This window comes from Polyangium jinanense, from assembly GCF_028435365.1.
Window position 1 is genome coordinate 344163 of sequence record NZ_JAGTJJ010000006.1, and the last position, 57671, is coordinate 401833.

Consider the following 57671-nt stretch of genomic DNA (forward strand, 5'->3'; position numbering starts at 1 on the left):
CGAGATCGAGGCGCTCGATCGGGTGAAGAACCTCGTCCCGCCCAGCGAATTCGTGATCGGTTATTACGGGCACGGCAGCGCCCTCGTCGCACTGGAAGGGGAATCGCCCCTCGTGCTCCCCTGGATCGCGCTCGAATACGTGGAAGCGTCGAGCGAGGGCGCGACGCTCACCGACCGCGTGTACAAGGCCCGCGAGACGGGTGTGGATCCAGTGCGCGCGTTTCGCCTCGCGCGTGGCATGCTCGAAGGCGTCCGCGTCCTCCACGGCCTCGGCATCCTCCACCGGGACCTCAAGCCCGACAACGTATTCGTCGCGGGCCCGCTCGACGACGAGACGCCGAAGATCGCCGATTGCGGCATCGCGCGTGTCGACGGCCTCACGCTCGCCACGGTGCAGGGGATCACGCTCGGGTATGGCGGCCCCGAGCAGGCGCTCTCGTCGGTTGCCCCCGCGCGGCGCAATCCGCTCGTCGGCCCGTGGACCGACGTGCACGCGCTCGCCTCCACGATCTGGTTCATGCTCACGGGCGAGGAGTGGTGCCGCTCGATGCCTTCGTGGTACGTGGGCGAGCGTCGCAGCCTGCGCACGGCGAAGAAGCTCCACCGCGGCTTTCTGGCGGCGGAGGAGCTCCTCGGCGCGATCGATCTCGCGCTCCGGCAGGGCGCCTCGCCGGTATTGCCCGAGGGGACGTGGGGACTCGACGGCGCCACGTTTTACGAGCCACACGCCCGCAAATTGCTCGGCGCATCCATGTTCGAGGGCTCGCCGCCGCGATTCCCCTCGATCGACGCCTTCGCCGAGGCGCTGCTCCCGCCCCTCGAAGCGGCCGCGGCGCGGTGGATCGAAATCGCGGCGCGCGAGCACCAGCCGATGACCTCGTTCCGCAAGACGCGTATTCTGCCGTCCGAGGAGGAGGTGTTCGCGGCGATGGACGCGCTCGCGCCGCCGCGGACCACGAGCGAAAAGCCGCTCCTCCTTTCGCCAGACGGCGTCGTCTTCCTCCCGGGCCCCTGGGGATTCGCGCGCTCGGGCAGCGAGCTGCATGGTTTGTCCAAAAAGGAACCGCGCACCTTCTCCGTCGACGTCCCCCGGCCTTATCGAGCGCAGATCGCCGCGTCGCGTTGGCTCGTGCGTGGCCCGGGCGGCGGCATTGCGCTCGTGGGCCCGGCCCACGTCCTTCTGCAGCGCGGCGAATCGTTCGTGCAGGGCACGTTGCCCCGGCGCGCGGACGAGGGGCCCGTCGGTCCGATCGTAGCGGCGCTCGGCGACGGCCGCGCCTTCGGGGTCGTGACGGCCGACGCGGGCGAGGGCGGGCCGGAGCTCTGGCTCTCGAATGACGGCGTGCGCTGGGCCGAACCGCTGCTCTTGCCGCTCGGCGGCGAGGTCTCCGCGATTGCCTCGGGCCCGCTCGGCTTCTTCGTCGCGGGCAGCTTGCGCGGCAAGAAGGCGCGCGCCTTGTGGATTGGATACGATCAGGAGGTCCGCTCCTCCGCGGCGAGCTTGAACGACAAACCCGCCTTGCTCCTTTGCGTGGCGGGCGCCGAGGGCGAGGCGTGGGCCGCGGGCGTGGGCATCGTGATGCGCTTCGATCGTGCCGGCTCCGCGGTCGAGGCCTCCGAGGCGGAGGGCATTCCCGTGGCGATGGGCCTCGACGACGAGGGCGTCCCTTGGCTCGTCACCGAGCGGGAGGTCTTCCGACGGCACGGCGGCGGTGTCTCGCCCGTGTGGAAGCGTTATCATACGCAACCCAAGGGCGCGCCGCGGCTCGTGGCGATCGGCTTTCCCCCGGGCGGGGTGCGCGTCGTGGACGCGGTCGGAGGCGGGGCGATTTTGCGGACATAGGAATTCCAGTCCTTCTGCAATCGCCATCGCCGTCAATGGTTTGGCAGAAAGTAACACCACACGGCTTCTGCAACCGCAGATCATGTCGTATTAAACATTACAAATTCAGACAGTTCCTGAGGCGCGCAAGGGGGTGTATCCTGGGCTGACATTCCTCGCCGCACCGGGACCATGAGCACCAACATCCTCAGCCACAGTGCGCCCAGTTACGCCGATTTGGAGCGCCGCAATACCGAGCTGCTCGCCGAGAACCAGGCGCTCCGCGCCCAGGTCGAGGAGGCGCGCCTGCTCATCGAGGAACACGCGCTCGCCGACCGGGAGCGGTACCTCAACGCGGAGCGATTCCAGCAGATCTTCGACTGCGCGCCCATCGGGCTGACCACCGTCAGCCTCGAAGGGCGGTTCATCAGCGTCAATCGCGCGCTCGCCGAGATGCTCGGATACACGCCCGAGGAGCTCCTCGCGCTCCGCTTCCAGGACATCACGCACGCCGATGACCTGGAGACCGACATCGAGCTCGTCGGCAAGACCATCCGCGGCGAGATCCCGCGTTACAAGCTCAAGAAGCGGTACATCCACCGGGACGGCTCGATCATCCACGTCCTGCTCCACGTCGCCCTCGTGCGCGACGAGGACGGCGCGCCGGTCCATTTCATCTCGCAGATCCTCGACATGACCGAGCAGAAGCGGGCCTTCGAGGCGCTGCAGACCAGCGAGGAGCGCCTGCGCCAGCTCTCCACGCCCCTGGTCCCGATCCGCGACGATGTCGTGGCCATGCCGCTCATCGGCGCGATCGACGCGAACCGCGCCGACCGGGTGCTCGAGGTGCTCCTCACGGGCATCAGCGGCGGGCGCGTGCGCGTGGCCATCCTCGACGTCACCGGCGTGGTCGACCTCGACGAACAGGTGGCGGCCGCGCTCGTCCGGACCGCGCACGCCGTGCGCCTGCTCGGCGCGCAGATGATCTTGAGCGGCATTCGCTCCGAGGTGGCGCGCACCCTCGTGGACATCGGCGCCGACTTCTCGGGCTTCGTCACCTGCGCGAATTTGCAGGCGGCGATCACGCATGCATTCCGGCTCTCGCGCGGCCGCGCAGCCTGAGGCGAGAGCGCGGGAGGCCGACCTCGCGCCGGCGCTGGCGTGCTTGTTGCTCATCCACGACCACGCATGATGCGCGCCTGTACACATGAGGGATCCGCCTCGTGAGCCCGAAAGTGCCCGGCGAATCGACGCTGAGGGCCATGGGCCGGGCGCTTCTGCACCGCAATTATCGGCTTTTTTTCTTCGGGCAGGGTATCTCGCTCATCGGCACGTGGCTCACCCGCGTCGCCACGAGCTGGCTCGTGTATCGGCTGACGGACTCCGCGCTGATGCTCGGGCTCGTCGGCTTCGTGGGCCAGATCCCGACGTTCCTCCTCGCCCCGTTCGGAGGCGTGCTCGTCGACCGCTCGAGCCGCCACCGCATGCTCGTCGTCACGCAAGTGCTCGCGATGGTGCAATCGGCCCTGCTCGCGTTCTTCTCGCTCACCCACACGATCACGGTCGCGCACGTGCTCGTGCTCTCGGCGTTCCAGGGGATCATCAACGCCTTCGATACACCAGCCAGGCAGGCGTTCGTCGTCGAAATGGTGGAGGATCGAGCGGATCTCGCGAATGCGATCGCCCTCAACTCCTCCATGGTCAATGCCGCTCGCCTGCTCGGCCCTTCCGTCGCCGGCGTGCTCATCGCGGCCGTCGGCGAGGGAACTTGTTTTTTGATCGACGCCATCAGCTATCTCGCCGTCCTCGCGTCGCTCCTCATGATGCGCTTGCGGCCCGCGGCGCCGGCGGCCGCGCGGAGCCGCATCCTCGCGGATCTCGGCGAAGGCCTCCGCTACGTGGCCTCGTTCGCGCCCGTTCGAGCCATTCTGCTCCTGCTCGCGCTCGTGAGCCTCGCGGGCGTGCCGTACACCGTGCTCATGCCCATCTTCGCCGCGCGCGTCCTCGGCGGCGGCCCCCATTCCCTCGGGCTCCTCATGGGCGCCTCGGGCATCGGCGCTGTCGCGGGCGCGCTTCTCCTCGCGTCGCGACGCAGCGTGCTCGGCCTCGGGCGCATGCTGGTCATCGCGGGCGCGCTCTTCGGCGCGGGGCTCGTCGCATTCTCGTTCTCGAAATGGCTGCCCGTCTCCATCGTGCTCATGGTCGTGGTCGGCGGCGGCATGATGGTGCAGATGGCGGCGAGCAATACGCTGCTACAAACGCTCGTCGACGAGGACAAACGTGGCCGCGTGATGAGCTTTTACACGATGGCGTTCTTCGGCATGGCCCCCTTCGGGAGCCTTTCGGCGGGCTGGCTCGGCGCGCGTGTCGGCGCGCCGATGACGGTGCGGCTCGGCGGCTTCGTGACGCTCGTCGGCGTGGCGATCTTTTTACGGAAATTGCCCGCGCTGCGCCGCGCGGCGCGGCCGATCTACGTCAGGCTCGGGATCCTGCCCGAGATCGCCTCGGGCCTCGGCCAGACGACGAACAAGCAATGACGGGACGGCGACGTCAGTTCCCGACGGGCAGGAGGAGCAGCACGCCGTCGTCGTTCCCGGGGCCCATGCCCACGGATTTCGTCCCGACGATTGCCGCGTGCTTCTGGTCGGGCGACAGCGCCACGCCCCAGAACATATCGGCCGACCCGCCGAGATCGTATTGCTTCCAGCCGTTCGGCGCGAACGTCGTGTCGACCGCCCCGTTCTCGGTCAGCACGGAGACCATCGCGTCGACGTTGTCGGCCGCCGGCCTCCCGCCACCTACGAGCAGCGAGCGCTTGTCGCCGAGGCTGATCAGCGCGCGGCCGTTGTCGTTGTTGCCGGCCAGGTCGACGCGGACGAACCCATTCTGGCCGTACGTCGTATCGAGCTTGCCGTCGCCCGTGATGCGCAGCGACAGCCAGTCGAGGTTATCGTTACCGCCATTCGAGCCGTACCCCACGGTCACGAAGTTCGACCCTTGCGGCACCACGTCGTAGGCCTCGGCGACCGAGGCGAGCACGATCTGGTTGAACACGCCGCCCACGCCGAACGTCGTGTCGAGCTTACCGGCGCCGTCGAGCTTGTAGATCACGGGGGACACGATGTTGTCCGCGTCCCGGTTGTACCCGGCGAGAATTACGCTGCCATCAGCGAGAATGCGGCCCGACTTCGGGGTCGCGTTCTGCTGGGCGATGTCGAGCAGCGCGACGCCGTTCGTCCCGAAGCCATTGTCGATCGCCCCGTCGGCGCTCAGGCGCACCGCGGCGAAATCGGTGTCCGTGCGGCCGGGCGCCTTCTGCGCGCCGACGACGAGCAGCCGATCGTCCGAATAGACGTTGAGGCCCCACTGCGTATCCGCGACGTAGGTATTGCCCACGAGCTCGCCTTCGCTCAGATCGAGCAGCGCGACACCGTTCGTCCCGAAGCTCGTATCGAGCGTCCCGTCGGCGTTGAACCGCGTCACCGCGATATCGCGATCCCGCGCGTCCGCCGCGCCCACGTGCTCCACCGTGCCGGCGACGACGATCTTCCCCGTCGATTGTACCACGATCCCGCGCGTCACCTCGCCGTTCGTCCCGACGGCCACGTTGTGCGTCGCGATGCCCTTGTCGCCGAACGTCGTATCGACCTCCCCGCTCGGCGAGAATTTCACGACGATCGTCGAGAAATCTGCGTCCGCGGCCGTGCTCGCCGCCGTGTTGCCGGTCGCGTAGATGTTGCCCTGCGCGTCGAACGCCACGCCGTACAGCCGATCGTGCCCCATCTCCGAAATGGGCACGGTCACGGGCTTCGCCTCCTCGGAGCCGCCCCCGCCGCCCGCGCCGCCCATTCCACCGGCGCCGCCTGCGCCGCCTGCGCCGCCCGCGCCGCCTGCGCCACCGACGCCACCGACGCCGCCCGTCCCGCCGACGCCGCCCGTCCCGCCCATCCCGCCCGTTCCACCCGTCGCGCCTTGGCCTCCCGAGCCACTCGTATTGGTCGGGCCGTCGTCCCCGCAGCCGATCGCGAGCGCGCCGAGCAGCAGGCAGCCCGAGAGGGGAACGAGGTACGTGTTTCGCGCCCACGCGCGGCGGATGGCTCCCGTATTCGCGTTCATTCGACGATCCTCCTTATGTTCCTTTCGGTCGTGCCCGGCGTGGTGCCCAGCAACCTCACGCCCTGACCTGAAAAGGAAAATGAAAGACATTTTCAACAACGATAGCTGGGTAATTCACCGCCTGCAGCATGTCAACCTGAAATCGCCCCCCGATCGCCGCTCTTTCCGCCGAAAGAGAGCTGTTTCACAGATCCTTGGGGCAGCAACGAACTGGAAAGCGAGCCAATTTACATAAATTTGGTGCTCCAACGAACCGAGCCTACCGAACTCCGTCCAAGGAGCATGCTTCGTTTCGGCAGAAGTTGAAAGTAGTTTTCAAGTTCGACAAGCGTGCTAACATCCGCCTTCCTGCTCGGGACCAAGCTTCGAACCGGAAGAGGATGTCCATGCAAAAGGAATCGCAGGTGAGCGCTCCGCCTCCCAGGAGGTGGTTGCAAGGCGGGAGCGTCGCGCGCGCGCTCCTCGGGGGTATTTTCGCCGTGGGCCTCGTCGCAGGCTGCGAGCGAATCGCATTTTACTCGACGGGCCGTCCCCCGCCGGATTCGAATGCGGGCTCCACGACCGCCTCGTCCTCGACCGGCGGCAGCAGCGGCGATCCGACGGGCGGAATGAACACCGTGACCCGCGCGACGCTGCTCGACGCCATTGCCACGTGCAACCTCGAGCTCCTCGACGCATTCCAGAAAGCCGCAGAGGAGCTCGCCACGGAGGCCGCCGAAGCCAAGATGAACCCCGCGGGCCGCGTCGAGGCGCAGGCCGCGTGGGTCAAAGCCATCGACCTCTGGCAACGCGCCGAGCCCTTCCAGTTCGGCCCCGGCGGCCCCACGAACACGCCCGGCGGCCAGGGCCTGCGGGACACCCTTTACTCCTGGCCGCTCGTGAGCCGTTGCCTCGTCGAGCAAAACATCGTTTCGAAGGCGTACGAGGCGCCCGATTTCGGCACCACCGCGCTCATCAACATGCGTGGCCTCGCCGCCGCCGAATACCTCCTCTTCTACACGGGCACGGACAACGCCTGCAGCCCCGCGACGGGCATCAACGCCACGGGCTCGTGGGCCGCCCTGAGCGCAGACGAGCTCGCCTCGCGAAAGGCCGCGTATGCGTCGTCCGTCTCGACGGGCATCGCCGCAATGGCTGGCAAGCTCCTCGGCGCCTGGCGTCCGGGCGATGGGGATTTCGCCGCGCAACTCAGGGACCCGGGCAAGAACGGCTCGGTCTACACGACGGAGCAGATGGCCCTCAATGCGGTGAGCGATGCGATGTTCCACGTCGAGACGCACGTGAAGGACCTGAAGCTCGCGCGTCCGCTCGGCATCCTGGATTGCAGCAACGCGACCTGCCCGGAGGCCGTCGAATCCCGCTTCGCCCGCCGATCGCGGCCGCACGTGCGAAACAACCTCGTCGGCTTCCGCATGCTGATGAGCGGCTGCAAGGACGGCGAGGGCGTGGGCTTCGACGACGTGCTCGTCGCGATCGGCGCGACCGCGCTCGCCGAGAAAATGAACGCGGACGTGAATGCCGCCATCGCCGCGGCCGATGCCATCCCGGCCGACGATCTCGCCCAGGCCATCGCGGAAACCCCCGAGAGCGTGAAGCAGCTCCACGACGCCGTGAAGCGAATCACCGACAGCCTCAAGACCGAGTTCGTCACGGTGCTCGATCTCGAGCTCCCGCAGATCGTGGAAGGGGACAATGACTGAACGAGCCGAAGCGGTCCCCCCGGGCCGCCTCGCGCGGCTCGCGTCCCTCCTCCTCCGCCCCGAGGACGCCGCGGCACTTGCCGCGTTCCGATTCTGCTTCGGTGTCCTCGGCTGCGTGAGCGCGATCCGCTTCCTCGCGTATGGCTGGGTGGACGAGTTCTTCGTAAAACCCCGGTTTTTCCTGTCCTACTGGGGTTTCGATTGGCTCGCGCCGCTCTCCGCGCGGGGCATGCACGCGCTCTTCGTAGCGCTCGCCGTGGTGAGCGCGTGCGTGGCGGTCGGCTTCCTTTATCGCGCCGCGATCGTCCTCTTCCTGCTCGGCTTCACCTACGTCCAGCTCCTCGACGTCACGAACTACCTCAACCATTACTACCTCGTCAGCCTGCTCGCGCTCCTCCTCTCCTTCATGCCCCTCCACCGCGCGTATTCGGTGGACGCTTGGCTCTTCCCCAAGCAAAGGAGCGCGACCTTGCCAGCGTGGTGCACGTATCTGCTCCGCGTCCAGGTCGGCGCCGTCTACTTCTTCGCGGGCCTCGCGAAGGTCAACAGCGATTGGCTCCTCCACGCGCAGCCGCTCAACATCTGGCTCTCGTCGCGCACGTACCTGCCGATCATCGGACCGCTGCTCGGCGAGCGCTGGGTCGCCTTCGCCATGAGCTGGGCCGGTTGCCTCTTCGACCTCACCGTCGTGGCTTTTTTGCTGACGCCGAGGACCCGCGTCGCCGCGTATGCCGTCGTCCTCTTCTTCCACGGGGTTACAAAACTCCTCTTTCCGATCGGCATGTTCCCGGCGATCATGGTCGTCGCGGCGCTCGTGTTTTTCTCGCCAAGCTGGCCGCGGAACCTCGCCCGTTTCTTCCGCCGCCGCGCCTCCGCGCCCGCCCCTGCCCTGCCCGCGCCCGCCGCCGCGCCCCTCCCCCGCTTCTTCGGCGCGCGCGTCGCGGTGGCTGCCTGTTATTGCGCCTTCCAGCTCCTCTGGCCCCTCCGGACGCACCTCTATGGGGGCAACGTCCTCTGGCACGAGCAGGGAATCCGGTTTTCCTGGCGCGTCATGCTCCGCGAGAAAAACGGGAGCGTCACGTATCTCGTGACGGACCCGCGGACGGGCCGCACCCAGGAGGTCCCCCCGCGCAAGTACCTCAATGGCAGGCAGGAGCGCGATTTCTCCACGCAGCCCGACCTCATCCTGCGGCTCGCGCAACAGATCGCTCTTGATTTCGAGGCGCGCGAGGGCGTGCGCCCGATCGTCCGGGCGCACGCGCCCGTATCCCTCAATGGCCGTCCGGCGGAGCTGCTCATCGATCCGACGGTCGATCTCGCGTCCATCTCCGACGGGCTCGCCAAGGCCACCTGGATCCGGCCCGTCCCCACGGCACCTCCCATTCACCTCGAGTCCCTGGCATGGCATCGCCCCTGATTCGACGCACGACGCTCCCCGCGCTCCTTTTGCTCTCGTTCTCGCCCGCGGCGCTCGCCCAGACCCAAGGCGAACCGCCGCCTCTGCCGCCGCCCGAAGCCGCCCCGCCGCCCGAGGGCTCGCCGCCAAACGCTGCGGCGGAGGATCCGAATGCGAAAAACGCCGAGCCTCCTCCCCCCATTGAAATCTCGGTCGTCGGCACGCGCCTCCAGCAGACGAGCGGCTCGGCGCACGTGGTGACGACGAAGCAGCTCCAGCGCTTCAAGTACGACGATCCCCACAAGATCCTGCTCGCCGTCCCCGGCGTCTACGTCCGCGAGGAGGACGGCTTCGGCTTGCGCCCGAACATCGGCATTCGTGGCGCCGTCTCCGATCGAAGCAAGAAGGTCACGATCATGGAGGACGGCGTCCTCCTCGGGCCGGCGCCCTACTCGGCGCCCGCCGCGTATTACTTCCCGCTCATCGGCCGCATGGATGCGGTGCGCGTGGTGAAGGGCCCCTCGGCAATCAGTTATGGCCCGCATACGGTCGGCGGCGCCATCGACATGACCACGGCCGCCATTCCCTCCGAGCGTCGCGGCATGCTCGACGTCTCGTTCGGCCAGTACATGTTCCGCAAGGTGCACGCGCGACAAGGAATCGCCGACGACAAATACGGCGTCCTCCTCGAAGCCGTGCACGTCGCGAACAATGGGTTCAAGGAGCTCGACGGGGGCGGCGACACCGGGTTTGCCCGGACCGACGTCATGATGAAGGGGCGATACACCTTCGATCCCGTGGGCTCTGTGGTGAACGAGCTCGAGCTCAAGGTGGGCTACCAGAACGAACTCTCGAACGAGACGTACCTGGGCCTCAGCGATGCGGACTTCCGGGCGACGCCGTATCGCCGTTACGGGGCGAGCCGGCTCGATCGCATGGAATGGAACCGCACGCAATTCCAGCTCACGCACCGCGCGCGCTTCCGCCCGAACCTGGAGGTCACGACGATCGCCTATCGCCACGACCTGCATCGGGCCTGGCGCAAGGTGAACGGGTTCCGCGGCACCTCGGTCGCCGACGTCCTTTCGAACCCCACCGATCCGCGCAATGCCCTCTACTACGGCGTCCTCACGGGCGCCATCGCCCCGAGCACGGACGACGAGACGCTCATGATCGGGCCGAACGACCGGACGTTCGTCTCGCAAGGCCTCCAATCCACCGTGTCGTGGCGCCCCAAAACGGGCCCGATCTCCCACCGGATCGAGTATGGCGTCCGCCTCCATTACGACTCGATCCGCCGCCAGCATACCCAGGACGGCTTCCTGATCGAGGGCGGCAACCCGATCCCCGAGGGGCGCCCCACGGAGACGACCGCCGACAACGACGCGTACACCCACGCCCTCTCGATGTACGCGACCGACGCGGCGACCTGGGGCCCGCTCACCCTCACGGCCGGCGCGCGGCTCGAATCGATCCGCAGCGTGCTCGAGAATCACCTCACGGGTGAAGAGAACCTGACCATCCAGCAGGTCGTCCTCCCCGGCGCGGGCGTCTTCCTTGCATTGCCGCGCGATTTCGGACTTCTCTTCGGCGTGCATCAGGGCTTCTCCCCCATCCCGCCGGGGCAAAACGACCTCGTCCGGCCCGAGAAGAGCTGGAACTACGAGGCCGGCGTACGCTGGGCGCCGAAGCGCGTGCGCGCCGAGATCATCGGCTTCTACAGCGATTACAAGAACCTCACGAACCTGTGCTCCTTCTCCTCGGGCTGCGTGCAGGAGAACCTCGACCAGCAGACCGACGGCGGACAGGCGCGCGTACTCGGCTTCGAAGCGTATGCCGAGAGCGAGATCAAGCTGCGGGAAAACCTCGCGCTCCCCGGCCGATTGAGCTGGACCTATACGAACGCGCAGTTCACGAACACCTTCCAATCCACCGATCCCATCTTCGGCGACGTCGAGGCGGGCGACGAGCTGCCGTATGTCCCGAAGCACCAGGTCGCGGCGTCGATCGGCGTCGAGACGCCGCGCTGGGGCGTGAACGTGGGCTGCACGTACACGAGCCGCATGCGGGAGCTCGCCTCGCAAGGCGAACCCGCGCCGGGCACGGCGACGGACGATTATTTCCTCCTCGACGCCTCCGTGAACGTCCGTCCCCTGAAATGGTTGACGATTTACGCGCTCGGACGGAACCTGCTCGACAACGCCTACATCGCCTCCCGCCGTCCTTATGGCGCTCGCCCCGGCGCTCCGCGCTGGCTACAGGCGGGCGCGCGCCTCGACTTCTGAACGTCCCTGCCGACATCTTGGCCCGCGCCCGCGCTCCCTGCTAGGAGCCGTTCGCCCCCTCATGTCGAGCCAACCCTCGCCCCTCCCGCCCGCGCGCCGCGGCGCCTATTTCATCGGCGACAACCTCGACGTCCTGCGGGAGCACGTCCCGGACGCGTCGGTTGATCTGGTCTACCTGGATCCCCCGTTTCAAAGCGGAAGGACGTACCACCTCTACACAGGTGTCGCGGCGGACGAACCTGGCGCGGTCGCGTTCGACGATACGTGGTCCTGGGGCGATGCCGCCGCGCGCGCGCTCGCGGCCCTCGTCGCCCAGGGCGAGCCCGTCGGGCGCGCGCTCGCGGGCCTCCACGGCTTCCTCGGCCCGTGCGACATGATGGCCTACCTCGCCATGATGGCGCCTCGTCTCGTCGAGATGCGCCGCGTCCTCCGGGCCACGGGCAGCGTCTTTTTGCATTGCGACCCCACCGCGAGCCATTACCTCAAGATCCTGATGGACGCGGTCTTCGGGCCGGAGTGCTTCCGCAACGAGATCATCTGGCGCTACCGCCGCTGGCCCGCCCGCGCGCGGCGCTTCCAGCGCATGCACGACGTGCTCCTCTTCTACACGCGCGAGGCCTCGAACGAGCATACGTTCCACGCGCTCTACGGGTACGAAGAGCTCGCGGAGTCCACGAAAAAGACGTTCGGCACGAAAAAGCAGCGCGCGGATTTCTCCGCCGGGCACAGAAAGCCCGGCGTCTCGGACGAGGAGACGAAAGGGCCGCCGCTCTCCGACGTCTGGGAGATCGGCGTGATCGCGGCGAAGGGCAAAGAGCGGCTCGGCTATCCGACGCAAAAGCCCGAGGCGCTGCTCGAACGTGTCGTCCTCTCCGCCAGCAACGAGGGCGACGTCGTGCTCGATCCCTTCTGCGGCTCGGGGACGACCCTCAGCGTGGCCACGCGGCTCGGGCGTCGCTTCCTCGGGATCGACCGGAGCCCCGAGTCGAGGCGTGTCGTCGAGGAGCGGCTCGGGCGCGCGTTCGGCGAGGCGATCGATTGGGAGATCGTCGATTGCGCGGAGAGTCGGCCGAAGCCGCTCGTGCGCACGGACGCCGGAAGGACGGGCGAGCGAGAGAATCGGCCGCGGGTGGCTTGAGCCGCGTCGGATGTCGCCTCGATTCGAGGAGGCGTCCCATGGCCCCCGGACGCGCTCGAATCCCCTGAACGAATCCCGCGCGCTTTCCCGCGGCGTCGAGGACGCCCTTCCCTCATCCGTCTCCGCGCACATGGCCCGATAGAGACATTCGAGAGCTCGCTCGTTGACCGGGACGGATGCCTCTCTTAAGTGCATGCGAGAGGTCGCTGGGTCGTCGTCTGCCGAAAAGACCCTGGAGTGGATGGCGAAACAGTAGAGCCTCGTGATGGGGGACCGAAGCGCTCGCAGGGCGAGCAGGGGGGGTGTGCAATGAAGTGCCGTTCAGGAATGCTGGGTGCAATGGTGGGAATCGGCCTGACGCTGGGCTCCGCCGCGGCCTTCGCCCGGCCTCCCGGCTGCAACTCGGGCTCTGCGGCGACGATGTACGACGTGGGGGTCGCCAATGGCCGTAGCCTCACGGCGCGGGCCTGGGCGCAGGTGAACGATTGCTTCGCGCTCGAGTCCTTCTACAACCTGATCGAGGATGCACTGGATCTGCTCAGTGTGGCCCCGGGCTCGGGGAGGCTCGCCGCCTGCCGCATCGGCGGAACCGGCGACGGCATCTTCCAGAAGCTCCTGGATATCGACAACACGTGCACGAACCAGTGTATCCAGACCGGCGAGCAGATCGGCGACGTCATGGCGAGACTTTATTGCTTGATTTCCATCGCTCTCGGCGGCATCGCCCCCGCGCCTCAATTCATTCAAGGGCCCCTCGGGATCTGCGGGATCAACATGAGGCTCACGTGCGAGACGACGTTCTTCGCCACTGCTCAGAGCTACCCGGGCTGCGGCCCGTACACGCGAGGGATGTTCGAGGCTTCGTACAGGACCGAGATGAACAACGCCTGCTACGCGCCGCCTCCGATCAGCATCGGGGCCCTCGCGCCCGCGGATAGCCCGGAGATCCGGCTGGCGGAGCTCTGGAGCCGGATGAACATCGCGCTTTACACGCCCGCGGAGTAGCGGAACGGGAAGCGAAAGGCACGCCCGGAGCACGGAAGCCCAGGCTGCGCGAGGGTCTCGCGCAGCCTGGGACGGCGCCGAGATTGCAGGGCGAGCCCCTTGTCGAGGTTCTGTGTCTGTGAGGGGAGGACGAAATGAAGAAGCGCGGACAATTCGGTATGTTTTTCGGTGTCGCAATGCTTTCTCTGGTCGCGACGGGCGCGCGTCCTGCCTTTGCGGCGCCGCCCCCGGCCTGCGACACCGACACGTTGCAGCGCATGTACGAGGTCGGGTACCAGAACGGCCAGAGCCTCCTGCAGCGCGCCTGGAGCCGGATCAATCGCTGCAGCAAGCTCCGGGATTTCCGCGAAATCGTGCGTAGCACCTTCGCGGAGGCAGCGGTCCCGACCACGAGCATGATGGTCGCCTGCCGCATGAGCGGCATGCACGACGGCTACTACGACGCGATCGCGGCGATCGACAGCTCCTGCCGCACCTGCGTCCTGCAGCAGGACTGGGCCGTGGGCGATTATGCGGCCCATACGTACTGCGCGCTCGGGGGCCTCTCGATTCCGGTGGAGCAGTTCTCCTCGGGTCCCCGCCGCGTCTGCGGCGCGGCCGCCCGGATGCAGTGTCGCCGCCAGTTCGACCAGTCGGCGCGAAATACCTGCGGCGAACTGATGAGCACGAATCCACCGGACAGGTTCCGCTCGCTGGCCTGCACCGGCGAATAGCCACCCCGGGCTTCGCCCACGTCCGGCGATCCTCCTCGAACTACGGAAAAACCTCCCATGAAGATCCTTGCAGCCATGCTCGCATCGTCGATCGTTGGCCTCGGACACGCGCCGGAGGCCTGGGCGGAGCCCCCCTTCGTCCCTCGGAAATGCCGGGGCTCCGCGGAGAAGGCGGGCTTCGAGGCGGGCCGCGGCCCCGGGCGCGCCATCGCGCGGGAGGAGGTCGAGCACGCCCATGTCTGCGAGCGCCTCGACCGCGTCGCGGAACGCATGATGAGGAAAGCGCGCCGATCGCCGCGCGGGCTACGGAACAACCCCCGCGCGATCTGCGAATACGCCGGGACGGTCCAGGGCATTTACGAGGCGCTGCATGGCGTCTGGGGCCGGTGCAGCGCCTATTGTTGCAGCGAGGGGAAGATCGTCGGCGAGATCGGCGCTGAGCTCTATTGCCATCTCTCCATCGCCCTGGATGGCCTGGGCGTGACCGACTACCTGCCCCGCAAGCCGCCGTCGCTTTGCGGCGCGGCATTCGAATCCTGCTGCGAGTCGCGCTTCGGCGAGGTCACGCAGAGCTACGCCGATCCGGAGGGACAGCAGTGCCGCACGTACACGGAGGGCGCGTACCTCTCCGCGTGGGAGCAATCGCTGAACGATCAGTGCGCGTACGCGATCGAGACCCCGGCGATCACGCCCGACGCGTCGCCCTCGTCACCGCAGGATCCCCTCGACCTTCGATAACGAAAGCATCCCCTGCGCCACCGTCTGCCCGCGCACCTCGACATCGGCCTCGAAATGCTGCACGTCCGCGCCCTCGCGGATGAGCCGGATCTCGTAGCTCAGCACGTCGCCCGGAAAGACGTTGCGCAAGAAGCGGAGCTGGCTCGCGCCGATCGCGCCCGTGCGCATGGGGCCCGCCATCGTGATCGCGGCCAGGATGTCCTCGCCGAGGCCCGGCGTGAAGCCGGTTTCGAGGCGGTATCCGACGTCCGCGTTGCGCAGCGCCGACACGAGCTCGGATGCGTTCCGGCCGATTGCTTCGAGCTCGCGCTGCACGGCCACGAAGATCTGCAGCATGTTCGCCGCCTGCACGATGCCCTCGAGCGCGAGCGCCCGCGGCAGCATGGGCGGCGTCGGGAGCTCGGCCGAGAAAAACGGCTCGTTCACGCTCACCGCGCGCGACGCATGCAGCGTGGGGCGGGGCGCGCGTGAATACCCCTCGATCCGATCCACGAGCAAGAGCGGCGGCCGCTGCGGCAGGAGGAGCATCACGACAGCCGCGCCGAGGGGGAGTACGTCCGTTTTCGTCTGGGCCATGCGCGAGACGACTATCGCACAGCTCCACGCCGGGCAAAAGCCCAGGCCATGCGCCGCCCCGGCTGGCCCTCGTCAACCCCGGGGATAACCCGTATTCTCGCTTTCCCGTATGCGCTCTCGCTCGTTCGTCCTCGCGCTCGCCCTCGCCGCCGCCGCTTGCACGACGCCTCCCCCGAACGCGCCTTCCCGCTGCCCCGAGCCCACGAACGAGCGCGTGAAAACCTCCGGCGCCAAACCCGTCCCCGCGTCTCCCGCGGCTTCTCCGACGCGCGAAGGACCCGGCCTCGACGTCACGATCCGTCCCGTCCCCGCGGCGGCCGCGATCGACGTGACGCTCGCGTTCCGCGGCGCCGGCGCGTTCCCCGGCCGCACGTTCTCGATACGCACGCCCGATCCGAAGGCCTTTCGAATGAAGGAGGCGCGCGACGCGCGCGGGACGATCGACGCGCGCCCGGCTCCGCACCCGGATCACGTCGCGATCGAGCTCGCGCGCGCCCCCGAGGGCGAGCTTCGCCTCGTGTACACCGTCGAGTCGCGCGTGACGCCGGGAAAACTGCCTTTCCTGCTCTCGGATCCCGACCGCCTCGAGGTCACCGGCGACGCGCTCCTCCTGCCCGACGCCGCGCGCGATCTGCGCCTCGCCGTGAAGCTCGAAATCGATTTGAGCCCCTACGGTACGCTGGAGAGCGGCGCCTCCGTGAGCGGCGCGGCGACGAGCTTCGGCATCGGCGCGTCGCGCGAGGTGAACACGACCGCGGACGAGCTGCGCGGCGCGGTGATGGTCACGGGCCGCATGGGCACGGCTGTCTTCGACACGCTCGAAGGGCACGACGAGGCCGCGTGGTTCGGCTACACCGCCTTCGATCCGCGCCCCGTCTCCGCGGACACCGCCGCGTTCCGCACCGCCGCAGGTGAGCTCTTCGGCGAGCGCAGCCCGATCCCGCAAACGTTCCTCATCGTGCCCGAGCCCGGCCCCGTCGGCAGGTTCGTCGCGGCGCGACGCACGCGCAGCGTGCTCTTGCACGTCGCCGTGGGCGAACCCTGGTCGGGGCCGCTGCGCATCGCGACCTCGGTGGAGATGCTCCGCGCGTGGGTCGGCGAGCGGCTCTGGATCGGGCCCGAAGATCCGGCGCGTCAAGCCGAGGGCGCGTGGTTCGCCGAAGGCGTCGTGCGACACCTCGCGCGGGACATGCTCTTTCGGTTCGGCCTCGTGACGCCGCTCGAAGTGGCCGACGAGGTGAACGGGCTCGAGTCCGTGATCGCGACGTCGCCACGCAGCAAAGAGGGGAACGCGGCGCTCGCGAAGAGCTTCCGCGAGCCCGGCGTCGTGCCGCTGCTCGTCGCGCGCGGGGCGCTTTACGCGCTGCATGTCGACGCTGCGATCCGAGCGAAGAGCGGCGGCCAGAAGAGCCTCCAGGAGGTCCTGCGCGCGCTCTACGCGAAGGCCAAGGAGCGACGCGGCCCGCTGCCCGTCTCGGCGTGGACCTCTGCCCTCACGGCCGAGATCAGCCCGGCCGAGGTCGAGGTCTTCGCCGAGGCGATCGAGCGCGGGGGCAAGCTCGATCTGCCCGACAACGCGCTCGGCCCTTGTTTCCGCAGGGAAACGCGGCGCTACGAGCGGTACGACCTCGGCTTCGACGAGGCCGCGACGCGCGCGAAAATCCCGCCCGTACTCGTGGGGGTTCGTCCGGACGGACCTGCGGCGAAGGCGGGCTTGCGCGAGGGCGACGAGCTCGTCGAAGGCTTGACCTCGGCGGGGCGGAGCGACGTGCCGGTGACGATCGTCGTGCAGCGGGGCGACGACCGCATCAACGCGAAATACCGGCCTGCCGGGCCCTCCGCGAGCGGCCGCGGCTGGTCGCGGCGCAAGGACGTGCCCGACGAAAAATGCACCAAATAAAGCAGCCGGACAGCCTCGCGTGACCGGGCTCTGGTGAAGCGCTATCCGTCCGTGCGACACTGCTGCCGAGCCCGATCGCGTCCATGGCCCGCCTGATTCAGCACATCGTCGAACCCCCGCGCGCCTGCTCGTACATCCCGAACGAGCGCGCATCGCTCGAACATCACATCCTGCTCGACGTCGATCCCGAAGAGCTCGACACCCTGCTCGAGCGAGGCGTCCGCCGCTTCGGTCCCGATTACTTCCGCCCCGTGTGCCCGTCCTGCGCCGCGTGCGTCCCGACGCGTATCCTCGCGAGCGAGTTCAAGCCGAGCCGCAGCCAGCGCCGCGCGCGCAATCGCGGCGCGGAGTTTCGTATCGTGGTCGGGCCGCCGCGCGTCGACGCGGATCGGATCGCCCTCTATCACACCTGGCACGCCGACCGGGAGCGCGCGCGGGAATGGACGCCGGGAAAGCTGACCTCGCGCGATTATTTCTATCAATTCGCGTTCCCGCACCCGTCCGCGCGCGAGGTCGCGTATTACGACGACGAGGCCGGCGGGCGCCTCGTGGCGATCGGCATCTGCGACGAGACGCCGCGCGCCTGGAGCGCGGTGTATTGTTTTTACGATCCCGCCTATGCCTGGCGCTCGCCCGGCGTGGGCAACGTGCTCGCGCTCGTGGAGATCGCCCAGAGGCAGGGCAAACCTTACGTCTATCTCGGATATCGCGTCGCGGGCTGCCCGTCCTTACGTTACAAGGCGGCGTTCCACCCGCAGGAGATCCTGCCGCGTTTGCCCGCGGACGGAGAGCCGCCGCGTTGGACGCGGACCGAGGAGTGAATTCTCCGAATCACGGATAGGGGTGCGCGGCAGGATCGGGCCGCGGCGGGAACGTCTTGCGGGTCAACGGATCGGCGGCCGTGAGCGCGACGAGCAGCGCGATGAACAGGAACGTCAGAATGACGATCAGCCTGTTCGCGAAGCGCTGCTCGACGAGGTGCATGAAGATGAACAGCACGACGAACGTCTTCGCGACCGAGATCGCGAGCGCAATGACGAGCTCCGCTTCGCCGAGGCCGAGGCGCGAGATCCCGAACGACAGGAACGTCAGCACGAGCAGGGCGATCCACGAGCCGATGAGCTTGGGTGTGGTGACGTGCGCGCTGATCATGTCGCCTCTCAATCCGTGAGGTAGAAGAGGGGCCAGAGGAAAATCCAGACGACGTCGACGAGGTGCCAATACAGGCCGACATTCTCGACGGCGACGTAGCGATGGGTGCCGTATCTCCCCTTCAAGCAGAGCACGGCCACCGCGGCGAGCATGATCATGCCGGCGATCACGTGCAGGCCGTGCAGGGCCGTCATGAACCAGTAGAGCGTGTACCCGAGGACCACGCCGGCCGGCGGCTGCTCCACGAACGAGTACATCCCGGCGGGGAGCGCGTTCTCGTGAATGTGGTGGGCGTATTCGAAGCCCTTGACCACGAGGAAGACGGCGCCGAACGCGGTCGACAGGGCGAGGAGCCCGGCGGCGAGGCGGGCCTTGTTTTCCCGAATGAAATGGACGCCCAGGGCCACCGTGAAGCTCGACGTGATGAGCACGACCGTGTTCGTCGTCCCGAGCGCCACGCTGTTGTGGTGGAGCGCCTGGACGAACCCGGCCGGGTACATCGCGCGGTAATACGCGTAGGCCGCGAAGAGGGCCCCGAAGAGCAGCGTCTCGCTGCCGAGGAACATCCACATCGCGAGCCGCGCGGCGTGGTCCTGCTTTTCGAGGGTCTCGAATTGCTCAACGAGCCTTTGCGCGCTCACGGGCCACCTCCTCGGAGAGCGTGTATTCGTAGGCCGAACGCTCGATCTCGGGCGTCTCCTCGAAGTTGTGCTTCGACGGCGGGGACGCGGTGATCCACTCGAAGCTGCGCGATCCCCAGGGGTTCGGCCCGGCGCGCTTGCCCCATTTCAGCGCGACGAGGAGGTTACCGAGCGCGAGGATGAGCCCCGCCCCGAGCAGCCAGGCGCCGCCCGTCGAGAGCACGTTGAGCCACTGGTATCGCTCGGGATACGTGAAATACCGCCGCGGCATGCCGCCGTTACCGAGGAGGAACTGGGGCAAGAACGTGAACACGAACCCGATGAACACGGCGACCGAGGTCAAGAGGCCGACGCGCTCGTCGTAGAGCCTGCCGAACATCTTGGGGAACCAGTAATGCGCCCCGGCGAGGAACGATGTCAGCGTCCCGCCGACCATGATGAAGTGGAAGTGGGCGACGACGAAATACGTGTCGTGCCAGTGCACGTCGAGCGATTGCGTCGCCACGGCCACGCCCGTCATCCCGCCGAAGACGAACAGGAAGAGGAACCACAGGAAATACAGCATCGGCGTGGCGAAGCTGATCGCACCCCCGCGCAGCGTCGCGACCCAGGTGAACACCTTGATCGCCGAGAAGATCCCGACGAACATCGAGAGCGCGCCGAAGACGCCCGCGTCGAACTCGCTGAGGCCCGCCACGAACATGTGGTGGCCCCAGGTGAAGAAGCCGATGAACGCGATGCCGAGCGACGAGTATGCGATGGCCCGGTAGCTCGCCGGCTGGTTGTGCGAGAACGAGCAGACGACCTCGCTGATCACCCCGAACGCGGGGAGGATCATGATGTACACGGCCGGGTGCGAATAGAACCAGAAGAGGTGCTGGAAGAGCACCGGGTCGCCGCCGTACCGAGGATTGAAGAGCGTGAGGCCGAACGCGTGATCGAGCGCGATCAGGATGAGCGACATCCCGAGCACGGGCGTCGCGAACAGGATGATGATGCTCGTCGCATACGAGGCCCACACGAAAAGTGGCATCCGGTGCCAGCTCAGGCCCTTCGCGCGCAACGTGTGCGTCGTGACGATGAAATTGACCGACGTCATGATCGACGAGATGCCGTTCACGAAAATGCCGATCCCCATCCAGGTGACGGCCGTCGGCGACGTCGTGCTGTACGGCACGTAAAACGTCCAGCCGGTGTCCGCGCCGCCCGCGAGCATGGCCCCGAGCAGGATGATCGCGCTGAGGACGTAGACGTAGAAGCTCGCGAGGTTGATGCGCGGGAACGCGAGATCCTTGGCCCCGAGCATGATCGGCAGGACGAAGTTGCCGAAGACCGTCGGAATGGCCGGGATCATGAACAACCAGACCATGGTGATGCCATGGAGCGTGAACATCTGGTTGTACGTATTCGCGTCGATGAAGGTCTGCTCGGGCGTGAGCAGTTCCGTGCGGAGCACGAGGGCAAAGACGCCGCCGAGCCCCAAAAAGAGGATCACGCCCACGTAGAACATCAGGGCAATGCGTTTGTGGTCCTTCGTGAGGAGCCACGAGCGCAGGCCGCTGTCCGCGCGCAGATAATCCGGATGGTCCGCGCCGACGCCGAGCGATTCCGGCCTTTCATCGGCGTCGATGGTCGCTTGGCTCATTGCACCCCCTCCTGCGTCTCCGGAACGGTGACCGTGCCCCAGGGCGTCGCGCCTGGCTTCGGGCGCACGTCACGCAGGCTCTTCATGAGCTCGATGATGGCGCCCGCCTGGGCCGGGCGAATCTGGCCAAGGAAACTCGGCATGATGCGCTGATACCCCGCGTGAACGTGCACGAACGGATCCATCATCGACTCGGTGATATACGCCTCGTCGACCTTCGCGCTGCCGCCGCCTTCGAGCGGGACCGTGGTGCCGTAGAGGCCCGCCCAGGTCGGACCGAGGTGCGGCGTGCCGTCGATGGTATGGCAGCGAAAACAGCCGAGCTCGGCCGCGGCCCGTTTTCCCTGTTCAACCATGCTCAGGGGCTCCGGCGGCGCGTATTCCGTGACGGAGGACGGGCGCAGGTCGACCGGGCCCGCCACGGCCGGCTCCGGCGATTTGCCTTGCAGCCAGCGCTCGTATTCCTCGGGCGGGAGCGCGATGACCTCGCCGCGCATGGTCGAGTGGCTGACGCCGCAATACTCCGTGCACAGGATGTCGTACCGGCCCGGCTCCTTCGCCTCGAACCAGAGCGTGGTGAGTCGCCCCGGGAGCACGTCCTGCTTCAGCCGGAAATCCGGCACGAAGAAGCTGTGAATGACGTCACGGGAGGTGAGGATCAGCTTCACGGGCCGCCCGGCGGGGACGTACAGCGTCGAGATGGAGTTCGCGCCCTCTGGATACGCGAATTTCCACATCCATTGTTTGCCCGTGACGTAGATCTCGAGCGCGTTCTCCGGCGGGACGCGGATGGTCATGAATTGCCAGAATCCGATCACCCACCACACGATGAACATGCCGAAGAGGCCGACCACGACCACGGCTTCGAGCCAGATGGCCGGCGTCGCCTCGGGCACGCGGCGCGACGGGTGCTTCTGGACGGCCGTGCGGCGATAGCGGAACAAGAACCACCCGCCGATGAGGGTCACCAGCAAGGCGCCCCCCATCGTCATGATGATGACGAAATAATGGAGCTTGTCGATCTCCTCGGCAATGGTGGACGCCTGCCGCGGCAAAAACAGGATCGTACGGAGCAGCTCGTTCATCGGGGTTCACCCCCTCGTCCCCGGCGCCGATCCCGGCGCCACAACATGCCCAGGGTCGTTCCGACCGTGCACAGAATCAGGAGCGATCCAATGCGGAGAAACCCGGTGATGTACGGCCCGTACCTTCGCGTCGCCGGGTCGTAGCGATAACAGGTGACGAGCACGCGATCGACGATCGTGCCGACCTTGCCCGCCGCAGCCTCGACGAGGGCGAGCCGCAAATCCCACGCGGAGGGCTCGAGCCCGTAGAGGTACCGCGAGATGCGCCCGCCCGGCGCGAGCACCGTGACGACCGCCGGGTGCGCATATTGCTCGGTCGAGGAATCATAGCCATAACGGAAGCCCACGGCGTCCGCCACGGCGCGCGACGCCTCGGCCGTCCCCACGAGGAACCGCAGGCTTTCCGGCTTCGCGCCGAGCTTCTCGGCGAGCGCATCCCTGCGCTTCGCGGCATCGGTCGGCGTATCCTCCGGATCGATGCTGACCGTGACGAGCCGATAATCCTCGCCGGGCGTATACCCCGCCTCCGCGAGGCCCTTCGAAACGCCCGTGAGCAAAAGCGGGCAGAGCATCGGGCAGCGGTAATAAGCGAGCACGAGGAGCACGGGGACATCGCCCGCGAGGAGCTCGCCCGTCTTCACCTCTTCCCCGCGCTCGCCGCGCAGGACGATATCGCGCGGAACGTAGCCGCCGAGGCGCTCGTCGACGTCCGCCTGCCTTGCCGCCATGGGGAGCGCGCGCGTCTCCTCCGCGGCGGCGACCGGCGCGCCCGCGAGCATCATGGAGAGGGCCATGGCCCAGCCGAATCGTCTCACCAAGAGCTCCCCCTAACGCCCACGCCCCCAGAGGGCGCGGCGCTCCTTCGATGCCGCTACCGACCCGCGCCGCTCACGACGAGGTCCATGGCCACGTCAATCGGGACTTGCACCTTGCTGCGATCCTCGCCCACCCATTCGAATCGCTCGATCGATTGACGTTTCGTGAGGTGGACGATCTGCCCTCGCCCGAGGTTCGAAAACAGCTCCTCGTGGACGTTCGAGCGCTCCTTGATGGGGCCGAGGTGCTCCTCGGGATAGACCCCCGAGGGCCGGAGCTCGGCCTCGCGGTACCGTTGAAGCACGTAGGAGACCCCCGTGAGCACGAGGGCGAACGCAATGGAACCCAGGACAGCGTACATGATCAGGCGCGGCGGGAGGACGTCCTCCTCCTGCCTGACGATTCCGTGACGCTTTTCGTGCTCGGGATGGCTCATGGTCAAAGGCTCCCGTACCGGAATGCGGCCTCGAGCGAGGTGTCGTTTTTCGGGACAATCGGGCGACCACGCAGGCGGAACGTGCCGAACGCGAGCGCGGCCCCGCCGACGCAGACGAGCGCGGCGACGTCGAGCCAGTGCACGATGGGCCCCTCGGCGCGCACGGAGGGCATGACGAGCCATTCCATGTCGACCCAGTGCATGAAGAGGATCCAGAGCGCGATCGGCGCGAGCGTGCTCGGCTGCTGCTTGACCCGATACGGGAGCAGCGCGAAGAACGGAATGACGAAACGGCCGGCCGCGACGAGGATGCTGAGCGGGGCGAACTCCCTCATGCGGGGCGCATAAAACGACGCCTCGTGGGGCTTGTTCGTGATCCAGATCAAGAAGAACTGGAAGTACGCGATGTACGCCCAGAAGATCGTGAACGCGAGCAGGAGCCGGCCGAGCGCGTAATAATGGGAGCTGCCCACCCGGGTGAGCATGCCCGCGCGCTGCAGGCCATAGGTCGCGAGCACGAGGAGCGCGAGCGCGCCCAGGAAACCGCCGGCGAACCAGTACACCCCGAACATGGTCGAATACCAGGCAGGAGTGAGGGACATGAGCCAATCGACGCCCGCGAACGTGAACGCGAGCGCGACCGGAGGCAGCCCGAGCGCCGAGAGGGCGCGGAACCGCGGTTTGTCCGTGGCCGCCGGGGCCCAATCCCCGCGCAGCGACCAGCGGCGGAGGAAATACGAGATGCCGAGCCAAACGCCGAAATACAGGAACGCGCGGACGAAGAACGAGGACGTGTTCAGGTACGGCAGCTTGTGCTCGACGAGATGCTGGACTTCGTGTTCGTGGATCGTGGACGGCGACGTCCAGGGATAAATCGTGGTGATGCCGACGGCGATCGGAATGAATCCGATCACGGCGAGCGGCAGGACGCCCGTGACGCCCTCGATGACGCGGCGGAGAGCGACGGGCCATTTCGCGTCCATCGCGTGGACGATCATCAGGAAGATGAGTCCGCCGACGAGCAGGGAGACGAGCCACGCATAGGCCGAGAGGTAGGCGTAGAATGCGTCCCGGCCGTGGGCGACGCCGCCCACGACGAGCGCGATCGCGCCGACGACGAACGCGAGGAAGCCTCCGAGGATGAGCCGACCTCCTCCGGTGAAAATGCTGGGTTCCGTGTTCATCGAAGCTCCTCCTGCATCCGCACGCGGACGGGCTCGGGCAAGACGCCGACGGCGACGCCTTTCGTACGAAGCTGGAGCGCGCGCACGTAGGCGACGACGGACCAGCGCTCCTCGACGCCAAGCTCCTGTCCATAGGTGGGCATGAGCCCGTAGCCCTGGGCAATGGCCTGGTAGACGCGCCCCACGGGGTAATCGAGGACAGGCGCCTCGACAAAGCTCGGAGGCTTGCGCAGCTCCATGTTGTCCGCGACGACACTCACGCCATCGCCGCCCACGCCGTGGCAGGCCGCGCAGAAGACCTCGTAGCGCTCCCGGCCGTGATCCAGCATGGGCCGCGAGAGTGGGATGGGAATGGCCTCGACGAACTTCCCGTCTACCATTCCGCTGATCACCTCGGGCGGGCCGAGAAACCGCTCGCGCGGGACGGTGCCCTCGGGAGGCTCGCGCATGACGCGGCGATCGTCGAAGAACGGTGCCTCCTCGTAATACTCGAAATGCGCCTGGTTCACCATGCGCTCGAAATCACGCTCGGTGCCCGAACTGTTGCAGCTCGCGAGGAGCGGGCACACGGCGAGGACGAGCGGAAGGGCGGCGATGGTCTTCACGACTCCTCTCCCTCCATTCGCTCGAGCCGTTCGTCGAGCTCGGCGTCGGTCGCCGGATGCGCCCCGAGCGGCTCGACGCGGCTCGCGCCGAGCTCCCTGAGCTTGCGCGCGGTCGCCTCGCGATCGAAGGCGGGATCGAGGTCGGAGACGGCCAGGAAAAACTTGTCGATGCTGGCGCGATCGAAGCCCGGCACCTCGAAGATCGGCTGCCACAGGGATGGCAGGCCGGACCAGAGGGCGAGGATGACACAGGCCGAAAGCGCCGAGAAGAGCACGGCCATCTCGAACGTGGCCGGGACGAACGCGGGCGGCGCGTGGGCGGGCCTGCCGCCGGCATTCAGGGGGTAATCGACACCGTCCGTCCACCATTGCACGAGGTAGGCGACCGCGGCCGCCGCGATGGCGAACGGGAACACCACGAATCCGATGCGAGAGCGCCCGCGGCCGATGGCCCGTTCGAGCTCGAGGAGGGGGTACGGCGTGTACCCTTCGAGCCTGCGGTACCCGGATTTGCGGAGCTCGTGGGCCGCCCGGATGATCTGCTCGGGCGTGTCGAACGCGCCGACGATCCCGCTTTGCTGCGTCCTCCGCATTTTAATGTTCCTCCTCGTGCGAGAGCTCGTGCTTGAGCTCTTTCACCTCGGCGAGCGAAACGAACGGGACGAACCGCAAGAAGAGCAGGAAGAGCAGCAGGAAGAATCCCATCGTGCCGAGGTAGATCATCCAATCGACGTATGTCGGAACGAACACGTCCCAGGCCGAGGGCAGGTAATCGCGCTGCAGGCCCATGACGATGATCACGAAGCGCTCGGCCCACATGCCGACGTTGACGAGGAGCGAGACGGTCCAGAGCACGGCGAGGCTATTCCGCGCCTTCTTCGACCAGAAGACCTGCGGGATGACCGAATTGCAGATCATCATCATCCAGAAGATCCAGGCCCAGGGCCCGAAGGGGCGCGCCTCGAAGAACTGGTAGATCTCGTATTCGTCGCCGCTGTACCACGCCATGAAGAATTCGAGGATGTACGAATACGTGACGACCCAGCTCGTCACGAGGACCATCTTGGCGAGGTTGTCGAGGTGCCTCTTCGTGATGACGTTCTCCAGCCGGAACAGGCTGCGCACCGGGATCACCAGGGTGAGCACCATGGCGAACCCCGAAAAGATCGCGCCGGCGACGAAGAACGGCGGGAAGATGGTGGAGTGCCAGCCGGGCACGAGCGTGATAGCGAAGTCCGAGCTCACGATCGAGTGCACGGAGAGCACGAGCGGGGTCGAGAGACCCGCGAGCAGGCCATAGACGACGCGATAATGGCGGTAGGAGCTCGACGCGCCGGTGAACCCGAGCGCGAAGATGCCGTAAATGAATCGCTTCGCCCGGGTCGGCGCGCGATCACGCATGGCCGCGAGGTCCGGGATGAGGCCCGTGTACCAGAAGACGAGCGAGACCGTGAAATAGGTCGAGATGGCCGCGGCGTCCCAGGGGAGCGCGCTCTTGAATTGCGGCCAGACGCCCATGGTGGATGGGTACGGGAAGATCCAGTAGGCGAACCACGGTCGCCCGAGGTGGAGGACCGGGAACATGGCGGCCTGGAGAATGGCGAAGAGCGTCATCGCCTCGGCGAAGCGGTTGATGCTCGTACGCCATTTCTGCTCGAAGAGCAGGAGCACGGCCGAGATGAACGTGCCCGCGTGGCCAATACCGACCCACCAGACGAAGTTGATGATGCCGAACCCCCAGGCGACCGGGATGTTGTTTCCCCACATCCCGATGCCGTACATCACGGTGAGCGTGATCCCGGTGAACAGAAACAACGTGCCGATGATGGCGACGAGGAAACCGATTTTCCCGAGCCTTCTCCACGGCCGCCAGGCGGTCGAGAGGAGCTGGTCGGAGAGCTCGGCGTCCGTGGGGCGCCCGATGAAGACCGGCTCCGTGGCCATATCAACCCACCTCCGGGTTCGGGTTCTTGATCGTGGCGAGGTATCGAATGCGTGGAAGCGTGCCGAGCTCGTGCAGGACGCCAAAGCTGCGCGGCTCCTCGCGCCAGCGGACCATGTCGGTCTCCTTGTGCGCGAGCGACCCGAACCGAATGGCGCGCGTCGGGCACGCGTCCGCGCAGGCCGTCGTGACCTCGCCCGGGCGAATGGCGCGGCGCTCGATGCTAGCGTCGATCTCGGCGCGCCGGATGCGCTGCACGCAGAACGTGCACTTCTCCATCACGCCGCGCTCGCGGACGGTGACGTCGGGGTTTTTCTGGAGCGTACGGATGTCGCCGTTGAACCCGGGCTTCTCCTCCATCCAGTCGAACCAGTTGAACCGCCGCACCTTGTAGGGGCAGTTGTTCGAGCAGAACCGCGTGCCGATGCAGCGGTTGTAGACCATCTCGTTGAGCCCGTCGGGGCTATGGACGGTGGCGTTCACCGGGCAGACGTACTCGCACGGCGCCTTTTCGCAGTGCTGGCACAGCATCGGCTGATGCACGACCTCCGGGGTGTCGACCTCGCCCGTGTGATAGGTGTCGATGCGGAGCCAGTGCATTTCGCGGCTCCGGAGGACGCCCTCCCTGCCCACGACGGGGATGTTGTTCTCGGCCTGGCAGGCGACGACGCACGCGCTGCAGCCCGTGCAGATCGACATGTCGATGCTCATCGCCCACTGGTCGCCCTTGAAATCGTCCGCGGGCAGGATCGAGAGCACGGGGCCCTTCTGCCCGCGCGTGAACTCTGGTTTGTCGCGGTATGCTTCGAGCGTCGTGGCCAGAGCGATCGGCCGGTCGTGGAGCTCCCAGTGCTTCTGGGTCTGCGCGAGGGTGTGTTTCTCGCCCGTGGGCCGCACGGACGCGCCGTCGAGGAACGAGCGGCCCTGGCGGCGGAGGGGCTGGACGTTTTTCCCGACGCCCTCGGCGACGGGCAATGCCGCCCCGCGGCCGTACCCGAGGCGCAAGGAAATGGCCCGATCGGCGTGGCCCGCCAGGACGAACACCGGCAAAACGATGGTCGTGGCCGGCGGGGGGCTCGTCGTGACCGCGGGCACGGTGGGATCGAACCCGGGCAGCGTGATTTCAATGAGGTCGTCGTTCGCGACGCCGAGCTCGCTCGCCGTGCGGACGCTCATGAGCGCCGCATTGTCCCAGGTGATCTTGGTCGTTGGATCGGGCAGCTCCTGGAGCCACGGGTTGTTCGCGAACCGGCCGTCGTGAACCTTGGAATCGTGGTAAAACCCGAGCTCGTACCGGTCGGGCGCGGGTGCGGGCGCGGCGGCGAGGGTCGCGAGGGCCGCTGCGATCCCAGGCGGCGCGAGCTCGGCCCGGACAACGGGGGCCTCGGAGCCGGGCAAAAAGCCGCGGCGCAAGGTCGCCTCCCAGTGCGCCTCGAAATCGGTCTCGCCGAGCAGCGTCCGCCATTGCTCACGTACGAGGGCGTGCGCGCTCGGGTAGATGTCGCCGAGCAGAGTCGCGAGGATCTCCACGTCCGTGCGGCCGCCGAAGAGCGGACGGATGAGCGGCTGCACGACGGACGCTGTCCCGTCCCCCGCGCGGGCATCGCCCCAGGCTTCGAGGTAATGTGTCTCCGGGACGAACCACGTCGTCCGCGCGCCGGTCTCGTCCGCGTAGAGGCCAAGGTAAAAGCTCTGGCGGACGCTGCCGAGCGCCCCGGCAAAATCGAGGTCGCCCGGCGCGGTGTAGACGGGGTTTCCTCCCAGGATGACGAGCGTGTCGACGGCGCCGGCGCGCATTTCGGCGACGAGCGCCGCGAGGTCCTGCCCGGCCGCGGCAGGATTCCAGAGAATGGGATCGGTCATGGAGACCGTGGAGCCGAAGGCGCCTAGGACGGAGTTCACGAGCGCGCCGAGCGCGTGGACGTGCGCGGGTTGCCGGTCGCCGACGATGACAAGGCCGCCTTTCCCCGCGCGGACGAGGTCCCTCGCAATAGCGCCGACGAGGGCGCGCTCTTCACGGCCGAGGAATGGGCGGAGCGCCATGATGATATCGGGCGAGACGGCCGAAGGGGGCTTACCGCCGAGGAGGATCTCGGCGGCGAGGGCCGCGGCGAACGTGCCGATCTCGCTCGATCGCCGGCGCAATTTGTGATCCGCGACCGTGCCCGTGCAGCTCGGCATGCTCTCGACGACGTAGAGCCGGTTCATCGTGGGGTTCGGCCAGCCCGGGCGGCGGCGCTCGGCGAAATGGCGCGAGTGCCGCAAATGCATGCCCTGCCCGTCGAGGAAGTCCGAATCGAGCGAGACGATGACCGAGGCGTTCCGGAGGTCGAGTTGCGGCACCAGCGGGCGGCCGAAGGCGAGCGCGGCCCCTTGCGCGGCGGCGCCCGTCTCGGTCGACGAATGCACGGTGACGCGCGCGGCCGGATATGCCGCGAGAAGCCGGCCGAGCTGGCTCGCAAGGAGCGGCGAGGCCGTGGGCTCGATCAGAATGCGGAGGCCGGCGCCCCGATCGGTGCGCGGACGTGCGAGCTCCGTCGCGAGCGCATCCCACGACGTGAGCGCGCCCTTCTGCATGACGGCCCGCGCGCGGTACGGATCGTAAAGGCCGAGGATGGACGCCTGCTCGAGGACGCCCGCCGCGCCGAGGCTGGCCGGATGCTCGGGGTTGCCTTCGATCTTGATGGGTCGCCCTTCGCGGCTCTCGACGAGCAGGCCCGTCGCGAATCCGTCGAGGGTCATGCTCGTCGCGTAATACTTGGACAGACCCGGCGTGACCTCGGGCGGACGGATCGTGTAGGGCAGGATCTTCTCGACGGGGTCCTTGACGCAGCCCGTGACGCCCGCGAGCGCCATGCTGGCGCCGAGGAGCTTCAAGAAGTTGCGGCGCGAGGGTTCGTCCGGACGCTCGTCCGCCCCCTCGGGAAACTCCCTTTGCCTGTCCTCCGGCGGCGACCCCTCGGACACGAGCTCGGCGAGGCTGCGCCAGTAATCGCGGCCCGTCTTGCCTGCGAGGATCCTCTCCCAGAGCGCGCGTACGTCGTTGCCCAAAGGTGCTCTCCTATCGATGGCAGGCGGTGCAGTTGGTGACGCTTCGAACGCCGTATTCGCGGACCAGGTACGGCCCGAGGGTGCTTTGATCCGCGGCCTTCCACGTCATGTCGGTGACCCGATCGAGCGGCCGGACGAACTTCTCCGGCTGCCTGTGACAATCGAGGCACCAGTTCATGCTCAGGTCGGCGAACTGGTAGACGCGGCCCATCTCGTCGACGCGCCCGTGGCAACTGACGCACCCGACGCCCTTGTTCACGTGGATCGCGTGATTGAAGTAGACGAAATCAGGGACGTCGTTGACGCGATTCCACGGAATGGGCAAACCCGAGAAGTAGCTCCGCCGGACGGGCTCGAGCATGGGGCTCTTGTTCCAGATCTGGTTGTGGCAACCCATGCAGAGGTCGGTCGAGGGGATCCCGGCCGTGGCGGATACCGTCGCCTCCTTGTGACAATAGAGGCAATCGATACCGTCATCCTGGACGTGATGCCGGTGATCGAACTCGACGGGTTGATCGACCGGATCGAGCTGCTTTCGCCAGTTCGGCGTGCGCACCCAGATCATGGGAGCGGCCACGAGCGTGAAGGCGCCGCCCACGATACCGATGAGCGCGATCCGGAAGGCCGTATTGGTCCAGGGACGAAAGAGTGCCGCCATCCTCGTGCCTTCTCGGACGTCCGCACGGCGAGCGCGCCGCGGGCGCATCCAGCAGCATTCGATGGGAATCAGGGGGGCGGCGTTGCTGCTTTCCTGGGCGAACGAGCGGCCGATAGAGAGAACGAGCAGGCAGGCAGGCGAGCGGAGAGGAGCGAAAACGAGCGGCGGGGCGACCGGACGGGTGCGGGGAAGCCCCTACTTCGCTCAGCCGACGAGCGAGGGCCAGTCGGTGTGCACGGCGCCGAGCTCGGGTTTGTCGACGCGCTCGTAGGTATGGGCGCCGAAGTAATCGCGCTGGGCCTGGGTGAGGTTCTGCGGGAGGCGCGCCGAGCGATAGCTGTCGTAATAGGCGAGGCTCGACGAGAACGCGAGGCAAGGAATGCCGAGGCTCTGCGCGAACGCGATGGCCTTGCGGAAACCGGGCTGCGATTTCGCCATCGCCTCGCGGAACCGGTCGTCGAGGAGCAGGCTCGGCAGGTCGGGGCGCTTCGCGTAGGCCTCGCGAATGCCGTCGAGGAACTGGGCGCGGATGATGCAACCGCCCTTCCAGATGCGGGCGATCTCGCCGAGCGGCAGGTCCCAGTGGAAGGTGTCCGAGGCGGCACGGAGGAGGGCCATGCCCTGCGTGTAGGAGCAGATCTTCGCGGCATAGAGGGCGTCGTGCACGGCCGTGACGATTTCGTTCTCGTCGCCCTGGAATGCGCCGGGCCGAGGCCCTTCGAGGACCTTCGCGGCCTCGATTCGCTCGTTTTTCTTGCCCGAGAGGAGGCGCGCCATGATGGCGGCGTCGATCGTGGGAATGGCGACGCCGAGGTCGAGCGCGACCTTGGACGTCCAGAGGCCCGTGCCCTTCTGGCCCGCCTTGTCCAGGATGAGGTCGACGAGCGGCGCGCTGGTCTCGGAGTCCTTGGCGCGGAAGATCTTGGCCGTGATTTCGATCAGGAACGAGGAGAGGACGCCCTCGTTCCAGCGCGCGAAGACCTCGGCGAGGCGATCGGCGGAGAAGCCGAGGCCACGATGGAGGATGTCGTACGCCTCGGCGATGAGCTGCATGTCGCCGTATTCGATGCCGTTGTGGACCATCTTGACGAAATGGCCCGAGCCGCCGGGGCCGATGTACGTGACGCACGGGCCGTCGTCGACCTTCGCCGCAATGGCCTCCCAGATCGGGCGAATCTCCTCGTAGGCCGCGCGCTCGCCGCCGGGCATGAGCGAGGGGCCCCAGAGCGCGCCCTCCTCGCCGCCGGAGACGCCCGAGCCGAGGAAACGAATGCCCGATGCGCCGAGCTCGCGCTGGCGGCGCTCGGTGTCCTCGTACCAGGAATTGCCGCCGTCGATGATGATGTCGCCGGGCTCGAGGTACGGACGGATCTGGTCGACGGTCCAATCGACGGGCTGGCCCGCTTTCACGAGCAGGATGATCTTGCGCGGACGTTCGAGGACACGCGCGAGTTCGGCCGGGCTGTGCGCCCCGAAGAAACGGAGACCCTTCGCGCGCGTGGCGAGCAGGTGGTCCACCTTCTGGGGTTCGCGGTTGTAGACGGCGATGGGAAAACCATGCCGCTCGATGTTGAGGGCGAGGTTTTCTCCCATCACCCCGAGGCCGACGAGGCCGATCTTCGCTTGCGCCGCTTCCATGTCCTCCTCCGATTCCGGGTTCCCTCCCGGGCGGCGCTACTCTAGCAGGTTGCCCGGGAGGTGTCTCCGGCGGAGGACGACGCTTTGAGGCGACAGGCGACGGGCCGCGGGGGGCGGTATGTGGGAAGGAGCAGTGGGGAGGGCCGAGGAATGCTACCGCCGCGCGGACGTCACATCCCGTCGCAGATCGGCGCGGGCGTGGTGCAAGTGCTCGTCATCGAGTCGCACGTGCCGCTGCACTCGTCGGGCGTTACGCACGCCTCGCCGTCGGCCTTCCTGGCCGTGCAGACGCTGGTCACGGAGTCGCAATACGAGTCCTTGCACTGACTGAAGCCAGCGCACGCCTCGCCGACGGCTTTCTGCGCGGCACACATGCTCGTCTGGAAGTCGCAATAATTCGTGGCGCAGTCGTCGTCGAACTCGCACGCCGCTCCGGCCGCGCCGCGCGGCTGGCACTTGCCGAGCTCCGTATCGGTATCGCCCACGCACACGGAGTCGGCGCCCGCGCACTCGTCGTCGCCACTGCAATCGCCGCCGTCGGCCACCTTGCCGATGAAAACGCTCTGGCATTCGGGGTCGGACTCGAAAGGATCGCCGTTGATCACGGTGCAGGATCCCTCGAGCTTGTCGAGACAGCTCGCCGCGACATATCCGTCGTACTCCATGCGGCCCTCCCCGACGGCCTTCTTCAGGCGCGGGAGCACGAGCATGTCATAAATGCCCTTGAAGGTCTGCGCGCACTCGGCCTCGTTCTGAGGCTTGGGGGTAATGCCCTCGAACGCCTTGTCCTGTTCGGCCATCGTGCAACAGGAGTAGACCAGCCCGCAGTACAACTTGGCGGTCGCGGTGCCGATGTCGTCGATGGGGATGAGGACGTCGCCGCCGCCGCCGCCGCCGCCGTTTCCGCCGTTTCCGCCGTTTCCGCCGCCGCCGCCGGGGCCGCCGGTCGTATTGTTCGAGTCGTCGCTGCAGCCGATGAGGGAACCCACGCCGGCGAGGGCCAGCATGATCAAGGAAGTCACAAAACGTTTCATGTTCGTCTCCTGCCCAGGGCCGAGCCCGGGGGGCCGGTCCCGTGGGCGACTCGTGGCTAGCACGCATGAGGCGCGATGGAAAGCCCGAGCAAGAACGAAGGCGTGCTAGGCTTCGAAGGTGAACTTTCTCCTGCACAGGCACCTCGCGGAGGCGCATACGGGCTCACGCGCGGCGGGCGCGGGCGCGATGCTGCCGGACCTCTGGCGAATGGCGGACAGGCGCGTGCGGCCGTGCCGTCCCGTCGAGATGGGCGGCTTGCTCGGAGGCCGGCTCGCGGAGGTGCTCGTGGGGATCCGGCACCACGTGGCGGTCGACCATTGGTTTCACGGCGATCGCGTCTTCCTCGAAGGGGAGAAGCTCGTCGCGGCGCGCATTCGCGAGGCACAGCTCGAGGCGAAACGAATGGGGCTGCTCGCGCACGTCACGTGGGAGATGTGCCTGGACGGCGCGCTCCTCCGGCGCGCGGGTTTCGAGGCGACACGCGCGGCCCTCACGGAGGGGTTTTTGGCGATCGAGGGCGATTTCGAGCCCGCCGCGACGATGCACCATTTCGGTACGCACGAGCGGACCGCGGAGGAGCGCGCCGCGTTCGACGCGCGGATGAAACGGCTCCGCGCGGAAATCGAGCGGGGGCCGTGGATCGAAGGGTATCAATACGGCGAGGGGGTCGCGATTCGCGTCTCCGGGGTGCGCGCGCGGCTCGGGCTCGCGCCGCTCGACGCGGCCGATCACGCGCGGCTCGGGCAGGCGCTCGACGGCGTGGCGCACGAGGCCGACGCGATTCTGGAGGAGATCCTGCGAGCACCCTCGCCCCTCGGCGATGGACGAGTCCGGCCCTCAGCGGCGCTTGCGCTTGGGGCCTGATCTCCGGAACGGGAAACGAAAACGCGGCTTTTGATCGATCCGTTCGCCCTCGCGGAGCCACGCGAAGGGGTCGGCGAAGCCGGCCATCCAGGGCAAACGCTTGTAGGCGAGGAAGACGAGCTCGCCGCCGCGGATGCCGGCGTCGAGGCGATCCTGCCAGGCACCGAGGAGCCGCGGATCGAGATCTGGGTTCGTCGAGAAAAACGAGCCTTCTTCGATGCGCTCGGGAAAGCGGAAGCAGACGCCGCCGGAGACGCAGACGGGGTGAAAGAGCGTGGCGGCGATCCGCGCGATGGCCCCGGCGCGCTCGCCTTCGGGGAGCGCAAGCACGTCGAGGCTGTCTCGCGAGACGATGACGAACACGAACGAACGGCCCTCGACGATCGAGAGGTGGAGGTCGTCCACGTCGTATTCGTGGCGCAGAAAATCCGGCGCGGCCTTGGTGGCGCGATGGACCAGGCGCCGGACGGGACGGGCGGCGTCGTAAGGGCTTTTTCCCTGGGCAAACAGGGTGCGGGCCCAGTGCCTCGATTCGGCGAGGGCCTGGCCGGGCACGTCGGCGCGGCCGTCGAGATCGTCGAAGCCCTCGGATTGCGCGGTTTCGATGTCGTCGAGCCATTTCATGAGATTCGCCTCGCAAAACGACGAAAAAACGAGCGGATGCGGTCGCGCGCGGTTTCACGGGGCGGCGATGCCTCGCCGTTCCGGTATCGCCGCACGATCTTCTCGACCCGAAATCCCTCGTCCGGGAGAAACTCGACCCAGACGAGGCCCCAGAAGACCTTGAGGATGTCGTGCTTGGAGGAGAGGACGCCGACACCGCCACAATAATAACGCGTCGTGCCGCCGTGCGAGAATTCGAGGCACGCCTCGTATCGGTTGAGGCCGGGGCTCACCTTACCGTCGGGCAGGCGGGTATGCGAGGGCGGGTAGGTTTTTCCTTCCACGACCGGGCCGTCCACGAGCGCCGCGGAGAGGCGCTTTTCGCCGACCTGTATCGTCTTCGACAAACCCGCGCGAGGCTCCTTCTCCCAATCGGCGACGAGGGGCTTTTCGCCGTTGCCCTGATCCGGATCGGCCCAGACGACGAGCATGCGCGCCTCGCCCGGCGCGCCGATCTGCGCGAGCATGCCCCGCACGAGGCGCACGATGGCCTGGCACTCGCCCGAGGCGGCGACGTAATCGACCATCGGCCAGGCGCCGCCGACTTCGTTGAAATAACGCGGGTGGTCGTACTCCGCGGGCACGTCGGGGTTCGGGAGGAGAGCGTAATACGGGAATCGGCGCAGGAAGCTCTCGACGATGGCGTGCGGATCCAGGCTGTTCGCCTGCTTCGCCCATTCCACGGCCTTCGCCACGCGCCGCGGGGTCGCGCCGTCTTCCTTGTAGGGCGCGATGGGCGTGGAGCGCGGCGGCCCCATCGTGACGAGCATGGGAATGGATGTGACGGCGGGCGCGACGATCGCGGCCTCGGACGCGGACCAGCGCACGTCGAACGAGAGATCGTCGAGCTTGCGCGCAAGCGGATTGTCGGATACGAGCGTGATCACCGACGTCCCGGGAGAGACCGGAAGGGTTTGTCGAAATTGGATCCCTCCCGGACCCTCGCCCTTCAGGGTGGCGGGGCCAGGCAGCACCGCGGCCGCGTCGAGGGTGAGCGAAAGGCGGACCTTTTCGCCGAGGGTATGGCTCACGGGGACGTGGGACGCGGGCGTCCATTCGGGCTCGGGGCAGTCGTGATCGGAAAAGCGCCAGCCGCTCGGCTCGTCGCAGCCGCGGAGCGTGCCGTGATCGGAGTCGACCCGGATCGATTCGATTCGAATGGTGCTTTCCGGCCTCGGCGCGGACGTATCCCATCCGCGCGGCGGCGCGCCGCTCGGCTCCCCCACGATGGCCTCCCGGGGCGCGAGGCCAGACCGGAAGAGCCACAGGCCTCCGGGCCGCTACGCCGCCCTCACGGGAAACCTCCGGTCGAGCCCCCCCGATCGTCAACTGCCGGGAGGGCGGGCCGAGCTGCGTTTGCGAATGCGGAGAATTCGAAATCAGCGAAGGGCGGCGTGTTTCTTCCGCTCGGCTTCGAGGTAAGCGCGGCCTTCCTCGGCGGTATCGAAGAACGCGAGCGGCACGCCGTGCCTGAGGAGCGCGTCCGTGGCGCGGTTCAGCATCGTCCCGAGGACACGCACGGGGAAGGACGCGCCGACGGCGGCGACGCCGCGGATTGCCTTGGCGCCCTTGGCCTCGCGGACGGCCCAGACGCGCGCGTCGCGCGTCACGGAGATCGAGTGCGCCCTGTCGAAGAGGCAATAGACCGCGGGCTCGTCGCGGCTCATCTCGTCGATGCGCGCGTAGAGGGCCTTCATGTCGTCCCGCGTGACCTCGCCGGTCCAGCGCACGACGAGGATCGCTCCTTCTCGTCGGGACCCGTGCGCCCCCATCCGCTCGAAGCCGGCATCCATGTTCGCCACGACGGAACGAAGATACACGCTCGCACGTGGTGATGGAAGGAGGCCGGTCCCCTGACGAACAATGTCCTACCACTCACAATTCGCGCGTGACGAGTTCGTCCAATGGATGCAAGATGGACGCGTTCGATGGGTTCGGCGCGGCGCGGAGAAGTCGCCGGCGCGCCCGATCTCGCGATCGAGTCTTTCGCAGCGAGGACGGAGAGACGTCCTCGTGAAACCTCAGAGATCCCGGCACAGGAGGGCCGGTCGGGGATCCTTTTTTCCGGGTCGCCCGAGAACCATATCATCATGCCGCGACGAACCGTTCCCGAGCCGTTTGCACTGAAGGTCGGCACCCGTATCCGTGAGCTGCGCAAGGAGCGCGGATTGTCGCTCGGCAAGCTCGCCGACGCCTGTTATCTGTCGAAGGGCCATCTCTCGAGCGTCGAGCACGGGCTCGCCGCCATCACGATCCAGACGATCGAGCGGCTCGCGCTCGGCTTCGGCGTGCCCCCGCTCTACCTGCTCACGTTCGCCGCGGACGACGAGCGCGCGAAGACGGCGGAGCTGCTCCGCGAGATGTCGAACGCCGACGTGCGCAAGATCCGCCGCCGGATCCAGGAGGAGACCGGCATCCGCGTCAAGCGCAGCTAGGACAAAATTCGTCCCACCGTGCCCCGCGCGCCGCGTCACGGCGCGTCGGGCACGGTAGGACGTAAAACGTCCGATCGAGGACCATTTTTTGATTCTCCGTGCGTCCGAGGACGTGCATGATGGCTGGCCCCGTGAGATCCGGCCGATTCACGCGGGGACTTCCATTTCGACGAACTTACGACTTGCCGGCGTGTTTCGCCGGTCGGGCCGCGCTTTTTTGGCCCGAGAAAGACGAGGACCATGCCCCGACGATCCGTTCCCGATCCGTTTGCGATGCAGGTGGGCGCCCGTATCCGTGAGCTGCGCCTCGAGCGAAACATGTCCCTCGCCGCCCTCGCGGACGCGAGCGCACTGTCGAAAGGCCACCTCTCGAGCGTCGAGCACGGGCTCGCCGCCATCACGATCCAGACGATCGAGCGCCTCGCGCTCGGCTTCGACGTGCCGCCGCTCTACATCCTGACCTTCCCGGCCGAGGACGAGCGCGCCCACGTGGCGGAGCTCCTGCGGCAGCTCTCGAACGCCGACGTCAAGAAGATCCGCCGGCAACTCCAGGTGGATCTCGGCATCAAGAAGGCGCGCTGAGGGGGTTTGGGGGCATAGCTCGGCTCTGCCGAGCGGAGCCCCCAAGCGTCGAACGCTGTACTTCTCGCAGGTGACGATCCCGTGTACGCTCGCGGGCGTGCACGGGACACGCTTTTCGCTTCACGCTTTGCTTTGGACCGCTTCCTTCGGGCTTTTCGCCTGCGGCTCCGGGGATCCGGCGAATCCGGACCCGGGGCCCGAAAAGCCCCCACCGCCCTCCGAATGCAACGGCCGCGCAGAGCTCTGCGACAGGCCCTTCGATGCGGTGGCGTTCCCCGCGACGCACAATGCCATGTCCTCGTTCGAGCTCGGCTGGGCCGCGCCGAACCAGAACTTCGGCATGAAACGCCAGCTCGAAGACGGCATCCGCGCGATGTTGATCGATACGCACCGCTGGAACGAGGATCTCTATCTCTGCCACTCGATCTGCGAGCTCGGGCATACGCTCCTCGTGGACGCGCTCGTCGAGATGCGCGTCTTCCTCGACGCACACCCACACGAGGTGGTGACGCTCATCATCCAGGACGGCATCACGCCCGACGAGACGGCGGGCGTGTTCGAGAAAGCCGGGCTCGCAGGTCGCACGTACGCGCATGAGGACGGAGCCCCCTGGCCGACGCTGCGGGAGCTTTTGCTCGACGGAAAGCAGCTCGTCGTGGGCGCCGAGGACGAGGGGCCGCCGCCCGCGTGGTATCACCACTTCTGGGACATCGCCTGGGACACGCCGTATTCGTTCGAGAGCGTGGAGGACTTCAACTGCGCGCCGAATCGGGGGACGCAGGGGAACGATCTGTTTCTCTTGAACCACTGGATCGGGCCGCTCCCGACGCCCGAGCGGGGCGAGACGGCGAACGCGTACGAGGTGCTGTCGGCGCGGGCGAAGAAATGCCAGACGGAGGGCGGGCAGATCCCGAATTTCGTGGCCGTCGATTTTTACGATCTCGGCGCGCTGTTCCAGGTGGTGGACGAGCTGAACGGGTTTTAACAGCGGTACGCGGCGGCGTGCCGCTCACCATACCCCGTCTCCCCCCTGACTCCCCTACCCCTGCTCCGAAGCCAGCGCCGCCTGCTTGTGCAACATCAACGCGACACCGAGCAACATCGCCGCCCCGGCCGCGGCGCCGAGAAACGGTGAAATCGGCGCCACGCGGTTGTACATGAAGCCCCACGTGACGGGCCAGATCGTACGCGCCCAGCTCCCCGTCGATTGCGCATAGCCGAGCACCGTGCCCCGCTGGTCCTCCCGCGCGAACTTCGACGCCAGCGACGAAATGGACGGGTTGTTGATGGCCACGCCCACGCCGATGAGGACATTCGCGAGGACCATCATCCACGAATGCATCGAGAACGCCGCGAAGAGCAAGCCCGCGAGCATGAGCGCGGCCGCACACTCGACCAGCGTGAGCTCGCTGAAACGCGCCGAGAGGCGCTTGATCAAAAAGCCCTGGATCACGACCCCGGATACGCCGAAGATCGCGAACATGTAGCCGACCTGCTCACCCGTCCACCCGAAACGATCATGCGAGAGGAGCGGGAACGCGACGTTCAGGACCGTCATGGCCATGAACGTCAAGAAATACATCTGCAGGATCGTGACGACGCGTTTGTCGGAGACGATTTCCGTGAAGGTCGCCTCCTTCCGGGGCTCGTCCCGCGTGGGGCCACGATAGGCGTCGTGCCCGCCGCGCTCGGGCTCGCGCACGGGACGCGTCTCCGGCATGAGCGCCGCCGCGAGGATCAGGTCGGCCAGGGCCATCACGGCCGCCGCGATCGGCGGCGCCCAGGTCGCGATCTTGGCCGTCATGCTGCCGATCACCGGCCCCATGATCATCCCGAGCCCGATCCCCGCCCCGAGCCGCCCCATGGCCGCCGCGCGATCCTTTTTGTCCGTCACGTCCGCGATGGCCGCCTGACACGCGGCCAGGTTGCCCGCCGTCGCCCCCGCGAGCACACGCGACACGAACAGGCACCAGAGCACCTGGTAGTGCACCGCCGCCGCGAAGAGCACCATGCTCGCCGCATTGCCGAGCAGGCTCAGCACGATGACCAAACGCCGGCCGAACCGATCGGACAAACGCCCGAGGTACGGCGTCGCCAGCGCCTGCGCCAGCGAATAACTGCTGATCAGCATTCCCGTGACGGTGCCCGACCACTCTTCGGACACCATCGGCTTCACGTAAAACGGCAAGAGCGGAATCGTGATCCCGAACCCGACGAGGTCGAGGAACACGGTCAGGACGACGACGAAGAGAACGCGGTCGCGCACCTTCTCGCGCGAGGCCGCTTCGGCGGTGGACATGGCTGTATCTGGCATCGGGAGGGACGTGAGGGGGCGCCCTACCCATGCCAGAAAGCCAGGCGCGTGTCACGCGAAAATGTCTAATGCCAGCGGACGAGGCGCGCCGCGTAACGATCCGGCAAGGACTCGTGCGCCGGGATGACGCGGACGCCGAAAGCGTGCTCACCGCTCTCGTCGGTGGGAATTTCGCCCTCGAAACGATGGCGGCCGCCGCCGAGATCCGCCGCGTGACGCATCGGAGCCGCCTCCGCGCCGCGGAGCGAGCCGTTCGGGCCCGGGCGACCATAATAAAGCTCGACGACGACGTCGCTCGGCGAGAGGGCGCCGAGGTGGATCTCCGCCGCGACGCGCAAAGGCTCGCCGCTCGGAAGGCGCGAGGGGCCGAGCTGCGCCACGGAATCGACACGTACGGAGCCCCAGGCGGCGCGCACGCGGGCCTTCCATTCGCAGGCGGCGCGCGCCGCGAGGAGGCCGTCCTCCGTCAAGCGGCGATGTCGCGCGAGGGCAGGCTCGTAATACCTTTCGGCATACTCGCGCACCATGCGGGTCGTGTTGAACGCAGGGCCGATCGTGGTAATGCTGCGCTTCATGCGGGCGATCCAGCTCCGCGGGAGGCCGGAAGCATCACGCTCGTAATAAAGCGGGACGATGTCTTCTTCGAGCAATCGATAGAGGGCCTGGGCCTCGACGTGGTCGCCGTGGCCGGTGTCCGCGTACTCCTCGCCGCGGCCAATGGAAAACCCATTGTCGCCCGCATATCCCTCGGGCCACCAACCGTCGAGGATGCTCGCGTTGAGCACGCCGTTGAGGCCGGCCTTCATGCCGCTCGTGCCGCTCGCTTCAAGGGGCCTGCGCGGGGTGTTGAGCCAGACGTCGACGCCCGCGACGAGCGTGCGCGCGACGCCCATGTCGTAATCTTCGACGAAGACGATGCGGCCGCGGAAAGGCTCGGCCATGCCCGCGCGCACGATGTCGCGAATGAGCTCCTTGCCGCCCCAGTCCTGCGGATGCGCTTTGCCGGAAAAGACGAGCTGCACCGGGCGATGCGGCTCGTGGAGGATCCGCGCGAGGCGCGCCGCGTCGCGGAGGAGGAGCGTGCCGCGCTTGTACGTCGCAAAGCGGCGGGCAAACCCGATGGTGAGCGCCTTCGGGTCGAGGAGGCGCTCGATCCGCGCCGGATCCTCGGCGCGCCCCTTCTGCGCGGAAATGGCGGCGAGGCGGGCGCGAATCTGCTTCACGAGGCGCTCTTTGCGGCGGCCGTGCGCGGCCCAGAGGACCTCGTCGGGGATTTCGGCGATTTTCGCCCAGACGCCGGGTTCGGCGGCACGTTCGAGGAAATCGGCGCCGAGGTAACTCGCATACAGCAAGGCGAGCTCGCCGTCGAGCCAGGTGGGGACGTGGACGCCGTTCGTGACCGAGCCGATCGGGACTTCGTCTACCGGGAGGCCAGGCCAGAGGACGCTCCACATGGCGCGCGCCTCGCGGCCGTGGAGCATGCTGACGCCATTGTAACGGTCGGCCATTCGAATGGCGAGGACCGGCATGGAGAACTCGCTGCCGGGACGATCGGGCTCGACGCGGCCGAGGCGCATGGCCTCCTCGGCCCCGAGCCCGAGGCCCTCGCCGAGGACCTTCAGATACGGGAGAGCGAGGTCGTGCGCGAATGCGTCATTTCCGGCCGGCACGGGGGTGTGCGTGGTGAAGACGTGGCCCGCCGCGGCCGCCTCGGACGCCGCGACGAAAGGCGCTCCCGTGCGCCCCATGAGCTGACGGACGCGTTCGAGCGCGAGGAACGCGGAATGGCCTTCGTTCATATGGCAGACGCGCGGCTCCTGGCCGATGGCCGAGAGGAGCCGGACGCCGCCCACGCCGAGCAGGACCTCCTGGCAGATGCGGTGCGCGCGGTCGCCGCCGTAAAGGGTATTCGTGAGCGCCCGATCCTCGGGCGGGTTTTCGGGGATGTCGGCGTCGAGCAAATAAAGCGGGACGCGGCCGACCTGCGCGCGCCAGGCCTGGAGCTTGACCTCGCGCCGGCCCGCCCCCGCACGTGCGGGGAGCTCGACGGAGGTGACCACGCGACGGCCCTTTTCGTCGTTCACGGGCGAGACGGGCAAATCGTGCCAGTCGTTCGGCGGATATCGCTCGTTCTGCCAGCCCTCGATATCGAGGCTCTGACGAAAATACCCCTGCGAGAACGCGATTCCCACGCCGACGAGCGGCAAGCCGAGGTCACTCGCGCTCTTCAGGTGATCGCCGGCAAGGACGCCGAGGCCCCCCGAATACACGGGCAAACACTCGTGGATGCCGAATTCCATGGAGAAATAGGCCATGGTGCCGCGCGACGCTGCGTTTTTGCCGTATTTTCGGTCGAACCAGGTGGAGCGGTCGAGGTAATCCCCGAGGGAGCGCTCGACCGCGGAGAGAGCCCGGAGATATCCGTCGTCCCGCGCGAGCTCATCGAGGCGGCGCTGCGAGGCGAGCTTGAGCAGGAGGATCGGATTGTGCGCGACACGCTCGTAGAGCTCGGCGTCCACGCGCCCGTAGAGCTCACGCGCGGCCGGGGTCCACGTCCACCAGAGGTTTTGCGCAATCGTGACGAGTGGCGCGAGCTCCGGCGGGATCGTCGGGAAGATCTGGTACCGGTGGACCGTGAACATGGGCGCACCCTAGCCGGAGACCTCCCGGAAGGCGAGCCCGGTCAATCGCAGTGGCCGGCTCCGTCCGCATTGAGAATGCCGGATCGGAGGAACACTTCGAGGCGGCCACGCTCGCCCATACCGACGAGGCGTGCCCCGCGCGGCGAGACGAGCACCGGGATTCTCCGGTCGAACGGGCCCTGCTCCCATTCTTTTTGCCAGGTCTCCAGGGTCTTTTTGTCGTTTTCCCCGACGATGAGCTCGGGCAAACCCGCGACACGGCGGAGCTCGTCGAGCACGCACGAGTCGGAGATGTCCCGGGCGTGAACCCACAAGGCCCGATACAGAAGCGTCTTCAAGGACTCCGCGCGGGCCGGGTCGTGCCGGCGAGCGGCCGCGACGAGGAGCGTCGCCCGCTCGGTGTTCGGCCGCGCCGGCGGCGTGCTGATGCTGACGGCGGGCTCGCGTTGCCGCACGGAGAGGACCTCGCGCTGGAGCTCCTCACGCTCGGGGGTCGTATTCTTCGCAGGAATGGGAAGGTGCGGCATGTGGCGGATGCCGCGCCATTCGACCTTGCGCTCCGCACAGAGCTCCAGGAGCCGCTCGTTCTGCGCGTGGCAGAATGGGCAATTGAGGTCGCCGTAAAATATGTACGGCGCGCCCGAGGCCGCGCCCTGGGCCGGCTCATTCATGAACGATCACCGTGGTCCCCTCCCCGAAATCCTCGCCTGCGTTCACCGCATGCCAGCCCTCCGGGACGGGCGGGTCGGTCCAGAGGAAGACGCGGTGCGCGTCCACGGGGGAGAGATTGACGCAGCCGTGGCTGCGCGGCGTGCCGAAGACGTCGTGCCAGTACGCCGTGTGGAGCGCATATCCACTCTCGAAATACTGGATGTACGGGACGTCGCGGAGCTGGAACGTGCCCTCGCCGCGGCGCCGCGTGACGCCGTACTCGCCGTCGCCCTTCGTCGGGATCTTCTCGGCGCCCCCGGCCGCAGGGGCGGGTTTGCCCTTTGCAGCGCCGGGCTTCGCGGCGGCCGGCTTCGCCGCAGGTTTGCCGCCCTTCGCGGCCGCCTTGGGATCGGGCTTGCCGCCGGGTTTTGCATTCTTATCGCCGGCCTTCGGCGCCGCGGCCTTGCCGCCACCGTCGGGCGAATGCGAGGCGGCGACGGTCGTGACCTTGGCGCCGCCCACGCTCGAGCCCTCGTTCGAGTCCATGGTGGCCGTGATGTGCTTGTTGCGAATCTTGAAGACGCCGCGGACCGTGGCCGTGGTCTTCTTGGGATCGTCGAGGCCAGCTTTGCCCGTGGAGACGAGCGTCGCGTAAATGGGGCGCTTGCCCTCCCACATCACGAAGGTCTGGTTCGTGATGGAGATCTCGATCCATTTCTTGCCCTTTTCGGCGTCCTCGGGGAACGAGGCGGGCGGGACGGCGAGGCCGACGTCGAGCTGGCTGAGCCAGCGTTTGTCCTTGGTGCGGTAATACTTGACGCCCTCGACGGTCTTCATGGTGCCGGCGAGCGCGTGGACGCTGCGCCATTCGACGTCGACTTCGGGAATGGCCTTGCCCTTGGAGATGCGATACGTCTTGGCGCCCTGCGTGCGGACGAACGCGAGCGGGAGCGAGAACTCGTCCGTGAGCTCGAGCCCATGCCAGGGCGAGCCGAGGTCGGGCTTGATCTTGGTGTTCGGCGCGAGGCGCAGATCCGTGGTGATCGCGAAGCGGCGATTGAGGTTGTCCTCGCCCGTGGGGAAGGAGCCGATGAGCGAGAGGCCGGTGTGGCGACGCGCGCGGTCGGCGAAGACGGCGAAATCAGGGACCTTGAAATCGCTGATGTTGGGGATGAGGCGTTTTCCGCCTTCGAGCCAGAAAGGAATGGGATCCGCGTCGCTCTCGCCGCCGAGGAGCTGGCCGAGTGCGAGCTCCTGCGAATTTTTGCCGAGGCCCATTTCGCCGATGTGCTTGCCGGGAACGGGGACGCCACGATCGTCGATCGGCACGTCGGGCGCGCCGAGGACGACCTGGTTCACCGTGGCCTCGTTCTGCTTGTACCAGTCGAGGTGCTCCTGGAGCTTGAACTCGGAGTCGTACTGCTGCTTGGCCGTGGGGACCTTGACGTACAGGGGGAGGACGGCCCGGACGAACGCATATCGATACGGGAGCGCGGCCTTGAGGTCCGGGCGCTTGGCGGCGGCCTTGAGGATGGGATTTTCGAGGTCGGTCGTGGCCTCGTCCCCGGCGCAAACGAAGCCCTTCGGGTGAATCTCGTACCAGCCGCCCGGACAACCGGCCTTGCCGACAGGCTCTTCCGAGCGGGCGACCTTGGCCCCGACGCGCAGGTAGCCGAGCTTTTTCGCGGTGTCGCGCGGCTCGGCGTAGACGGTGGTGACGAACGCCGTGATGCCGAGGAGCGGTTTGTCCGGAGGCGGCGGGGGCTCGGGAACCGCGTTCTGGCCCTGGACGGCAGGCGGCGGCGCAGCCGCGTCGTCGGGGACGCCGCCGTCGGTCTGCGCGGCCGCGCCGGGGCGCTTGCAGCCGAGGGCGGTGAGGGCCGCGAGAACGGCGAGGGTGAAGGCGCCGAGCCGCGCGCGGCCCGAGCCCACAAAAAGCGAGGGAGCGGAGAGGCGAGCGCGCGGGATCATGGGGGATGGATGCCAAAAGATGCGGCCGGATGCAAAGGGAAGGTGCGGGGAGGACGGAGAACGCTCGGCCCAAGGTGGGATGCGACGTACTTCCGTGCGCCGTCGCGCCGTGCGAGGCTGCGCGCCCGAGCCATGATCGACGTGAGCGTGCCTTGCCCATGTGGAGCGGACGTCTCGTTCCAGCACACCGCTTGCCCCGCGTGCAAGACGCCGGTGTCGCGGGCGCTGCGCGACGACCTCGAAGCGCGGCTGGAGCGCGCGCACACCGAGTACGGCGAGGCGAAACAAAGCATGCGCCGGTCGGCGACGGTGCTGTTCGTGGGCGGCGCGTTGTACGTCGTGCTTGCGCTGTTCGTCTTTTACCTGGCCCGGAGTGTCGAGACCGTGTCGACCTCGATCGATTCGTGGGCGGACACGCTCCCCCTCCTCGCGAACGGGGGCCTCGGCCTGCTGCTCATCACCTGCGCGGCCTGGTCGCGTCGATCCCCGAACGCGGCGTTCGCGGTGGCGCTCGGGATCTGGCTGCTCTCGCAGATCCTCGGGTACGTGGCCGCGCCGGCCCTGTTTTTCCTGGCGTTCATGTCCGCCAGCGGGATCGCAGAGATCTTCGCGAAGGGGGGCCTGCTGGTCTCGCTCGTCCGAGGGCTCCTCGCGGCGGGGCGCGTGGACGCAATTCGAGCGGAAGTGGCGCGTGGAGCGGCCGCTTGAGGGCTAGACGAGCAAGCCCGGCAGCGGCCCCTTGCAAAAGGCCGGATTGCCGAACGTCGTGACGGGCACGCCCATGGCATGGGCGATCGCGATCAGAAGATCGTTGTGATAGGCGCCGGAATGCTTGTGCCATCGCCCGGTGGCGAGCGCGCCGCCCGCGCCGCCCATGAGGAGGAGCGGGACGTCGCGGCGCGCGTGGGTGTTGCCCTGCGCAATGTCGCTGCACCAGAGGATGACGGTGTTGTCGAGGACCGTGCCGTCGCCTTCGGGGACGCTGTCGAGCTTCTGGCAGAGGTACGCGAGCTGCTGCGCGTGCCAGTTGCCAATGTCGATGAGCGCCTGCTGCCGCTTCGTGTCGGAATCGCTCGAATGCGAGAGCGTGTGATGGGGTTCGTCCTGGCCGAGCCAGGTGAAGACCTTGCCCGTCTGGACCGTGGTCCACTGGATGCTCGCGACCCGCGTGAGGTCGCAAATGAGCGACATCGCGAGGAGGTCGAGCTGGGTCTTGGCGATCTCCGGGTAGTTGTCGTTTTCGAGGGGCTCGACCGGCGCGCCGAGGACGGGCGGATTGCAGGAGCCGCCAATGACGCCAGGCGCATCGAGGCGCTTTTCGATCTCGCGGACGGCCTCGAGGTGCGCGTCGACCTTCATGCGATCACTCGTGCCGAGGCGCGAGGAGAGGTGCTTGTAGTCGCCGGTCACGGCGTCGAGCACGGTCTTCCTCTGCGCACGCAGGCGCGCGAGGGCCTCGGGGTCGGTGCCGAGGTCCGAGAAGATGCGCGTGTACGCCTGGTACGGGTCGTCCTCGGGCGGGACAGGTTGTCCGGGGCCGCGGTAGGAGATGCGCGCCGAGACGTTGGCGTACTGGACCTGGACGCCGAACTCGAGCGAGGGGAAGCGCGTGGTCTGGCCGATCTGATCCGCGAGGAACTGATCGAGCGAGATGCCGCCGCCCCAGCCGACCATCTTGCCTGGGTTGCAAGCGTACGGGAAAAGCGAGCCCTCCTGGAGCTCGGTGCCCGTGAGCGCATGGCCGATGCCCTGCTGGTGCGGGTCGCCGGGGCCGTGGTAGGCGGACTCGTAGTCGACGCCTTCGAGGAGGATCGCCTTCTTCTTGAAGGGTTCGAGCGGGGCGAGGATGGGGCCGAAGGTGAAGTCGGTCTCGGTGCCCGTGGGGATCCACGCGGGTTTGACCGTGCCGAGGCCCGTGAAGAAGACGACAAAACGCTTCGGGAAGGCGGTGGCGCGGGCCGAATCGGCCATGGCCCCGAGGAACGGCAGGCCAACGGCCACGCCGCCGAGGCCGCGAAGGAGCGTGCGACGGCTCAGGGTCCTCTGTTTCATGGTGCCTGCGTCACGACGGCCCGGCGATACCGGAACGCGTCGGTCTGGGTGAGGGCGACGAGCAGCTCCTGGACGTTGAAGCCACTCGCCGCGAAGGCCTGCTGGATCTCGCTCATCGAGCAACGATCGTCCTCGCCTTCGACACGGCCGTAGGCGAAGCGGAACCACTGGGTGGCGACACACTGGCGCGCCTCCTCGCTCTGCGCGAGGCGCCGGCCAAGCTCGACGACGCCCTCGAAGGGGCCGTCGATGCCGCGGGTGTCGACGAGCTCGCCGGAGTCGTCGATGGGCAAACCCTGGTCGGTGTCGCGGTAGAGGCCGATGCCGTCATAGTGCTCGAAGCCAAAGCCGACGGGATCCATCTTCACGTGGCAGCCCGCACAAGCCGGGTTCTCCGAGTGCTCGGCGAAGCGCTCGCGCGTGGTGGCGTCGGGGCGGACGTCGGGCGCGTTGAAGGCGGCGTTGTTCGGCGGCGGCGGGAGGATCTGGCAGAGGAGGCGCTCACGGACGAACTTGCCGCGATGCACGGGCGAAGTCTGGTTCGGCTTGCCCGTGGCGGCGAGGACGCTCGCGTGCGTGAGGATGCCAGAGGTCTTCGTGGGATCGAGCTCGACGCGCTCGAAGCTCTGCGTGGCCGGGCCATCCTCGACGCCGTAGAACGAGGCGAGCTCGGCGTTGAGCATCGAGTAGTTGGCGGTGAAGACGCTGCCGATGTCGCCCTGGCCCTCGAAGATGACGTCTTCGAGGAACGCGAGGGTCTCGGCCCGCCAGAGCGGGCGGATGCCCTCGTAGTACTTGGGGTACGTGGAGCTGTCTTTCTTGATGTTGTCGAGGTGGGAGAGGCCGAGCCACTGGGCGTTGAAGTTCGCCACGGCCTCGCGCGCCCGCGGATCGCCCAGCATGCGGCGCGCTTCCTTGGCGATCTCTTCCTTCGTGTCGAGGCGTCCCTCGTCCGCGGCGGAGAAGAGAGCCTCGTCCGGCATGGTGCCCCAGAGCATGTACGAGAGGCGCGAGGCGATCTCGTGGGGGGAGAGGGGCACGACGTCGGCCTCGACGGGGTCGGGCATGCCGAACTCGACGCGGTAGAGGAAGTGCGGGGACTGGAGCATCACCTGGAGGACGAGCTCGATGCCCTTGGAAAAACCGTCCTCGCCGAGGCCCCACGAGAAGACGTCCTGGAAGCGCGAGACCTCGTCGTCCGTGAGGGGGCGGCGATACGCGCGGCGGCCGAAGGTCTGGATGAAGGTGGTGGCACACGCCTGCTGCCCGATCGTTTCGGGATCACAGGGGAGCAGGGCGCCGAGGTTCTTCACTGCGCGGGCGGAGATCTGCTCGGCCGCGACCATGTACTGCTCGGCGAGGATCTGGGTGACGCCGAGGGCCGTGGCCTGGTTGTCGAAGCCCATGGCCTCTTCCTCGGGCACGAAGCTCGAAGCGGGCTGGGTGTCGTCGCCGAGCAGGTCGCGGACGGTGTTGTTGTACTCGAACCGGGTCATGCGCCGGATGGGCGATTTGCCGGGGATCGTGCCGACGCACTGGAAGGCAGGAGCCTCCCCGGTATCTTCACCCGGCGGGTCGCCGATGTGACCCGAGCAAGCCGCGAGGGACGCCGCCGCAGAAAGGGCGAGGGCGCCACCGAGAAGCCAGGGCAAGCGCACAGCGTAGGTCATGAGCAAGGATCCGCGGGGGCTTGGCCGCGGCTCTCCGAGCGTAGAAGAAGGTGGGCCGGCCGTCGACCATTTCCTGATGCCGTACGCGTGCTTCGGCTCGACGGCGAGGGAGAGATCGCTACCCTGCGGGCCGTGCCGAGAAGGGGAATCCGCCGCGTCGCCGGGATGATCGCGATCACGACCGCGATCGCCACCGCCTCCGTGGCCGCATCCGCCGCCGCTCCCGCTTCCGCCTCGCCGGTCGGGGGCAGCTTGCACTTCGGCGTGGAGGTCGCGGCGCGTTGGTTCGCGTACTCGGACCCGCTGAAGATCGCCACGAACCTGCGGCCGTACGACGTCGTGGGGGTACCGATGATCTCCCTCGGCGGCGAGATCCAGCCCTTGCGCTGGACACGCGTGCCGGTGCTCGAAGGCGTGGCGATCACGGGGGCGTACACGTTCGCGCCGCACCTCACGTCCGCCGTGACCGAGGGGCGCGATATCCAGACGAGCTGGGATCGCGGGAATGTGGCGCTCCGCGTGCCGATCCGGCTCGGGCGCGGGGAGCGCGCGCCGGTGGTCGCGCCACGCGTGGGGTACGGTTGGCTCGGTTTTTCATTCCAGGAGACGGGGCCCCTCGCGGCGGAGATCCCGACGGTGAGCTACAGGCTCGTGCGCGTGGGCCTGGACGGGCGGATCGGGCTCGCCGGGCCGCTCACGCTGGTGGCGGCATTCGAGTATCTGGAGCCCACCTCGGGCGGGGCGCTCTACGAGCGGTTTCGTGATGCGACGCTCGGCGGGATCGACGCGGATCTCGGCGTCGCATTCGCGCTCGCGAAGGGCACGGAGATCTCGCTTTCGTTCGGATATACGCGGTTCTTCTCGACGTTCGTGCCCGTGCCCGGCGACGCGTACGTGGCCGGCGGGGCGCTCGATCAATTCGGCGGTGTGAAGCTTGGGATCGACTATGCCCCGTGAAAACCGTTCCCTCCGGCGCGCGCTCGCCTCCGCGCTCTTGCCGCTCGTGATCACACTGCTCGCCGCGGGTTGTCCCGGTCGGCTGGAAGACCCCGACCGCTTCCTCGACGGCGGCGGCTTCACCTGCCCGGACGTCGTGACGGAGCTCTTTCCGAAGAGCTGCGGCGGGTCGATCTGCCACGAGGGCGCCGAGCCGGCAGCGGGGCTCGATTTGATAGCGCCGGGCGTGGTTTCACGGCTCGTCGACAAGATGGGACGCGATTGCCCGGGGATCCTCGTGGACCCGGTGGTCCCGGAATCGAGCTTGCTTTACGAAAAATTGCTGCCGCTGCCAAGCTGCGGGTCGCCGATGCCGATCGGAAAGCCAACGCTGACGCCGGAGGAGCTCGCCTGCGTGCGAGATTGGATTTCGGCGCAGATGCCGACGGGCGGTGAAGACGGAAACGGAGACGGCGGGGGCGGGCCGTAGGGGATCACGCGGCCGTGTCATGCGGCCGTGACAGCGAGCGTCACGCGGACATGACACCCGTCACGGCGTCGTGTCATGGATGGGATGCGCGCACCGCTGCGCTGCGGAAAAAGGCCGCATTCGGCGATCGTGCGCGGCTGGCATCGCCTTTGCGATGGCTTCGTCAACTACCCGACGAGACGGATTTTCGCAAGCGGCATCCGCCTTCGCGAGAAAGGAAGAGTGACGAAGCCATATGTACAAGACCGTTGCTTTGCACGCGTTCGCCCTCCTCGCCTGCGTGCTCCCGGCCTGCGTCGTCGATTCCACGACGGAAATCGAGGACGGCATCAAGATGCCGGGCGCGGCGCCCGAGAGCGCACAGGTGGATGGAAAGATCGCGACCCTGGAGCTGTCCAGCGGGAAGGTGATCTTCGTCGACGAGGGGGATGGCGTCGGGTTCTGGGAGATCGGCAACGTCGATCTCTCGTCGCTGCTCCACGAGCAGAATGCCTCCGCGCTCGAGGTCTTCCTCGCGCTCGCGCCGGAAGGGACGCCCGTCCCGTCGCGGCTCGTGGAGCACCACGCGGAGGTCGTCGCCCGGACCGGTACGGTGCCCGCGGAGCCACGAAAGCTCGCGCCGATGTTCGTGATGCCCGCGGTCCAGAATCTCACGAACGAGCCCTTCGACTACCACAACTCGGGTCTCAACTGCTGGGGCTGGGCTGGGACGCTCGACGATTACAATGCGTCGACGGGCTATAGCTCCTTCACGATCGGGACGTTCCAGAGCAGCTTCAACGCCGACTCGCAGATCACCGGGAATGCGATCCAGGTCTTGAAGGGCGCCACCACCCTGCTGTCGCTCCCGGACAACGGCGGGGGGGTCGAGACCTCGTGGGGTCACGAGCGCGAAATGGCCATCTGCGCGTCGAAGGCCGTCCCGTTCGGCCAGCCGGGGAGCTGCGACGGCAATGGCGTATTCGTGAGCGTCACCGTGCAGTGCACGGACGAGGCTGGAACGTTCGTGGGTGTCGACACGATCGACCTCGAAGCGTTCGGCGTGGGCGCGCGCTTCCGCTCGAACGCCACCAATACCGGGGGCCGCGCGCGCAAGTATCGCATCCAGGCCACGTTCAATGCCGAAAACGACACCAGCGTCACCGCCGCCACGGAGTGCCAGGACCAGGCCGCGGTGGTCTGGCGGTCGAAGCATACGGGCGGCAGCATCATCCTCCCGTAGAGTGTGTTCGCGCTGGCGCGGGCGAGGTGAGCTTCGACAAACTCTGGTTCCAGGACACTATACGCGACCACGGGCAACGTATTGTCGTGACGCAGCCAACCGGCCATCGCGCGCCGCACATTTCAGGCCTCGAGCATCTCCACACTCCGCCCCGATCGGAGGTATACCGCCAGGGACGTATGCCTGAGACCACCCTCGTGGAGCGCTTGCGTGGTGTGGAGCGGCTCTGCCTGCCGGTATGGGTCTTCGACGTGGAGCGGGCCCGCATGGCCTGGGGGAACGCCGCCGCCCTCGAGATCTGGCGCTCGCCGAACCTCGACGAGTTCCTCACCCGCGACTACTCCGATGCCTCCGCCGCGACCCGCAGCCGCAACGAGGGCTTGCTCCGCAAGCTGTGCGCGGGCCGCGACGCGCACATCGAGCACACGTTCACGTTCTATCCCCGCGGCGAGCCCTTGCACCTGCGGGTCTTCATGTCCGCCATCGAGCTCGACGACGGCCGCTTCGCCCTGCTTTACGAAGGCCACGTGCGGACCGAGCAGCAAGACCCGAGGATCCTACGTAGCGACGAGGCGCTGCGGCACGTCTCCGCGATGGTCGCGCTTCTCTCCACGGAAGGCTCCGTGCTCGTGACGAACCCGGCCGCCGAGCGCGCCTTCGGCAGGTCGAGCACGCCGTCGGCCTGGTTCGAGGACCCAAGCGCGGCGACGCGGATCCTGAAGGTCGCCAAGACCCAGGAGGTGCTGCACGAGGAGCTCGTCGCGCTCACGAACGACGGTCCGCGGTGGCACGCCGTGGAGGCGCGGCGGACGAGTGATCCGGCGACCGGGAAGTACGCGGTCGTCGTGCATCAGGTGGACGTGACGAATCGGCGGGAGCGCGAGGCGCTGATCGAGGCGCAGCAGCGCGAGATCCTGGAGCTGTCGGCGCCGCTGCTCGACGTCGCCGAAGGGGTCGTCGCGGTGCCGATCGTCGCGGCCTTGACCGAGGCGCGGAGCGCAGAGCTCGAACGGCGTCTCTTGCCCGCGGTGATGGAGCGCGGGGCGCAGGTGGTCGTGTTCGATCTGACGGGCGCGACGGCCTCGGAGGGCGCAGGGCTCGCCCAGCTCGTGCGGCTCATCAGCGCCGTGCGGCTGCTCGGCGCGCGGCCGATGGTGACGGGCGTGCGGCCGGCGCTTGCAAGGGAGCTCGTGCAGAGCGGCGCGGAGCTCGCGGGCGCGGCGGTGATGCGATCGCTGCGGGATGCGCTTTCGGCGTCGCGTCCTGCGCAGAGGCCCTTCCGGCGCTGAAGCGCGCGTCTGGGCGGCGAGGGTCTGTCTCGGTCGAAGGACGGTGCAGTTTCCGACGGCCCCGATTTTGAAGTATCGGGATGCCATGCCATAATGCGTCTGAATTTTGCGTCGAAGGTGGGGCCGGACGGGACGAAATCGGCCGAGACGGAGGGTCGACGCAGGGGGGCGGGGGCGCCATGAGTTTGCCGGTCGCAATCGGGGACGTGATCGCGGAGAAATACCGCGTCGATCGTCTCCTCGGCTCCGGCGGGATGGGCGTGGTCGTCGCGGCCACGCACCTCGAGCTGCGCACGCGCCGCGCGATCAAGGTGATGCAGCCCCACGTGGTCGCCTCGGCCCTCTGCATCGAGCGCTTCCTGCGCGAGGCGCGGGCCCTGTCCGAGCTGCGCAGCACGCACGTCGCGCGCGTCTACGACGTCGGACGCCTGCCGAACGATGCGCCCTTCATGGTCATGGAGTACCTCGAAGGACAAACCTTGCTTTCGCGGCTCGCCGAGGTCGGTCCGCTGCCCGTGGAGGAGGCGGCGATCCACGTCCTGCACGCATGCGAGGCGCTCGCCGAGGCCCACGCGCTCGGCATCGTCCATCGCGACCTCAAGCCCGACAACCTCTTCCTGACCCAGGCCCACGACGGCTCGCCCTGCGTCAAGGTGCTCGATTTCGGGGTGTCGAAGCTCCTCCGCGACGAAGGCCCGACCCGCACGAGCACCGGCGCGATCGTGGGCTCGCCTCTCTACATGTCCCCCGAGCAGATCAACGCCGCGCGCGACATCGACGGGCGAAGCGACATCTGGGCGCTCGGGATCATCCTCTTCCAGCTCGTCACGGGGGAATGTCCTTTCGGCGGCAGCAACGTGCTGCAGATCCTCTCCCAGCTCGCGAACAAGAAGCCGCCCGTGCCGTCCTCGCTCCGCAAGGACCTGCCGCCGAGCCTCGACGCGATCATCCTGCGTTGCCTGGAGAAGGACCGCGAGCGGCGTTATCCGGACGTGGTCGCCCTGGCGCGTGATCTCGCGCCGCTCGCGCGCCCCGACCCGGAGCCGCCGGCGGCGCTCGTCGCGCGCATCGAGCGTGTGCACGCTCAGGCGACGAAAAAAGCCGCGATGTCGATCGCCGCCGTGCCAGAGGTCGATGCGAGCTTCGCGCTGCGAGCCGATCAAACGATGGACCTCGGCCGCACCCCTCCGCCGTGGACGCGCGCAGGCATTCAAACGACGATTCCAGCAGAGGGCGGGACGCTCCCGTCGAACCTCGGCGCGCCGACCGAGACGCATACGGCAAAGCCGCGGCGCGCCATGGTGCGGCATTTCGCGGCGGCCGCGATCGTGCTCACGCTCAGCGTGCCGCTCGGCGGATTCTTTTACAAGATGTCCCCCGGGGCCCATACGACCGCGTCGCCGGTCCCCGCCGCATCGTCTTTTCTGTTTCCTCCCCTCCCCGCGACCCTCCCGAGCACGGGTTTGTCCGCGTCGGAGCAGGCCCCGAACGAGGCCAAAACGGTCGCGCCCGCGGCCGCTTCTGTCGGGGTCGTTCCGATTTCGTCGGGGTCGGCGCCTCCTTCGACCACAGGGCGGACGGTTTTTCCACAGAATCGCTCGACACCCCGACCTCCTCCGCGCTATTGACGAACATCATCTGCGCGAGGACGGCTGCGCCATGGCGCACGGGGGCTTGCCTAGAATGGTCCTATTGGCTCGCGTGATTATCGATAGGAATCTCCCCCGCGCCGCGGCCCTCCTCCTCGGGGCCGCGTTCGCGGTGACGCTCGCGGGCAGCGCGTCCGCCGAGGTGCCGCCCGATGTCCGCGCGACCGCGGAAAAACTCTACCAGGACGCGTACGTGCTCGCGCTCGAGGGGCATCACGCGCGCGCCTGCGAGATGTACGAGGAGAGCGATCGGCTCGATCCGGCGAACGGGACGAAGCTCGAGCTCGCCAGGTGTTACGAGGCGACGGCGCGGCCCGCGAGCGCGTGGGCGCTCTACGTCGCGGTCGCCGAGGCCGACAAGGCGACCGGGAAAAACCGAGCGCGCGAGGCCGAGGCGCGCGCCCGCGCCGACGCCCTCGATGCCGAGCTGCCGAGGCTCGTGCTGATGGTGCCGGCGTCCGTCGCGGACCGGAAGGGCCTCACGATCACGCGCGACGGCGTGGCGGTCGGCGAGGCGCTCTGGGGCACGCCGATGCCGGTGGACCTCGGAAAACACACGATCCGCGCCATCCGGCCGGACAAACAGGCCTGGGAGAGCGTCGTGAACGTGTCGAGGAATGGCGAGACGGTGACCGTGCCCATCCCCGCGCCCGCAGCGTGGGCGCCGCGCGTGCGCGAGGTGCCACGTGGACGCGACGAACGGCGAGGGATGAGCCCTCCGCCCCCGCTGGTCCTTTCGCTCGGGGGCGTGGCCCTCGCGGGGTTCACGGTCGGCGGCGTGACCGGCGGGCTGGCCTTCGCGAAATGGGAGGAGGTCAAAGAGATGGCGCCCAGGCAATGCAGCGCGCCCGCGGGTTTGTCCGGGTGCACGCAAGCCGTGGCCGACAAGGGGGCCGAGGCGTCGCGGTTCGCGGGCGCGTCGACGGCAGGGTTCGTCGTGGGAGGCGCCGCGCTCGCGGCGGGCGCGATCGTCTGGCTCACGAGCGGGTCGGGCAAACGGCCGGCCGCCGGGCGCATCGAGATCCTGCCGGTCGCAGAGCCGGCGAGCGTGGGCGGCGTCGTGCGAGGAGCGTTCTGATGGGAGGCGCTGCTCGTCCTTTGGGTCTTCGTGTCCTCGGGGCGCTTGCCGTCGCGACCACGAGCCTCTCGGCTTGCGGGCTCGTGGTGGGCATCGAGCCCATCGGTGTCACCTCGGGCGCGGGCGGTGGTGGTGGCGGCGGCACCGGCGGCACCGGCGGCGACGAGGCGGACGGCGGTCCCGGAGGCGCGCCTCCGCAGGGGCTCGGCTGCGACGACGCCATTCCGCTCGTCTTCGTGGACTGGGGCACGGTGGAGATCGACGCCGAGACGACCGAGGCAAAGGGCACGATCGAGAGTGGCCCGTTCACGGGGTGCACGACGTCGAGCGGCCCGGAGCACGTCTACGTCTTCGACGCGGAGCAGACCGGATATCTCACGGCGAGCCTGCCGGCCACGGCGACGAGCTTCAACAGCGTTCTCTACGCGCGCCGGACGAGTTGCTCGAACCCGGACGGCGTCGTGCTTTGCCATGACCAGAGCGCCCTCGGCGGCGAGCTCCTTTCGTTCCCGGTCATGACGGGCGAGCGGATTTACCTCTTCGTGGACGGCCGGACGTCGGAGGATCGGGGCGCCTACCACCTGACCGTGAGCTTCTTTCCAGGCACGAGCTGCACGGGCCCGGTGCCCGTCGTGCTCGGCACGCCGATCGGCACCACCGCCATGGTGCTCGGCGTGAACAAGGTCGGCCCCGACAACGACGCGAAATGCGGAGCCTGCGACACGAACGATTGCGCGGGGCAAGGGCGACAGACGATTTTTTCGATCAAGGCGCCGCTCGCGAAGGAGATCGAGGTGCAGCTCGACGCGACCTTCGACGCCGTGCTCTACGCGCGCACCGATTGCGAGAACGACATGTCCCAGCTCGCGCAGGACGGGTGCATCGACTCGCCGGAGAAGGGCGACGAGGTCATCCGCATCCCCGGCGGCGTGACGCCCACGATCCTGTTCGTCGATACGAACGCGGGGAGCCCCGCGGGCCCCTTCTCGATGCGGCTCATCCTGAAGTGAAGGGATGATCGCGGCGGACGAACCCATCCGGCGTCCATCCTTTCGGTTGGTCCCTCCGGACCCCAGGTACGTCGCCGGGGGGAATCATGAAGCAAGCCGCGAAGAAGGATCCCAAAGACCTCGGGCAGAAACCTCCGTTCCCAGCGCAGGAGCAGGAGCACCCCGGCGCCGAGTCGGGCATGCAGCCTCGAGCGGACCACGGGGAGACGTCGTACCGAGGGCTCGGACGGCTGAAGGACCGCATCGCCCTGATCACCGGCGCCGACAGCGGCATCGGGCGCGCCGTCGCGATCGCCTACGCGCGCGAGGGCGCAGACGTGGGCATCGCGTACCTGAGCGAGCACGAGGACGCGAACGAGACGAAGCGCCTCGTGGAGGAAGCCGGCCAGAAAGCCGCGCTCTTCCCCGGCGATCTCTCGTCCGACACGGCATGCAAGAAGCTCGTGGAGGACGCGGTGAAGGCCTTCGGCCGCATCGACATCCTCGTGAACAACGCGGCCGAGCAGGGCAAGGCCGTCGAGACATTCGAGGAGCTCGACGCCGAGCGCGTGGAGCGCACCTTCCGCGTGAACATCCTCGCGATGTTCCACATCGTCCGGCACGCGCTGCCGCACATGAAGCCGGGCAGCGTCATCATCAACACGGCATCGATCCAGTCCTACCAGCCGAGCCCGGAGATCCTCGATTACGCGGCCACGAAAGGCGCGATCGTCACCTTCAGCAAGGGCCTCGCGCAGGGGCTGATCGAGCGCGGGATCCGGGTGAACACGGTGGCGCCAGGGCCGGTGTGGACGCCGCTCGTCGTGCAGTCGTTCCCGGCGAACAAGAACGCGCGCTTCGGGGAAAACAGCCCCATGGAGCGGCCCGCGCAGCCAG

50 protein-coding genes (2 of these 50 cut by a window edge) are annotated in these 57671 nt (G+C 67.7%); 25 read left to right on the forward strand and 25 right to left on the reverse strand.

From position 1 onward, the window contains the following. From KEG57_RS16445 to KEG57_RS16455, 3 genes are all read left to right on the forward strand, one after another. A protein-coding gene (locus KEG57_RS16445) for a serine/threonine-protein kinase (protein WP_272418680.1) crosses the window boundary here: on the forward strand, positions 1 to 1843 show its 3' portion. Its footprint begins 284 nt before the window's first position; 1843 of the gene's 2127 nt are visible here — the last part of the coding sequence; its start codon lies off the left edge, out of view; the stop codon is at positions 1841 to 1843. Between the two features lie 171 nt (positions 1844 to 2014). After that, a complete protein-coding gene (locus KEG57_RS16450) occupies positions 2015 to 2944 on the forward strand; it encodes an STAS domain-containing protein (protein ID WP_272418679.1) in 930 nt (309 codons plus the stop codon). Between the two features lie 101 nt (positions 2945 to 3045). Continuing rightward, positions 3046 to 4359 (forward strand): MFS transporter, encoded by a 1314-nt coding sequence (locus tag KEG57_RS16455; RefSeq protein WP_272418678.1) that lies wholly within the window; start codon positions 3046 to 3048, stop codon positions 4357 to 4359. 13 nt (positions 4360 to 4372) lie between these two features. Here the strand turns inward: KEG57_RS16455 and KEG57_RS16460 are convergent, their stop codons facing one another. After that, positions 4373 to 5938: a delta-60 repeat domain-containing protein gene (locus KEG57_RS16460; protein ID WP_272418677.1), complete on the reverse strand. Its 1566-nt coding sequence runs from the start codon at positions 5936 to 5938 to the stop codon at positions 4373 to 4375. Between the two features lie 386 nt (positions 5939 to 6324). Here KEG57_RS16460 and KEG57_RS16465 point away from each other — a divergent pair, with 386 nt between their 5' ends. The 7 genes from KEG57_RS16465 to KEG57_RS16495 all read left to right on the forward strand — a co-directional run bounded on the left by KEG57_RS16465 (position 6325) and on the right by KEG57_RS16495 (position 14913). Then, positions 6325 to 7638, forward strand: a complete 1314-nt coding sequence (locus tag KEG57_RS16465; RefSeq protein ID WP_272418676.1) for an imelysin family protein — start codon at positions 6325 to 6327, stop codon at positions 7636 to 7638. Then, positions 7631 to 9055 carry an HTTM domain-containing protein gene (locus KEG57_RS16470; protein WP_272418675.1) on the forward strand — a complete coding sequence of 475 codons (1425 nt, stop codon included), beginning with the start codon at positions 7631 to 7633 and terminating at the stop codon, positions 9053 to 9055. The genes KEG57_RS16465 and KEG57_RS16470 overlap by 8 nt, the downstream gene beginning before the upstream one ends. Then, positions 9040 to 11319 carry a TonB-dependent receptor family protein gene (locus KEG57_RS16475; RefSeq protein ID WP_272418674.1) on the forward strand — a complete coding sequence of 760 codons (2280 nt, stop codon included), beginning with the start codon at positions 9040 to 9042 and terminating at the stop codon, positions 11317 to 11319. Before KEG57_RS16470 ends, KEG57_RS16475 begins: the two co-directional genes overlap by 16 nt. A 61-nt stretch (positions 11320 to 11380) precedes the next feature. After that, the gene (locus KEG57_RS16480; RefSeq protein ID WP_272418673.1) at positions 11381 to 12457 is read left to right on the forward strand and encodes a DNA-methyltransferase; all 1077 of its coding nucleotides are present in this window, start codon (positions 11381 to 11383) and stop codon (positions 12455 to 12457) included. A gap of 339 nt (positions 12458 to 12796) precedes the next feature. Further along, a complete protein-coding gene (locus tag KEG57_RS16485; protein WP_272418672.1) occupies positions 12797 to 13462 on the forward strand; it encodes a hypothetical protein in 666 nt (221 codons plus the stop codon). A gap of 134 nt (positions 13463 to 13596) precedes the next feature. Beyond that, positions 13597 to 14175, forward strand: coding sequence for a hypothetical protein (locus KEG57_RS16490; protein ID WP_272418671.1), 579 nt, complete (start codon positions 13597 to 13599; stop codon positions 14173 to 14175). 57 nt (positions 14176 to 14232) lie between these two features. Next, the gene (locus tag KEG57_RS16495; RefSeq protein WP_272418670.1) at positions 14233 to 14913 is read left to right on the forward strand and encodes a hypothetical protein; all 681 of its coding nucleotides are present in this window, start codon (positions 14233 to 14235) and stop codon (positions 14911 to 14913) included. Here KEG57_RS16495 and KEG57_RS16500 read toward each other — a convergent pair. Further along, on the reverse strand, positions 14884 to 15489 hold the full coding sequence (locus KEG57_RS16500) for a hotdog family protein (protein WP_272418668.1): 606 nt from the start codon (positions 15487 to 15489) through the stop codon (positions 14884 to 14886). The two genes, KEG57_RS16495 and KEG57_RS16500, sit on opposite strands and share 30 nt — an antisense overlap. A 109-nt stretch (positions 15490 to 15598) precedes the next feature. Between KEG57_RS16500 and KEG57_RS16505 the strand changes: the two genes are divergently transcribed. Both KEG57_RS16505 and KEG57_RS16510 read left to right on the forward strand, forming a co-directional pair. Next, positions 15599 to 17389 carry a M61 metallopeptidase family protein gene (locus KEG57_RS16505; RefSeq protein WP_272418667.1) on the forward strand — a complete coding sequence of 597 codons (1791 nt, stop codon included), beginning with the start codon at positions 15599 to 15601 and terminating at the stop codon, positions 17387 to 17389. Positions 17390 to 17472: 83 nt separating this feature from the next. After that, positions 17473 to 18210 (forward strand): arginyltransferase, encoded by a 738-nt coding sequence (locus tag KEG57_RS16510; protein ID WP_272418666.1) that lies wholly within the window; start codon positions 17473 to 17475, stop codon positions 18208 to 18210. 10 nt (positions 18211 to 18220) lie between these two features. Here the strand turns inward: KEG57_RS16510 and KEG57_RS16515 are convergent, their stop codons facing one another. From KEG57_RS16515 to KEG57_RS16580, 14 genes are all read right to left on the reverse strand, one after another. Then, positions 18221 to 18541: a cytochrome C oxidase subunit IV family protein gene (locus KEG57_RS16515; RefSeq protein WP_272418665.1), complete on the reverse strand. Its 321-nt coding sequence runs from the start codon at positions 18539 to 18541 to the stop codon at positions 18221 to 18223. 8 nt (positions 18542 to 18549) lie between these two features. Further along, on the reverse strand, positions 18550 to 19182 hold the full coding sequence (locus KEG57_RS16520; RefSeq protein WP_272418664.1) for a cytochrome c oxidase subunit 3: 633 nt from the start codon (positions 19180 to 19182) through the stop codon (positions 18550 to 18552). Continuing rightward, on the reverse strand, positions 19160 to 20827 hold the full coding sequence (locus KEG57_RS16525) for a cytochrome c oxidase subunit I (RefSeq protein ID WP_272418663.1): 1668 nt from the start codon (positions 20825 to 20827) through the stop codon (positions 19160 to 19162). Before KEG57_RS16525 ends, KEG57_RS16520 begins: the two co-directional genes overlap by 23 nt. Next, entirely contained in the window at positions 20824 to 21912 is a 1089-nt protein-coding gene (gene coxB / locus KEG57_RS16530; RefSeq protein ID WP_272418662.1) for a cytochrome c oxidase subunit II, read from the reverse strand. Before coxB ends, KEG57_RS16525 begins: the two co-directional genes overlap by 4 nt. Next, a complete protein-coding gene (locus tag KEG57_RS16535; RefSeq protein ID WP_272418661.1) occupies positions 21909 to 22727 on the reverse strand; it encodes an SCO family protein in 819 nt (272 codons plus the stop codon). Before KEG57_RS16535 ends, coxB begins: the two co-directional genes overlap by 4 nt. Before the next feature lie 56 nt (positions 22728 to 22783). Next, positions 22784 to 23164, reverse strand: coding sequence for a hypothetical protein (locus KEG57_RS16540; protein ID WP_272418660.1), 381 nt, complete (start codon positions 23162 to 23164; stop codon positions 22784 to 22786). Between the two features lie 2 nt (positions 23165 to 23166). After that, positions 23167 to 24348 (reverse strand): hypothetical protein, encoded by a 1182-nt coding sequence (locus KEG57_RS16545; protein ID WP_272418659.1) that lies wholly within the window; start codon positions 24346 to 24348, stop codon positions 23167 to 23169. After that, positions 24345 to 24953 (reverse strand): c-type cytochrome, encoded by a 609-nt coding sequence (locus tag KEG57_RS55595; protein WP_272418658.1) that lies wholly within the window; start codon positions 24951 to 24953, stop codon positions 24345 to 24347. Before KEG57_RS55595 ends, KEG57_RS16545 begins: the two co-directional genes overlap by 4 nt. Further along, positions 24950 to 25546 (reverse strand): DUF3341 domain-containing protein, encoded by a 597-nt coding sequence (locus KEG57_RS16555; protein WP_272418657.1) that lies wholly within the window; start codon positions 25544 to 25546, stop codon positions 24950 to 24952. Before KEG57_RS16555 ends, KEG57_RS55595 begins: the two co-directional genes overlap by 4 nt. Position 25547: 1 nt before the next feature. After that, positions 25548 to 26897, reverse strand: coding sequence for an NrfD/PsrC family molybdoenzyme membrane anchor subunit (nrfD, locus tag KEG57_RS16560; protein ID WP_272418656.1), 1350 nt, complete (start codon positions 26895 to 26897; stop codon positions 25548 to 25550). A 1-nt stretch (position 26898) separates the two neighbouring features. After that, a complete protein-coding gene (locus KEG57_RS16565) occupies positions 26899 to 29946 on the reverse strand; it encodes a TAT-variant-translocated molybdopterin oxidoreductase (RefSeq protein WP_272418655.1) in 3048 nt (1015 codons plus the stop codon). Between the two features lie 10 nt (positions 29947 to 29956). Continuing rightward, complete coding sequence (locus KEG57_RS16570; protein ID WP_272418654.1) at positions 29957 to 30604, reverse strand: cytochrome c3 family protein; 648 nt, start codon at positions 30602 to 30604, stop codon at positions 29957 to 29959. A 204-nt stretch (positions 30605 to 30808) separates the two neighbouring features. Beyond that, complete coding sequence (gnd, locus tag KEG57_RS16575; RefSeq protein ID WP_272418653.1) at positions 30809 to 32242, reverse strand: NADP-dependent phosphogluconate dehydrogenase; 1434 nt, start codon at positions 32240 to 32242, stop codon at positions 30809 to 30811. Between the two features lie 170 nt (positions 32243 to 32412). Further along, positions 32413 to 33276, reverse strand: a complete 864-nt coding sequence (locus KEG57_RS16580) for a hypothetical protein (RefSeq protein WP_272418652.1) — start codon at positions 33274 to 33276, stop codon at positions 32413 to 32415. Positions 33277 to 33394: 118 nt separating this feature from the next. Here KEG57_RS16580 and KEG57_RS16585 point away from each other — a divergent pair, with 118 nt between their 5' ends. After that, positions 33395 to 34141 (forward strand): hypothetical protein, encoded by a 747-nt coding sequence (locus tag KEG57_RS16585; protein WP_272418651.1) that lies wholly within the window; start codon positions 33395 to 33397, stop codon positions 34139 to 34141. Here KEG57_RS16585 and KEG57_RS16590 read toward each other — a convergent pair. The 3 genes from KEG57_RS16590 to KEG57_RS16600 all read right to left on the reverse strand — a co-directional run bounded on the left by KEG57_RS16590 (position 34115) and on the right by KEG57_RS16600 (position 36597). Next, positions 34115 to 34765, reverse strand: coding sequence for a hypothetical protein (locus tag KEG57_RS16590; RefSeq protein ID WP_272418650.1), 651 nt, complete (start codon positions 34763 to 34765; stop codon positions 34115 to 34117). The two genes, KEG57_RS16585 and KEG57_RS16590, sit on opposite strands and share 27 nt — an antisense overlap. Continuing rightward, positions 34762 to 36030, reverse strand: coding sequence for a hypothetical protein (locus tag KEG57_RS16595; protein ID WP_272418649.1), 1269 nt, complete (start codon positions 36028 to 36030; stop codon positions 34762 to 34764). Before KEG57_RS16595 ends, KEG57_RS16590 begins: the two co-directional genes overlap by 4 nt. Before the next feature lie 153 nt (positions 36031 to 36183). Then, on the reverse strand, positions 36184 to 36597 hold the full coding sequence (locus tag KEG57_RS16600) for a SpoIIAA family protein (RefSeq protein ID WP_272419260.1): 414 nt from the start codon (positions 36595 to 36597) through the stop codon (positions 36184 to 36186). 297 nt (positions 36598 to 36894) lie between these two features. On the opposite strand from KEG57_RS16600, the gene KEG57_RS16605 reads away from it, so the two are divergent. From KEG57_RS16605 to KEG57_RS16615, 3 genes are all read left to right on the forward strand, one after another. Further along, a complete protein-coding gene (locus KEG57_RS16605; RefSeq protein ID WP_272418648.1) occupies positions 36895 to 37239 on the forward strand; it encodes a helix-turn-helix domain-containing protein in 345 nt (114 codons plus the stop codon). Between the two features lie 240 nt (positions 37240 to 37479). Then, positions 37480 to 37821: a helix-turn-helix domain-containing protein gene (locus KEG57_RS16610; RefSeq protein ID WP_272418647.1), complete on the forward strand. Its 342-nt coding sequence runs from the start codon at positions 37480 to 37482 to the stop codon at positions 37819 to 37821. 70 nt (positions 37822 to 37891) lie between these two features. Further along, positions 37892 to 38806: a phosphoinositide-specific phospholipase C-related protein gene (locus KEG57_RS16615; protein ID WP_272418646.1), complete on the forward strand. Its 915-nt coding sequence runs from the start codon at positions 37892 to 37894 to the stop codon at positions 38804 to 38806. A 54-nt stretch (positions 38807 to 38860) separates the two neighbouring features. Here KEG57_RS16615 and KEG57_RS16620 read toward each other — a convergent pair whose 3' ends face one another. From KEG57_RS16620 to KEG57_RS16635, 4 genes are all read right to left on the reverse strand, one after another. After that, complete coding sequence (locus tag KEG57_RS16620; protein ID WP_272418645.1) at positions 38861 to 40120, reverse strand: MFS transporter; 1260 nt, start codon at positions 40118 to 40120, stop codon at positions 38861 to 38863. A gap of 80 nt (positions 40121 to 40200) precedes the next feature. Then, positions 40201 to 42777 carry an alpha-glucan family phosphorylase gene (glgP, locus tag KEG57_RS16625; RefSeq protein ID WP_272418644.1) on the reverse strand — a complete coding sequence of 859 codons (2577 nt, stop codon included), beginning with the start codon at positions 42775 to 42777 and terminating at the stop codon, positions 40201 to 40203. A gap of 41 nt (positions 42778 to 42818) precedes the next feature. Next, positions 42819 to 43448 carry a DsbA family oxidoreductase gene (locus KEG57_RS16630; protein ID WP_272418643.1) on the reverse strand — a complete coding sequence of 210 codons (630 nt, stop codon included), beginning with the start codon at positions 43446 to 43448 and terminating at the stop codon, positions 42819 to 42821. Beyond that, complete coding sequence (locus tag KEG57_RS16635) at positions 43441 to 45399, reverse strand: L,D-transpeptidase (protein WP_272418642.1); 1959 nt, start codon at positions 45397 to 45399, stop codon at positions 43441 to 43443. The genes KEG57_RS16630 and KEG57_RS16635 overlap by 8 nt, the downstream gene beginning before the upstream one ends. Positions 45400 to 45531: 132 nt before the next feature. On the opposite strand from KEG57_RS16635, the gene KEG57_RS16640 reads away from it, so the two are divergent. Further along, positions 45532 to 46107, forward strand: coding sequence for a hypothetical protein (locus tag KEG57_RS16640; RefSeq protein ID WP_272418641.1), 576 nt, complete (start codon positions 45532 to 45534; stop codon positions 46105 to 46107). A 3-nt stretch (positions 46108 to 46110) separates the two neighbouring features. Here the strand turns inward: KEG57_RS16640 and KEG57_RS16645 are convergent, their stop codons facing one another. Both KEG57_RS16645 and KEG57_RS16650 read right to left on the reverse strand, forming a co-directional pair. Next, positions 46111 to 47451, reverse strand: coding sequence for a DUF1552 domain-containing protein (locus KEG57_RS16645; protein WP_272418640.1), 1341 nt, complete (start codon positions 47449 to 47451; stop codon positions 46111 to 46113). After that, positions 47448 to 49121 carry a DUF1592 domain-containing protein gene (locus KEG57_RS16650; protein ID WP_272418639.1) on the reverse strand — a complete coding sequence of 558 codons (1674 nt, stop codon included), beginning with the start codon at positions 49119 to 49121 and terminating at the stop codon, positions 47448 to 47450. Before KEG57_RS16650 ends, KEG57_RS16645 begins: the two co-directional genes overlap by 4 nt. 132 nt (positions 49122 to 49253) lie before the next feature. Here KEG57_RS16650 and KEG57_RS16655 point away from each other — a divergent pair, with 132 nt between their 5' ends. From KEG57_RS16655 to KEG57_RS16690, 8 genes are all read left to right on the forward strand, one after another. Then, the gene (locus tag KEG57_RS16655) at positions 49254 to 50078 is read left to right on the forward strand and encodes a hypothetical protein (protein WP_272418638.1); all 825 of its coding nucleotides are present in this window, start codon (positions 49254 to 49256) and stop codon (positions 50076 to 50078) included. Beyond that, positions 50068 to 50547: a hypothetical protein gene (locus KEG57_RS16660; protein WP_272418637.1), complete on the forward strand. Its 480-nt coding sequence runs from the start codon at positions 50068 to 50070 to the stop codon at positions 50545 to 50547. The genes KEG57_RS16655 and KEG57_RS16660 overlap by 11 nt, the downstream gene beginning before the upstream one ends. Positions 50548 to 50782: 235 nt before the next feature. After that, complete coding sequence (locus tag KEG57_RS16665; protein ID WP_272418636.1) at positions 50783 to 51769, forward strand: hypothetical protein; 987 nt, start codon at positions 50783 to 50785, stop codon at positions 51767 to 51769. Between the two features lie 179 nt (positions 51770 to 51948). Beyond that, positions 51949 to 53058 (forward strand): STAS domain-containing protein, encoded by a 1110-nt coding sequence (locus tag KEG57_RS16670; RefSeq protein WP_272418635.1) that lies wholly within the window; start codon positions 51949 to 51951, stop codon positions 53056 to 53058. Between the two features lie 179 nt (positions 53059 to 53237). Further along, positions 53238 to 54686 carry a serine/threonine-protein kinase gene (locus tag KEG57_RS16675; RefSeq protein ID WP_272418634.1) on the forward strand — a complete coding sequence of 483 codons (1449 nt, stop codon included), beginning with the start codon at positions 53238 to 53240 and terminating at the stop codon, positions 54684 to 54686. Between the two features lie 73 nt (positions 54687 to 54759). Further along, positions 54760 to 55785, forward strand: a complete 1026-nt coding sequence (locus KEG57_RS16680) for a hypothetical protein (protein WP_272418633.1) — start codon at positions 54760 to 54762, stop codon at positions 55783 to 55785. Further along, a complete protein-coding gene (locus KEG57_RS16685; RefSeq protein ID WP_272418632.1) occupies positions 55785 to 56795 on the forward strand; it encodes a hypothetical protein in 1011 nt (336 codons plus the stop codon). Before KEG57_RS16680 ends, KEG57_RS16685 begins: the two co-directional genes overlap by 1 nt. 86 nt (positions 56796 to 56881) lie before the next feature. Continuing rightward, a protein-coding gene (locus KEG57_RS16690) for an SDR family oxidoreductase (protein ID WP_272418631.1) crosses the window boundary here: on the forward strand, positions 56882 to 57671 show its 5' portion. Its footprint extends 98 nt past the window's final position; only the first 790 of its 888 coding nucleotides appear in the window; the start codon lies at positions 56882 to 56884; the stop codon falls past the right edge of the window.

Excerpts from the sequence above, each read along its gene's own strand:
- KEG57_RS16475 (WP_272418674.1), top strand. The coding sequence starts at position 9,040 with ATGGCATCGCCCCTGATTCGACGCACGACGCTCCCCGCGCTCCTTTTG.
- KEG57_RS16460 (WP_272418677.1), bottom strand. The coding sequence starts at position 5,938 with ATGAACGCGAATACGGGAGCCATCCGCCGCGCGTGGGCGCGAAACACG.
- KEG57_RS16600 (WP_272419260.1), bottom strand. The coding sequence starts at position 36,597 with ATGGATGCCGGCTTCGAGCGGATGGGGGCGCACGGGTCCCGACGAGAA.
- glgP (WP_272418644.1), bottom strand. The coding sequence starts at position 42,777 with ATGTTCACGGTCCACCGGTACCAGATCTTCCCGACGATCCCGCCGGAG.
- KEG57_RS16495 (WP_272418670.1), top strand. The coding sequence starts at position 14,233 with ATGAAGATCCTTGCAGCCATGCTCGCATCGTCGATCGTTGGCCTCGGA.
- KEG57_RS16555 (WP_272418657.1), bottom strand. The coding sequence starts at position 25,546 with ATGCGGAGGACGCAGCAAAGCGGGATCGTCGGCGCGTTCGACACGCCC.
- KEG57_RS16505 (WP_272418667.1), top strand. The coding sequence starts at position 15,599 with ATGCGCTCTCGCTCGTTCGTCCTCGCGCTCGCCCTCGCCGCCGCCGCT.
- KEG57_RS16670 (WP_272418635.1), top strand. The coding sequence starts at position 51,949 with ATGCCTGAGACCACCCTCGTGGAGCGCTTGCGTGGTGTGGAGCGGCTC.
- KEG57_RS16675 (WP_272418634.1), top strand. The coding sequence starts at position 53,238 with ATGAGTTTGCCGGTCGCAATCGGGGACGTGATCGCGGAGAAATACCGC.
- KEG57_RS16630 (WP_272418643.1), bottom strand. The coding sequence starts at position 43,448 with ATGAATGAGCCGGCCCAGGGCGCGGCCTCGGGCGCGCCGTACATATTT.
- KEG57_RS16610 (WP_272418647.1), top strand. The coding sequence starts at position 37,480 with ATGCCCCGACGATCCGTTCCCGATCCGTTTGCGATGCAGGTGGGCGCC.
- KEG57_RS16485 (WP_272418672.1), top strand. The coding sequence starts at position 12,797 with ATGGTGGGAATCGGCCTGACGCTGGGCTCCGCCGCGGCCTTCGCCCGG.
- KEG57_RS16640 (WP_272418641.1), top strand. The coding sequence starts at position 45,532 with ATGATCGACGTGAGCGTGCCTTGCCCATGTGGAGCGGACGTCTCGTTC.
- KEG57_RS16665 (WP_272418636.1), top strand. The coding sequence starts at position 50,783 with ATGTACAAGACCGTTGCTTTGCACGCGTTCGCCCTCCTCGCCTGCGTG.
- KEG57_RS16660 (WP_272418637.1), top strand. The coding sequence starts at position 50,068 with ATGCCCCGTGAAAACCGTTCCCTCCGGCGCGCGCTCGCCTCCGCGCTC.
- KEG57_RS16580 (WP_272418652.1), bottom strand. The coding sequence starts at position 33,276 with ATGAAACGTTTTGTGACTTCCTTGATCATGCTGGCCCTCGCCGGCGTG.
- KEG57_RS16465 (WP_272418676.1), top strand. The coding sequence starts at position 6,325 with ATGCAAAAGGAATCGCAGGTGAGCGCTCCGCCTCCCAGGAGGTGGTTG.
- KEG57_RS16620 (WP_272418645.1), bottom strand. The coding sequence starts at position 40,120 with ATGTCCACCGCCGAAGCGGCCTCGCGCGAGAAGGTGCGCGACCGCGTT.
- KEG57_RS16635 (WP_272418642.1), bottom strand. The coding sequence starts at position 45,399 with ATGATCCCGCGCGCTCGCCTCTCCGCTCCCTCGCTTTTTGTGGGCTCG.
- KEG57_RS16570 (WP_272418654.1), bottom strand. The coding sequence starts at position 30,604 with ATGGCGGCACTCTTTCGTCCCTGGACCAATACGGCCTTCCGGATCGCG.
- coxB (WP_272418662.1), bottom strand. The coding sequence starts at position 21,912 with ATGAACGAGCTGCTCCGTACGATCCTGTTTTTGCCGCGGCAGGCGTCC.
- KEG57_RS16645 (WP_272418640.1), bottom strand. The coding sequence starts at position 47,451 with ATGAAACAGAGGACCCTGAGCCGTCGCACGCTCCTTCGCGGCCTCGGC.
- KEG57_RS16510 (WP_272418666.1), top strand. The coding sequence starts at position 17,473 with ATGGCCCGCCTGATTCAGCACATCGTCGAACCCCCGCGCGCCTGCTCG.
- KEG57_RS16470 (WP_272418675.1), top strand. The coding sequence starts at position 7,631 with ATGACTGAACGAGCCGAAGCGGTCCCCCCGGGCCGCCTCGCGCGGCTC.
- nrfD (WP_272418656.1), bottom strand. The coding sequence starts at position 26,897 with ATGGCCACGGAGCCGGTCTTCATCGGGCGCCCCACGGACGCCGAGCTC.
- KEG57_RS16480 (WP_272418673.1), top strand. The coding sequence starts at position 11,381 with ATGTCGAGCCAACCCTCGCCCCTCCCGCCCGCGCGCCGCGGCGCCTAT.
- KEG57_RS16545 (WP_272418659.1), bottom strand. The coding sequence starts at position 24,348 with ATGAACACGGAACCCAGCATTTTCACCGGAGGAGGTCGGCTCATCCTC.
- KEG57_RS16590 (WP_272418650.1), bottom strand. The coding sequence starts at position 34,765 with ATGAAATGGCTCGACGACATCGAAACCGCGCAATCCGAGGGCTTCGAC.
- KEG57_RS16525 (WP_272418663.1), bottom strand. The coding sequence starts at position 20,827 with ATGAGCCAAGCGACCATCGACGCCGATGAAAGGCCGGAATCGCTCGGC.
- KEG57_RS16540 (WP_272418660.1), bottom strand. The coding sequence starts at position 23,164 with ATGAGCCATCCCGAGCACGAAAAGCGTCACGGAATCGTCAGGCAGGAG.
- KEG57_RS16450 (WP_272418679.1), top strand. The coding sequence starts at position 2,015 with ATGAGCACCAACATCCTCAGCCACAGTGCGCCCAGTTACGCCGATTTG.
- KEG57_RS16500 (WP_272418668.1), bottom strand. The coding sequence starts at position 15,489 with ATGGCCCAGACGAAAACGGACGTACTCCCCCTCGGCGCGGCTGTCGTG.
- KEG57_RS16605 (WP_272418648.1), top strand. The coding sequence starts at position 36,895 with ATGCCGCGACGAACCGTTCCCGAGCCGTTTGCACTGAAGGTCGGCACC.
- KEG57_RS16650 (WP_272418639.1), bottom strand. The coding sequence starts at position 49,121 with ATGACCTACGCTGTGCGCTTGCCCTGGCTTCTCGGTGGCGCCCTCGCC.
- KEG57_RS16490 (WP_272418671.1), top strand. The coding sequence starts at position 13,597 with ATGAAGAAGCGCGGACAATTCGGTATGTTTTTCGGTGTCGCAATGCTT.
- KEG57_RS16685 (WP_272418632.1), top strand. The coding sequence starts at position 55,785 with ATGGGAGGCGCTGCTCGTCCTTTGGGTCTTCGTGTCCTCGGGGCGCTT.
- KEG57_RS16515 (WP_272418665.1), bottom strand. The coding sequence starts at position 18,541 with ATGATCAGCGCGCACGTCACCACACCCAAGCTCATCGGCTCGTGGATC.
- gnd (WP_272418653.1), bottom strand. The coding sequence starts at position 32,242 with ATGGAAGCGGCGCAAGCGAAGATCGGCCTCGTCGGCCTCGGGGTGATG.